We start from the raw sequence: 46,234 nt of genomic DNA on the forward strand, positions 1-46,234 counted from the left end.
TGTTTGAAAAACTAACAATGTCCTTTTCATTTTAAAATATAAAACCTAGCAAAAATGCTGGGTTTTTATTTTGATATCATCCCAAAAAGCGAAGACGCAAAGAATTAATTTCCGTCTTCAGCTAAGATTGTGAAAATTAGAAAGTGAATGTAGTTCTGACTGTACCAATGACGATATCATCGTTGTCATTGTTATGATCTGGCGCTGTCAACCAGATAACTCCTGGGGTAATGCTGATATTGTCACTCAGCTTATATTGATAGAAACCTTCAATGTGATATGAAGTTAGGACTTACGCACTGTACAAATTAGCCATAATGCAAAATGCCCGTTTCAGGCGCTGCTCACAACGCTGATTTGGTGACATATTTACTGTGTTGGGTGTTAGATATGGCTCAAAAGCCCAAATTTATTATAGTACATATGTAATACATATGTATGATGCGTAAGTCTTAAAAGTGTCTGGATCTTTGTTGATACCTGCATTGCTGAGAGAATTGCTCACACTGCTAACTTTAGCTTCCATACTCACAATAATGCCTGCAATGTTACCTGTTTTACCAAGATCCGGGAAAGCCAGTGTGACAGCATAGTTCCAGATTTCATGTTCAATAATTATATAATTTTAACCTTTAGCTACGTATATATATATAGATATTTTATGAGGTAATTGTGTTTACATCCTTGATTTTAATTAGCTTTTTCCCATCTTTAGATTTATTGACTCAATAAATAGTTTTGGTAAAAATGATTTCTGCCTTCTACACAAATACCAGGACAATATGCCAAGGTATGGGTATCAAATGTTTAAGGAGATAAATCAATGTCTACTGTGCAAAAACTATCATTAGCCTTAGTTGGAACAGCAGTTGTTTTCATGAGTGCTAACCCAGCTAACGCTATTACCCTGACTAAAGGAAGCACAACTCCTACCCCAAATGGGATATTCTCTACTGTTCCTGGAGCTGTTACAGTTGATTTTAATAGTGGCGCAGCACCGACTACTGGATTTGCTCAATACTCTTCTGCTGTTGGTACTCCCACGGTAGTTCAAGGGACTCAACCTAGTCAATATGCTGCACCGGCTGGTGATGAAAGTCCATATTTAACCATTTCTCCCCTAAGCTCCAACGTTCCAGGCAGCACTGGTTCTGTGACGATTAATTTTGCTCAAGCACTTGATTATTTTGGCTTGCACTGGGGTTCAGTTGACACGTATAATTCGATCACATTTTTTAACGGCAATACTCTGTTGAATACCTTTACTGGCAGCCAAGTTCCTGGAACTACTGCTAGCGGTAATCAGACTAGTCCTCAGGATAATGTTTTCGTTAATTTCCTCGCAGATCCGGGAGAGACTTTTGATAAAGTAGTTTTAAGCTCAACTGGTATTGCATTTGAAACTGATAACCATAGCTACAGATTAGCTAGTGTCCCTGAACCTACTGCAACATTGGGCTTGCTAGCGTTGGGTGTTATGAGTGCTGGTTCATTTGTCAAACGGAAATCAAAGTTAGTTTAAACTCATCTATTTACACTGTTTGAAAAACTAATAATGTCCTTCTTTTTTTAAGATATAAAACCCAGCAAAAATGCTGGGTTTTTATTTTGATATCATCCCAAAAAGCGAAGACGTAAAGAATTAATTTCCGTCTTCAGCTAAGATTGGGAAAATTAGAAAGTAAATGTGGTTCTGACTGTACCAATGACGATATCATCGTTGTCATTGTTATGATCTGGCGCTGTCAACCAGATAACTCCTGGGGTAATACTGATATTGTCACTCAGCTTATATTGATAGAAACCTTCAATGTGATATGAAGTGTCTGGATCTTTGTTAATACCTGCATTGCTGAGAGAATTGCTCACACTGGTAACTTTAGGTTCCATACCCACAATAATGCCTGCAATGTTACCTGTTTTACCAAGATCCGGGAAAGCCAGTGTGACGGCATAGTTCCAGATGTCAGCATCACCAACCGAAAGGACGCGGGCTTTGGTTAAGCCAGCCCAACCACCAATCACAAATTTTGAGCTAGGTTGGAAGGATGCTTCAATACCGTAGGAGTTGCTAGTAGCATTCTGCAATATGTTGTCATTAGCGTTATTGCTACCACCACTACCATTGGCAAAAAAAGTATTTTTGTAAGCGTTAATGTAGGTCAAACCAAGGGTAATTTGGTTGATAGGCTTAACAGTTAACTGCCCCATAGCACCATAAGCACCGTTGAACAGTCCAGAGCCTAGCTGAGGGTTAGCAGCATCATTCGCTAAATACCCGAAGCTTAATTCCAGCTGATCACTAAACTCGTGTTTGACTCCTATACCAGTACCATTGACTAGATAATAAATTGGGTTGCGAGTCCCAAAATGGGAAAGGGCACCGCTACCACCGTCCCCATCAAGGTACGGATTGACTGTGTTAGTGAAATCATCAATTGCACCTGCATTTGCTTCCAGAATGATGTCTGTCTTATTACCGAGAGGGAACTGATACAACAGTGCGTCTATCACAACTCCATTACTGTTGTTACCACCAGCAAATCGGAAGTCACCTTCTGGTGTAAAGGTGGCAGTCTGAGAGAAGGGGTCTAGATTTGTTGCCTGAAGTCGTGTTCTGAGTAAATCTTTACCAGTGAAACTGGTGTCGAGGTTCAGACGCACCCGGTCTGCAAGGACAGTATTTTGGTTGACTTTTTGACCGTTAACTGTATTTCCACTGATAACATCTGCGATCGCTATTACCACTTCCCCATTCAGTTTGGTTGTGGTTGAGAACTGATTCGCCTCCAATTCAGCATTGCGTGCTTCTACTGCATCCACACGACCTCGGAGTGTCGCCAGTTCTGCTGAAAAATCTTCTTGCAGCTTTTGTAATGTGGCTAAATCTTGTTTGTTAACTAAATCGCCAGTGGCTGTAGCAATAAGTTCGTTAACGCGATCAAGACAAGCATTCAAACCAGCAGCAAACTCATATCGCGTTAACGCCCGATTACCGCGATAAGTGCTATTTGGGTATCCTGCAATACAGCCATAGCGCTCAACCAAGGACTGCAATGCTTGGAATGCCCAGTCAGTGGGTTGTACGTCGGAAAATTGAGACACGGAGGTAACTTGCGCCATTGTCTGATCTGGCGCTATGTTCTGAACTTTTGTGTCTGGATTAACTAAAACTTGCGGTTGATTGATTTCAGACGTGTTGGATATTTCACCTGCAAATGTAGCAGTATTCACAAATAGCATTACACCGCAAATTGCTGGACTAACTAGCAGATATTTACAGAATTTTTGCATTTTTCTCCTCACACTTATCTCCAATTCACACCCAAACCACGTTTTTTTAAACGTGTATTTTATGAGAATATTTGTCAGTAATTTTATCAGAATTAAACAAATTTTTTAACAAGAAAAGTCAAGAAATCCTAATTATTCAGGAAAAACTAAATTGCAGAGGGCTGTACCGTCTAAAAAAGTTTTGTTGTTACTCATTACACAAGAAACCGAGAATGATATTATGTGGATCAAATGAGAATGAGAATTATTATAGTATAAAATTGAGAATAGGTTTCATCGTCATAGGAATTGTGACACAGGCAGAGCAAGCATCAGTTTTGAGGAGAAAACACGGTGATTGTGAATTGCAGAGGACTTAGAACAAGCAGACAAAGAAGCGGCATCTTGCCCATAATTGCTGTGCTGATGTTGTCAATGGCTACTGGCTGTAGTCAATCGAATAGGAATCAGGGAACAACTTCGCAACAGTCGCCGCAAGCACAGGAAGCTGCCTCTACCCCACCGGCGCAGTCGGGAAAAACTAAAGTAGTGACGACATTTTTGCCGATATATTTGTTTACTAAGGCAGTGGCTCTTAATGTCGCAGATGTAGAAATTCTAGTGCCACCTGGTACGGAGGTACATGAATACCAAGTGACACCCGAAAATGTCAAAGCGATCGCTACTGCGAATGTGTTAGTCAAAAATGGTTTAGGTTTGGAGGAATTTCTAGAAGATACTGTCAAAAATGCCCAAAATCCCAAATTGACTGAAATTGATGCTAGTAAAGGTATCAAACCCTTAAGTGAAATCTCACCTGTTGTGAAAACGGTGCAAGAGGAAAAAGACCACGAACATGTCCAAGGTAATCCTCACGTTTGGTTAGATCCAGTTTTGGCAAAACAGCAGGTAACAAATATTCGGGATGGATTGATTGCTGCTGACCCTGCAAATAAAGCTACTTATGAGACCAATGCTGCGGCTTATATTAAAAAATTAGAAAGTTTAAACAGTGAATTTCAGCAAACTTTGCAGAAAACTCCTAGTTGCACCTTTATTACCTTTCATGATGCGTTTCCATATTTAGCTAAACGCTATAACCTCAAGCAAGTTGCTGTGGTCCAAATTCCCGAAGACCAACTTTCACCAACGGATGTGCAAAATGCAGTCAATGCCGTGAAAAAGTACAAAGTTAAAGCTTTATTTAGCGAACCAGGAGTAGATAACAAACTGCTGGTAAGCCTCTCCAAAGACTTGAAGTTAACTTTGCGTCCTCTGGATTCTTTGGAAACTGGCGAAACAGATCCGCAACATTATTTTAAGGCGATGAAAGCTAATTTCCAAACTCTGCAAACGGCGTGTAAATAGGTTTGTCATTTGTCCTTTGTCCTTTGCAAATGACCAATTACTAATACTTCGGCTTCACTCAGTACAAGTGACTAATGACCAATGACTAATGACTAATGACTAATGACCAATGACATTGCTATTTTGAAAGTAGAAGGATTAACTGTCTATCAAGGCAGCTATCTAGCTGTTCGAGATGTTTCTTTTGAATTGTTGCCAGGAACAGATACAGCCATAGTTGGCCCCAATGGTGCTGGTAAAAGTACCCTGGTAAAAGCGGTTTTAGATTTGATACCTCGAAGTGCTGGTACGATTGAAATATTGGGTCGTCCAATTGCAAGGCTGGGACGTTTACGTCACATGTTGGGCTATATGCCGCAAAACTTCATCTTTGACCGTAGCTTTCCTATTTCTGTCAGCGAATTAGTGGGACTGGGATGGATTAAAGAAGGTAAAACAAAAGATTCATTTTTCTTTAAGCTGTTGAGACAAGAGCGAGAAAAATCGGTAGCAGTAGTAGAAGCTTTACGGCGAACCGATGCTTATCATTTACAGCATCAAGCTATTGGTACTCTTAGCGGTGGTCAACTCAAGCGGGTTTTATTGGCTTATTGTTTGGTAATGCCTCGGAAACTGTTGATACTAGATGAAGCCTTTGCTGGTGTTGATGTGCAAGGTGCAGCAGATTTTTATGCTTTGCTAAATGAATTAAAGCGGCAGGAGGGTTGGGCGGTATTGCAAGTTTCTCATGATATTGATATGGTAAATCGCCATTGCGATCGCGTGCTTTGCCTAAACCAAAGCATTGTTTGTACTGGTAAGCCGGAAATTGCCCTTTCACCGCAAAACCTGTTAGCAACCTATGGCCCAGGTTTCAGTCGCTACCAGCACCAACATTAATGCCCATAAGTATGAATTTCTTCAATGATTGTCAGATAGCAAGGCTAGCGATTGCCAATAGTAATGACTTGGTAACCTTGTTACAATTCCCCTTTATGCAGCGGGCGATCGCAGGTGCTGTATTAATGGGAATACTTGGCGGTATGTTGGGCTGTTTTGTCACCTTGCGCCAGTTATCTTTTTTCAGCCATGCGGTTGGTCATGCAGCATTAGTAGGTGTAGCGTTAGGTGTGCTGCTACAAATAAATCCTACTTGGATGCTGTTACCTTTTACCTTAGTTTTTGGCGTTATTGTCCTCTACTTCATCGACAAAACCGACTTAGCTAGCGATAGCGTCCTTAGCATAGTGCTATCTGGAGCATTAGCGATCGGTGTGATTCTCACGAGCCTGATTAAAGGATATCGTGGTAACTTGATGGCTGTACTGTTCGGCGATATTCTGGCGATCAATACCACAGATTTAATTTTAACGCTGCTAGTACTTGTGGGAGGTAGCATATTTTTATTATCAACCCTGCGGCAGCAAATTTTATTGACCCTAAACCCCGATGTCGCGCAAGTTCAAGGTATTCCCGTCCAATTGTATCGCTATGTGTTTGTGATCTTGCTTTCACTCGCCGTTACTGTAGCAATTAAAGCTGTCGGCGTTTTACTAGTGAACGCCTTTTTGGTCATTCCCGCCTCTACTGCCAAACTGCTGAGTCACCACTTTAGCCGCTTTCTAGTCATATCAGTGATAGTTGGTTCTATCAGCAGCATTGCTGGCATCATTGTGTCAGGTATTTTCAACCTTGCTTCTGGCCCAAGTATTGTTCTTGTCCAGTTTCTGCTATTTGTAGCCGTTTTCATTTGGTTCAAGTTGAGCTTGAAAGCTGCATAAATATTTTTCTCCAAGACCTTGCTATACTCTTTGATGTTTGCTACAGTGATTAATCGTGGCTCAAAAAAGCCCCAGCCGGGATAGCTCAGTTGGTAGAGCAGAGGACTGAAAATCCTCGTGTCACCAGTTCAAGTCTGGTTCCTGGCATCTTCTGCTTCGTTTGGCATGTCGCTTAATCCAAGGTGTGGCGTTACCGCTCTAATCAACCGGGACTTAAACATTTTTTTGGAACAAACAAGCCTCAAACCCATACAGGGTAAGGGGAATACACCAAATACTCAAAAATGACCCAAACCCAGATATATCAATCAACTAAGCCTAACGATGTCAAAGTCTTTCTGTATATAGATTTGAGGCTATTTTTTGGGTGTTTTTTGTCTAAGTCCCGTTAGTTAAAATTCGTGCCACTATTGCTTTCAAAGAAATAAAGCTAAATAAAGGCTTAGATTTAATTCAAGAGCTTTTAGTCGAAGATAAAAGCAATCAAGAAAAGTGACCAAAAATTTATTAATAACTAACCATACTACTGTTGAACCAACAGTAAAAATACTGTCTGGAACAACCCCACAACAAAACCCAAAACACCACCTAAAGTCACAATCGCCTGCAATTCATTTTTTACAATCCCCTCAATTGCAGCTTCTAAATCAGCGGGTGAAGTTGATTTCACACGGTCAACTATCACTTCATCTATCGACAAAATCGGAATCGCCTGCGCCACAATTACTTCTAAATCTTTTTCCAAATACTTATCTAAAATTAAAGCCAACTCTTGGCTCATGACTTCTAAAGAAGTACTAACAACAGGTGAAGTACTAAGACGATTCAGCAGCACTCCAGCAATATTTTCCCAATCAACAGAATCAGTTAATCCTTGTAAAAAATCGCTGCCACTGTTTTGCAGGTAATGGCGGACACTTTCACGGGTGGTCTTTCGGAGTTGGCGCACCGTACCCATTGGCAAGTTTTGTAATGATAAATTTTGCAGTAATTTCCTAATGCGATCGCGCATTTGCAAATCTTGAGTCAATTCCTGCAAGCGAGTATTAGTAGCCTCCTTTTCATCCAAGCAAAAAGTCCGTAACCGTGTAAGAGTATTACGTAAGCCAAATAAATTCGCTACTACCCAATAAGTACCACTGGTTTTTTCGCGGAAGCCTTCATCAATAATTTGAATTGTCCGATCAGTTAAAAAATCAATTATCGTCTGCCGCAGCACATCTGGCGGTAAAACTGCTTGCAACAACCAATCAGCAAGCCGTGTGGCTTGTTCTTCACTCAATTGAAATTCCAGCAATATCTGGTCAAAAATTTGATTGATCTGCGCTTCCAAAAAGTCTTCACGTCGCGCTAAAACCTTGAGTAATCGAGGCAAGGATTCCCCTAGTAAATCCCGCAAAATTCCCGCCACAATTTTGGCACTTTTTTGGTTTTTATCTGTTTTGATTTGTTCAATCGCCAGCCGCAACAACCAGAGAATTGCTACTTGCACGCGTTCTGTTTGCAACAAACGCCGCGCCAGATTTTGCAATTCTTGTGGTGTCAGTAATGACCCCATGATTGTATTGGAAATGTTTTTAGCCAGACGTTCCTGGTTGCGGGGAATCAATCCAGGGGTGAAGGGTACTCTTCGTCCAGCAATGTAAATTGCTCGGTAAGGACGGAACAACATTTTAATGGCTATATCATTTGTGAAATAGCCAATAATTCCACCCAGTACCGGGGGAGACACATAAAGCCAAAGATGAGACCAGTCCAAGGGAAGAATTAAAAAAGTTAAGAGTTTAGAGTTAGGAGCAAAGCCGGAGACGCTCTGCCTCCGGTTAGGAGTTAGAAGAGACGCGATTAATCGCGTCTGTACAGGAGTTAAGAGTTAGGAATGATAAATTTTAAATGAGAATTTATCACTACTGATAATTCATAACTTCTAACTTATAACTCCTAACTCCTCACTCATTTTTCTTGACTACCAGCACTCCCATCATACCGTTCGCAATGGGGTAGTGTGTGGCAACAGCAAAACCAACTTGATGAGCTAACTCTATTTGCTCTTTCCCAATCGGAAAGCGGTCTAAGCTGGGACTGATGTAAGCATATTCTTCTTTTAAACCTAAATAATTGGCAACTGGCACCACGAAACCGTCTAGATACCACCGCTGAAAGGTACGTAGCTGAAGATTACTCGGTCGATGAAAGTCTAAAATTGCGGCTTTAGTACCTGGCTTCAAAACACGATATAACTCTTGGAGACTGCGGGGAATATCTTTAACATTTCTTAAACCATAGCCCATTGTTGCGGCATCAAATTGGTTATCGTCAAAGGGTAAATTTAGCACATCAGCTTCTACCCAGGTGATAGCAGGTTGGGGGTACTGCCTTTGGGAACGCTCTTTAGCAGTTTCTAGCAGGTTTGGGGAAAAATCTACTCCGTACACCTGTCCTGTTGCTCCTACACGCCGTGCCAAACGTAAGGCTAAATCACCACTACCGCAACACAAATCTAATGTAGTATCACCCGATTTAGCTGCACTCCATTTAACTGCCATTTCCTTCCATATTCGATGCTGTCCCAGACTCAACCAGTCGTTCAACTGGTCATAAACTGGAGCAATACGGTTAAAAATGGACTGAATTTCGTTAGTCATTGGGCATTGGGCATGGGGCATTGGGGAGCCAGCGCAGTCTTCTCCCAAAGGGAGACGCCAAAGGCGATAGCGCAGCCTCTTCGAGTCATCGAGCGTCTGGGGGTTTCCCCCATGAGCGACTGGCGTCCGGCTCTGCCGACTTAAAGCAAGTGGCATCATTGGGCATTAGTCATTGGTTTTTGACAAAGGACAAATGACTAATGACTAATGACAACTACACAATGGTTTGATGGCAGCCACTACTAGTAAGAGCGATCGCCACCAGTTGCGCTAATAAATTAATTAGCATTAATTCATCTTCTCGCAAAGTGTAGGGTTGTTTCCACTGTAGCGACAATACGCCCAAAAGTTCATTGCGGTAGCTAATCGGTATAACTAAATGTGCTTGTACATCCGTATTTTGGTAGTGAATAACATCAACTAACTTAGTGTCTTTAAGTACATTTAAGGAAAGTTGCATTTTCCCAGTGGCGATCGCTTCCCCTGTTAGTGGGTCTTGAGATAGCCAGTTCTCTATTGTACCTGTATCGCTGTAAGTTCCTTGAGTCGCAACCAGAGTATTTCCATCTGTAAGTTGTAGGATACAGCCTTCTGCTCCAAAAGTTTCACTCACAGCCTTAGCAATTGGAGCAAGAGTTTCCTCTAAGCTAGAAGCTGCTTGAGTTATCTGTACCAAAACACTCAGCAGCGCCATTTGAGCATGAACACGACGTAATTCTTCTGTACGTTGCTTGAGCAAGTCGTAGGTTTCTGCGGCTCTTTGCACCACTGCCTTCAGTTCCCCTGGATCCCAAGGCTTGGTGATATATTTGTAGACTTGCCCCGCATTAATTGCCTCTACCAAGTCTTCAATATCAGTAAATCCGGTGAGAATTATTCTTACTGTATCGGGAAATTGAGGCACAGTCTTGCTGAGAAACTCAGTTCCTTTCATTTCTGGCATCCGTTGATCGGAGATAATCACCGCTACCTCCCCTTCTGCTGCTAAAACTTGTAGGGCGTTCACCCCACTATCAGCTTTCAGAACATTAAAGTCGCGTCGAAATGTGCGATAAAGCAGATCGAGATTATCTGGCTCATCGTCAACTACCAGGATTTTCAGCTTTTTTGGTCGTTCGAGAGTCATTACTTGATATTGAACTTTATCAATTTCGAGACTGGGCTTATCCATAAGATATTTCCTTTAAATATTCACTATCTTGTTATATTCCATACCAAGTTTAGTTGAGAATAGCTCAAGTTTATCAGGGGTTTTTACGGACTTAATTTGCATGTTTAAATACGGTAACTGTGAGTGTTACAGAGGATATTTGCCTGCCCAAATATCTGAAGAAAGAAAACCAACTAAATCAGCCTAATGTGGCGGTTTTGATCATCGATGAGGTAAGTTAACAAACGTCCTTTCGATACAACGCGTAGTAGGGACGTACAGCTAGTTATACGCCCCTACGATCTGTATTCCACAAAATTAAAGTCGAGATAAGTTTCTACAGATCAACTCAAGGCAGTAGGTCTGGGTAGTTCATAGATTAGAATAAGACTTGCTCATGAGGTGTTAATCAACCTCTCAAGTTGAAGCTCGCACTCCTTTTATGACTGATTTACCACCCAACGCTGAGAATCCCGAAGAAAATGCTACCAACGATGTAGCACAAGAGTTACTGCGAAGGCTGAGGCAAAAACAAGGCAACTGGGTGGAATGGGGAATGGCGATCGCCTCGTTGCTAAAAGCCGGTTACAATCCCCAAGACATTTTTGAGGCGACTGGATTTGAGCCGATTCAACAAAATCAGGTGACTGTTGGTTCTCAAGTTTACAATTCTTTGGAAAAGTTTGGAGTATCGGAAACAACGCGATCACACTATGCAACACGCGGCAGTGATGTTTTATACGAACTGCGTTTGCTTACTCAAGAAGAACGCGCCGCCGCTGCTGAACTAATCTTTGTCCACAAACTTGACGCCTATGAAGTGAAGGAAGTGGCAAAAGCAATTAAAGAATTCTCCTACTTCCGCACTTTGCCAGAAGGGTTTTCTGCCCATCCGGGGGATGCCGTTGCTCACCAAATTTGGAAACTGGCACGCCAAAATGTAGATTTACAACAGCGATCGCGCCTGATCGCCAAAGGTTTACGCTTTGCTCACACGCCAGCAGCAAGGCAAAAAATCGAGCAACTACTGACTGATTTTACTACCGTTCCCCAGCGTCCAGCGCCAATTTTACCCTTTTACCGCCTGGAATTTGAGGAACAGTTACCGCGTATTTTACCTGTGGTAGGCGAGTTGCCATTATCACGGCAAGACTTGCAAGCTGTGCCCATACTGACAGAAATGGAACCATTTCGCATGGTCAAGTTTTCTGGAGAGCAAGCTTGGGTGCCGTTACCAGGTTGGCAAGTGCTGTTGGCGGCAGAAGATCCAGTAGTGATTTTAGCGAATAGCGATCGCTTCTCCATCCAAACCCAAAGCCAAACGGAGCCAGTCTTAGTTGTGGTAGATCGTGCCCAACGACAATGGGATGCCTCTAGCTACTTTGTTGTTGAAAATGGTGGTGAATTAGATTTTCAGTGGTTTGAAACTGAGCCAGAAATCCCTCTACTGGGACAAATTATCATCATTGTGCGTCCTAAGAAAATTCTAGATGAAGAATTAACTAAGGATTCTTGGCAAATTGACGAATAAATTCAATTTTAGATTTTGCGAAAAGTCCGAACTAAGGCTTCCTTAACTCGGACTTCTCTTTGCGTCTGTTATGTCTTTGTGTCAGCCTTAAGAGTAGGGGTACGCAGACTCGTTGACGGAGCCTCTCGTAGAGAAGCAGCTGCGCTAACTGATGCCTGCGGCGGGCTGCGCCAACGGCGGGAAACGACGCGATACACTTTTCACTGCGGCAAGCCACTACGCGTCTACGTTAAAAAAATTGACTTTAACAAAGACGGGACTTAGGCAAAAAGGCAGTGAAAGCCTTGATTTACCGTAGGGGCAATTCATGTAGACGCTGCATCGGCTTCCCGTAGGGTATTGCCCCTACATTTCGTACTTTATGCGTAAGTCCTAAAAGAGTTTTAGCCTTAACCCAAGCGAATTGTATTATAAGTATTTAACCGGACATGATATTACATCTCCTGAACGGTTATCAAGTAACTGAATGTAACAGAAAAAACCCAGATTTTTTAAGCTTAAAGTGTATCAAATCATTGCAAAATTCAAATTTATTTGAATATTTTTGTCAGAAAACGCACTAATTCAATAATTTCAATAAATGTATCAGTTAAGCAAAATTATTAAGAAATTAAACGAATTTTTGGTAATTTTAGTTTTTTTGGTATATTCATATTTTATCACCACAATTTATTTTTTCAATTTAGTTTCATAATAAAACAACCTGAATCGGTTTTCTGATAACAGCAATGACTCAAACTTTCTGTCATTTAACTATCAGTTTATAACATTCAGTTTTTCCTTTGTAGCTGAATAAGGAGTTTTCCAAAAATGTCTCTAATCAAACGTTGTTTTGCCGAATTTATCGGCACATTCTGGCTTGTTTTAGGTGGCTGTGGTAGTGCTGTTCTAGCCGCAGCCTACACAGCAGATGCTGCAAAAATCAGCGAGAATACTTCTTTTCCATTGGGGATTGGATTAGTAGGTGTATCTTTGGCATTCGGACTTACCGTCCTCACAGGGGCTTATGCTCTTGGTCATATTTCTGGTGGTCATTTCAATCCAGCTGTTTCCTTTGGACTATGGGCAGGTAAGCGCTTTCCGGCGTCTGACTTACTACCTTATATTGCCTCTCAAGTAATTGGTGCAGTTGTTAGTGCGGGCATTATCTACCTGATTGCTAGTGGCAAAACTGGATTTTCCCTGACTGGCTCCAACCCATTGGCTACTAACGGCTATGGGACTCACTCTCCAGGTGGTTACACGCTGTTTGCTTGCCTGATTACTGAAGTTGTAATGACTTTCATGTTTCTGCTGATTATTCTGGGTGTGACTGATAGCCGTGCTCCTAAAGGATTTGCACCATTGGCAATTGGTTTTGGACTCACGTTGATTCACCTGATTAGCATTCCTGTAACCAATACCTCGGTTAATCCTGCCCGTAGTACTGGAGTTGCTCTATTTGCAGGTGTAGAACTCTTTTCGCAAGTCTGGCTGTTCTGGATAGCTCCTATCTTGGGAGCCATTTTAGCAGGATGGTTGTACGTAGCCGTCTTTAGTGAATCAACTGTCGAAGAACGGCAAAATGTCAAAGAGCTAGTCTAAAAGTCATTTTCAATTATACGATTTGGCCTGATATTACTGGTTTTTATAGCAGTTCATCAAAACGGGCAATAGTTGGATCTGCTTTGTGCCTATAATCAATCTTCAGGTGAAGCTGCGTAGGCGCAGCCTGCCATAGGCATCGCTTGAAATTTAGTTTTTAGATTTCTTAACAATCCCCTGACTAAACAAATTAGCTAAACGTTATTTGTTCAGTCAGGAGATTGACAAAAGATAGTAAATATATATACATATATTTGATACAACACCAAGCTACTCAATTAACTCTATTCAAAAAAGTTGCAGCTACCTGTACCTAATTCAACCCATCTACTTATTACTCATAATCAATATTGATGGTGATTTTTTGGAGTTAAATGTTGAACAGCCCATTCATGCATAGCATAAAGAATCGGTTGCAAAGTTTCTCCTAAAGGTGTTAGTGAATATTCTACCTTTGGTGGAATTTGGGGATAAACTTGTCGATGAATAATGCCGTCTTCCTCCATTTCTCTAAGTTGTTGGGTCAGCATCTTTTGCGTAACTCCAGGTAAAGCCCGTTGCAACTGGCCAAACCGTTTGACGCCAATCATTAATTCTCTAATAATCAAAACTTTCCAGCGTCCGCCAATCACCTTTAGGGTAGTTTCTACTTCACAAGTCAGCCTGCTATTATTTTCTGCTTCAGCTTTCATAGTTAGTTTTTAGGAAGTACCTTACTGAGGTTTGCTGGGTAGTACCGCTAGTTAAAAGTATGGCTACATCCATAACACTCCACAAGATTTAACTGCTCTATTTGATGGACTAAATTTTTTTGGCAATGTGAAAAGCGGAAATATATGAGAGATGAAGACTGCCTCCAAAGTCATCTTCTATACTGTGTCTCAATCCGGCAAATAATGCTTCTTTGTTGTGTGGAGCTAATTTTAAGTACGGCGAGTAAGTGTTTAAAAGCATTAAGTATTCATCAATATTATATGTCACTTCAGATACAACTTGTCTGGATATTAAATCTTTAAATTGCCCCGAATCGATAGCCATCTTTCCCAATCCTCTCAATATCTCTTCTTGCGTTTCTCTATCTTGATATCGGTCAAGAGATGGAGCATGTAGTTGATAGATTTGTGATAAGCGTTGATACACTTCATAGCAAGGTTGAAGTTCCTTGTTCCATAGTAAAATCAGGTAGCCACTTTCTTGTAGGGCATTTGCTGCTTTGGGATATCCTACTTCTGGTGATATCCAATGAAAAGAAGTTGCTGCTAAGACAGCATCAAATTCAGAAGTCTCTAGCGCCCACTCTTCAAAAGATGTATTCTGAATTTCTACATTGGGATACGGTTGACAATTATGTTGAGCTAACCGAAAAAAATTTGGGTTAGGTTCTAAGCAGATCATTGAGCAACCCAATTGAGCGAATGCTACCGTTGCAGTTGCAGGGCCACATCCCACTTCTAGAATTTTTGAGTTTCTGGAGAGTTGAGCAACTTCCACAATTTGGTGAATTAATTCCTCAGGATAGCGGGGTCGTGCCTTGTTGTAAGCCTCTGCTGCCGGAGAATACCAATTTTTGCGCTGTTCGAGATCTATACTGGAGGAGCTGATTATTGTCTGTTTAAGGTCTTCCATAGCTAATGTTTGCTGATTTTTATTAATTACTTTAGGAATTTAGCTTTTTAAGGCTGAGTTAAGTTCGGCTTCAAACTTTTGGAAATAGCTAATCTTATTGAGATGATATCTAAATATTGCTAACTCATAAAAAAATAGGCAAACGGGAGTAGTTAAGCATACTAAGTGCTGAAGAACCTCAATTACTTCACCAACCCGCTTAAAATCGTAGATATCGTGCAGGCGATCGCAGATGTTTTGAGAAACTAAGATAGCTTCTAGCGGACATTCCTAATAATAGTCAATTATTAAGTATTAATACTGAAAATTCTTGGTGATTTCTGATTGTTATTAAACCACCATTAGCCAGATGTTGGAAATCTTCGTGTATTACACGATGAAGTGCGGAATGTGGGGAAGATTTATCTTCCCTTATATGCTGAGATTGGTGGAATCAGCCAAATGCAATATTCCCTTCTTTAGATAGTTAGCAGTTGTAATTCCTCTTCAACGGCGTGACCATCAGCAGATTCCTGCACACGCTCAAGCCATTTTTCAGCTTTCGAGTAGTTGTCATGCCGTACTTCTTTAATCGCTTCCTTGAAGTGCAGCACCACACCCCAAACATCACTGAAAAAGCGTTTTTCTTGCTTCATTTTGTCGAAGAAACTAACAACTTCAATATGCGATAGTCCTCCTTGCGTTTTAGCGATCGCCATAAACACTTCAAACACATCGTTTGCCATCTTGGCATCGCCACAGACATAGTAGTGGCATTGCGGATGCCTGAGTATTTGCCAGAGTTCTTCAGCTTTTTCTTTCATTAAGCCTTGCACATAGACTTTTTTCTCGGTCAGACGCGAGAAGGCAACTTCTAACCCTGACAGCACGCCTTGATTGTGCCAGCTTACAAGTTGCTCTCCATAGAGGAAATCACTGCGATCGCGACAGCCAAAGTACAAGCAAGCATCACCTAATTGTGTCTCCTGTTGCAATAGGGCTTGCCGATACTGGAGGAAGGCAATCAGCGGCGATACCCCTGTACCCGGTCCAACCATAAGCATCGGTGCAAGTGGATCAGTAGGTGGACGGAAGCTAGAGGTGCGGACTAGGTGTTGGGGGATACTGAGAGGCGATCGCACAACTGATTCATTAACTCCACCGGATCGCAAGGATAAACTGCAACATGATCGCCTGTTTCATACTGCAAATTGCTATCAGAAATATCAAAGAGAAGATAGCGAGTAGAACGGCTACCGGGAATCACTTCTTTGAGCAGTTCGCTATTGGCAACCAGAGGTACTTCCACACCTCTGTCTCCACTCACTTCTACTGATGAATACTCCAATGCCCATAACAGAGTAATTCAAACCGTCGAGAGAACCCGCAGGTTGTTTTTTCAACCACTGAATTATTAACTCACTTCCCTCTGGTAATAAGTAAGTTGGCATAATAAAACCAAACTATGTAAACAAAAATAAACTAGGCTAAAACCCTCTTCCCTCCTTTCTCCTGGCTCCTGCTTCCTGCCTTATTCAAACAAAAAATTTTTCTGCCGACCTACTTAGTTCGTAATGCTTACTCAGGTGTAGATAGCGTCTTAACCAACTTCAAGTACGTTCAACTATCGATCATCTCGGTAAAACCTGGAACCAAATTTAAGCGATGGTGAGCGTCATCAACTCCAACAGTTGATAAACAGATACAACACGCCGTAACTCCTTAGCGCTACGAGCAAGAATAATTATCATCGTATCTGATGGTCAAAACCATTGTGAAATTACCCAAAGTTTAGATATGAATCGGCAGATAGCTCGTTTATGGCGAAATCGTCTCGACAACCAAAGAAGTGTAGAATTAATTTGAAAAAGGCAAGAGGTCTGCCTCTTGCCTTGAAAGCTAAATGTTAAATGTTCTCAATTTTTTAACATTAGATACTCAAGCATATCTCTAATTACGTCGCTACTAACTCAGAATCGATTTCTGACGGCGCACTATCTTGAACTAGCGATCGCGTTTCACCGTTGCGCTGGAGAATACCGCCAACCATTGCCAACACGGCATTTACCTTGCGGGTTCGCCACATATCTACGAGTTTTTGCACTTCAGTTGCAGACATCCGTCGCATCATCGCTTCGTAGAGATAAGCCGCATGTCCAGTTTCATCTTCGGCAATATTTAGCATTCCTAATTTCAAGTTCCGAGCGGTTGGCTCGTTATCAGGTAATACTTTCGCCATTCGCGCAAAGTCTTTGCTAGCATCTAACTCCAGAATGTATGTGCTAGCCATAAATACATCCCAATCAATCACATCAGGTTTGAGCTGTTCTTGAGGGTAGCCCTCAAAGAATGCTGCGAAAAAGGGACTACGCTGCTGTGATTTTTTTGTGGATGGAGTTTGAGGTTGACGCTTGAAATCTATAACTTGTTTATCCAACTGTTGTAAGGCGTGGGCAAAAATTTTACCATGCCTAGTTTCATCTGATGCATGTTTTGCTAGTTTTTCGGCTAGCCATGTATCGCCTTCAGTAGCTGCGCGTTCGCTAAGTGCAGATAAAAACGGCACAGAGCCAGATTCAGCCAACTGAAACCCAGCAAGGATGTTGGGGCGGGTTTTCAAATCACGAATTTGAGCAGCAGAGTAATAAGCAAAGACACCTGAACCAGCTAGATGCAGAATGTGAGTCAAGAAGTTCATTAGAAATTGCCGCTAACAATTGGAAGGTTACAATTCTTATACTAATCCGCATTTTCTATTTGGTTGCCGCCAGAGGGGCTTACCATTGGGGATTTTGAATTACCTACAGTTAACAAATATATCTTTTGATTTTGCTAATATCATCCCACAGAGGTAATGCAGGTAAGTTTGAATGGATAAATTAACTAAACCAGTGCGATTTTGGCTTTGTGCAACTATCATCTTTTTGGGTTTGATCGGCTGCGATCGCTTTCTCGGTACTTCTGGAGACACGGTTCAGCGAGTCAGTGATGGCGATACTTTAGTAGTTAAAGATGCTGATGGCAAAAATTTTACCGTGCGCTTTGCTTGTCTAGATGCGCCAGAAATAGCTCATACTAACAAAGAAAAGCAGAGTAAACGCATTAGCGATCGCAATCAATTTACTTGGGGTGTGAAAGCTCAACAACGAGTGCAAGAACTGGTACAACAAGGAGGCGATCGCGTGACATTGAATATCACAGATAGCGATCGCTATGGACGCAAAATTGCCGAAGTCCGGTTAAAAAATGGCACTTTTGTACAACAGGTATTGTTGCAAGAAGGGTTAGCAAAAGTATATCGTCCCTATTTAAACAAGTGTCCTAGTAAAAACTTAGTTCAACAAGCCGAAGTTGAAGCCAAGCAGCAACGGCTTGGCGTTTGGAGTGATACTAAATTTATTAATCCTTGGGAATATCGTAGCCTATATAAGAAGTAAAAATTCATAATTCATAATTGATAATTCATAATTATCTCTAATTGGAATCTTTACTTAAACTAAGTTTTGCGCGTACTTGAGCAAGCGTATATTTTCCCGGTTCGTGCGTAGTTTACCGCCGTAGACATCGCTCTTACTGATGCATATATGGAAGCTCATCGATAGTCAGTAAATCGATGCTGTGGAATAGCTGAACTTTTGAGGTGATCGCGATCGGCTTCTCCCGATTTGATACCTTCAACCAAAAAACGAGTGTAAATCGATAAATCTTGCCCTTCTTGCTCAAAGGAATATTGAGTCGAAGTAGAAGAAGTCAATACGGCTCGTCCTTCACCGCCTAACTGCTTTTGAATGTCAATCGTGCCATTATCTTTGGCAGACATCCCCTCAGCAAACGCACCACTAAAGCAGCTATCTAGGATCACCACCTGCCGCCGGGAGCGGCTTTCGCTCATGCGATCATGAATAAAATTGGCAGACACCGACGTTGAGCGAATCAATTCGCCCTGCGGCATCTTACTGGTGTTGCGAGTCGCCAGATACAGCCTACCGCGATCGTCTTTGATGCCGTGTCCCGAAAAGTACAGTAGCAGCAAATCATCCCTGTGCCGACTGGAGAACAGCATTTCGATCGCCATTTCCACAGCTTGTCGTTCAGGATTTTTTAGCAGAGTAACATCTGATGCAGCAAATCCGCCCATCTCTGGATGCAGTAGTACCTGGCACACTGCTTCCACATCTCTAACTGCACTGGGCAAAGGGTTCAGCCCTGGTTCATACTTACTGACTCCAATCAGCAACGCTACCTTCGCCATTTAACTTACCTATGCTGCGATCAAATCTTATGCGGCTTTAATTTGTGTGTTGTTTCTTTCATACTAAGTTTTAGAATATCACTTATATCAATTGGACTAGTTATGAGCTAAATCTTTCCAGCAAAATTTACACCTATTTTTAGGTAAATAGATCACACGGTAGGGGCACAGCAATTAAATTTGGCAATACTCTGCAATGGCAATGCATTGGTTAACAATGTTAATGCATGGGCTGACAATAGCAATGCATTGGTTAACAATGGCAATGAATCGGCTGACAATGGCAATGCATTGGTTAACAATGCTAATGCATTGGCTAACAATGCGAATGTGTCTCCTTGCATTAAAAACGCTACGCTTTTACGCAAAAGTGTACTTAGGATATATTTTTAACATCTATAATTTTTCCTCTTAGCTGTTATGACCCTGTGCCCTGATTCTACCCTGAGCTTGGTTTCTCCTAGCACTAGCGATATTTGCCAACAATTCGCCCCTTTAAAACTGGGAATTATGGCTTCTGGGAATGGCAGCAATTTTGATGTAGTTGCTCAAGCTATCCAAGATGGGCAGCTAAATGCCCAAATTCAAGTTTTAATTTACAATAACCCCTCGGCTAAAGCAGCCGTAAGAGCAGCCAATAAAGGTGTAGAAGCAGTTTTATTGAATCACCGCAACTATAAAAGCCGAGAAGAGTTTGATGAAAAAATTGTGCAGACATTGCGGCACTACGATGTAGAATGGGTGATTTTGGCAGGTTGGATGCGATTGTTAACATCAGTTTTCATTGATGCCTTTCCTAAGAGGATTATTAATATCCATCCTAGTTTGTTACCTAGTTTCAAGGGAATCCATGCTGTAGAACAAGCCTTGGCATCTGGGGTAAAAATTACTGGTTGTACAGTGCATCTAGCTTGCTTAGAAATGGATAGCGGCCCAATATTAATGCAAGCCGCAGTACCAGTACTGCCAGATGATACAGCAGAAACACTCCACGCCAGGATTCAAATTCAGGAACATCGAATTTTACCATTAGCGATCGCTCTAGCAGCCTCTTCTTCAAAAGGTACACTAAGGCTAACTTGACACAATACGTTCAGTTAAGGCTCAAAGTTATGTAAATTAGACATAGTGCTCAAAAATAGAAATTAAGTGTCGTGCATTTGAGGGATTTTTTGTTGATGTCTCCTGATATCCAAAATACTGACTTGCTTAAAGCAATTGAAATGGCTATCCCAGCAACGGCAATTGAATAGGCGATCGCTATTTAATGCAATGACTTCAATTGCGTCACAGATGAAGCATTCTTTTGTTGTTTTAATTTAAATAGAAAAAAACATGACATACAACAACAGTATTTACATCGAAAACTCAAGCTTTGAATATCCAATCCTCGAAAACGACGGTTTTACTTCTGAACCACCACCTGGTTGGAACACATACGATCCCAACAGACTGACAACTTCTGACCCCAATAACTCTGTTGTTGGTGCATACAACCCACCCACAACTATCTACCCTACAGAGGCTCCAGACGGACAAAATATCGGATACGTGTTTAGCAATGTTGTTCCTGGTAGTGGAGTTGTTGGGCTAACTCAAACTTTAGATACTGTCGCTCTTGCCAACACTCGCTATACACTGGTAGCTGATGTGGGTAATTCTACGGGTATAGACCGTAATGGCATTGACTACACCGGCTTCCCTGGCTATGCCCTTGCCCTATACGCAGGTGATAAATTACTGAATTACACTGTCAACCCAGTGGCGATTCCAGAAGGAGGATTTAAAACTGTTGCGTTTTCCTATGCCACCAATTCTTCTGACGCTATAGGCGAAAACCTGAATATTAGGTTGATTAACCTAAATGCTGGTTCCGGAGTGGTAGTAGACTTTGATCGCGTTCAGTTAATTGCTGAACCTGCTAGTAAAAGTAAATCAATTGAAATTAAGAACAGCAGCTTTGAAGAAATCCCCCTAGAAGACAATACTTCTGTTCCTGAACCTCCGCCTGGTTGGCGTCTGTACGACCCCAATGGGCTTCTCTCTAACCCCAATACTGAGTCTAGTGTAGGTACGTTCAATCCTCCCAAAACCAACTACTTCAATGAAACGACTGGTCAACAGTTCTTTTCTGCGTCACGAAAAAATACTGGATACGTATTCGTGACCCAACAACCTGGCAGTGGGGTCGTTGGGTTATCGCAAACCTTAGAAGATACTAAATTAACTGCCAACACACACTATAATCTGCTGGTTGACGTGGGCAATCCTACAGGTACTGACGAGACTGGGTTAAGCTATGAGGGCTTCCCTGGCTATCGCGTGGAACTGCTGGCGGGTGATAAAGTTGTCGCAGTTGACAACAATACAGTGCAGATTGCAGAAGGCAATTTTGCCACCTCCACAGTAGACTTTACCGCATCAGCTGACAATCCTCTATTGGGCGAAAACCTACAGATTCGCTTGACTAACCTCAATAGCGGCAAAGGGCTTAAAGTAGACTTTGATGCTGTGGGTCTTTTCACCGAGTCGGTTAAAGATAGTTCTTCCGTCTTCATCGATAACGCCAGCTTTGAGCTACCGATCCTTAGGGATGGTGACAATACAGGTGTTATAGCACCTGCAGGCTGGGAGATTTACAATCCCAATGCCTTTGTACTTAATAATCTTGCACCCACCGCTTCAGGCATTATTACATTTAATCCTATCCAGAGTGACAACTTCAGTGAAGCTCCAGACGGTGAGAATGTAGCAGGTAACTTCAAGGAAAAAGTTCCAGACGGTCACAATGCAGCATCTGTATATTTGACAGAAGCCCCTGGTAGCGGTGTTGCTGGTTTGTTCCAGACTCTTGATACAGTTGTAGCTACAAACACCAAATACACTTTGCAAGTTGATGTCGGTAATGTAGCAGGTAACTACAAGGGAGTTGACTTAACAGGCTTCCCTGGCTACCGTGTGGAACTGTTAGCAGGTGACACAGTTCTGGCTTCTGAGCAGAATAATCTATTTATCAAAGACGGAACTTTTGAGACTTCAAAGGTGACATTCACTACTACCGATCACAGCCTCTATCTTGGTCAGAATCTGGGAATCCGACTTGTCAACATTCTGCAAGGTTCTGGTGTAGAAGTTGACTTTGATAATGTTCGCCTAACTGCACAAGCTCTACCAGAGTCTTCTTGCTACAGCCATAGTTTTGTTGCCTAATCTTTCTGTCTTCTAGCACAAGGTGGAACCAAAGCTTCTTCTTGCTCAGGTTCGACTTTTAACCCACATTCCGCACCTTGTTGCGTAGTACGTTGTTATCACTGAGCTACATTGGATAAAAAATCATAAAATAATACTTTTACTAAAAATGTTTACTTATTACACGCTCTACGTTCCCTCTAAAATAACTGAACCGTATTGCTATATACAACTATAATACAAGCTACTCAACGCAGATTCAGTTACAAACACTCATAATATTATAAGTAAACTTGAAGCTGTAGTTAATACAACTTAAGCTGTATTTAACACAGCTTCTTCTGTGGTTATAAATGCTGAAGCTGTAGTTAATAAAATTTCTTCTGTGGTTATAAATGCTAAAGTTATGGTTAATATAACTTCTTCTATAGTTATCAGCAATAATGATTTTTTTGTTTTCATCTCCGTAAACGAAGAGGCTTGCAACATGAGTTAGATTCACGATGAGAGATTTAATCCAAAATCCAAAATCTAAAATCTAAAATCGTCTCGGTCATGATTTAAACTTCTGTTCTATTTGCAGATATTCAGGAACGCCGACGAGTTTTTGAAAATCTTGAAAGCTAACCAAATCAGGTAATTCAGTAGTGGTTCCTTGTTCTTTTAAATGAAGAAAACAAGTAGTCATTACCTTTGTGACAGCTAGGAGGGCAGTCAGAGGGAAAAACACAATTTTGAAGCCCAACTGTTGTAACTTTGCCACAGAAACTTCGGGAGTTTTACCACCTTCAACGATATTAGCTACTAATGGCACATCCGGGAAAGCTGCGGCGATCGCTTTTAATTCTTCAATAGACTGGGGAGCCTCTACAAATAGTATATCTGCACCAGCGGCAATGTAAGCCCGACCACGAGCGATCGCTTCCTCTAAACCTAGTGAAGCACGGGCATCAGTGCGAGCAATGATCACCAAACCGCTATCACCCCGTGCCTCCACAGCTGCCCTGATTTTACCAACATGTTCCGCCTGGGAAATAACTCGTTTGCCCTCAAAGTGTCCACATTTTTTCGGCCATTCTTGGTCTTCTAGTAGTACACCAGCCACCCCCAACTGGACAGCATCCTTAATCGTGCGAACAACATTTAAAGCGTTGCCATAACCAGTATCTAAATCTGCAATTAGGGGAATATTCACCGACTGAGCAATTCGTCCCACACTATAGAGCATTTCGGTAGCGGTGACAAAACCGTAGTCTGGTAAACCCAGTGTGGAAGCGGCAATCCCAAAGCCACTTGTAACCACTACTTCAAAACCTGTCTGTTCAACTAGCTTGGCTCCCAGACAATCGTAAACACCTGGGATGACGATAATTTCAGGACGTGTAAGTAACTGCCGCAGTTTTTGAGAAGAAGACATAAAAAATTCAAAATTCAAAATTCAAAATTGCAGAACTTGAGTAGGACTTACGCACATTCTACGAATTCTCGGCGTTCTTCTGTGCCAGACGCTGTGCGTTCACGTAGTGTCTCGCAGAGAAGGCATCAACTCTTGGAAAAGCCTCTCTGTGCGCCTCTGCTAAAACCATGAGGTGTTCGTTGAGATCGCTAATAACAGCGGTACTTTTCCTACTCTCCCACAAAGCTATTAACCAGAGTTAGCTTCAGCAGCTTCATACGCTTGTAGTAGCCTAGCATGATCGAGAGTAAATCCTACTTGCATTGCTATCTGGGTAAATAAATCAATCTCAGGCTGTTGCCAATCACGGTGTTCAGAACACTGATGTGCAATTAATAAGCCAAATAGCTGTTCATCTTTGAGAATGGGGGCTACTAAATTTGCTTTCACAGCAAAGGATTCGAGCAGTTTAACGTGACAATCAGCCAAATCGGCCTGATGAATGTTGTTTATTGCGACAACGCGACCAGACTGGTACTTTTCTATATAGCCTTGAGTGAAACATGGGTCGTGGATTTTAGACCGCAAAACTTTGGGATAACCTGGAACCACTGATTCGGCAATTATAATTCCGAAACAATTAGCGTAAAAGCTATAAACCAGCACTCGGTCAACACTCAGTGCTTTGCGAACCTCTTCCACAGTGGTTTTGAGAATATCTTCTTCGTTGAGCGATTGGCGAATGTTGCGGATAATATCCACTAGTAACTGACTTCGCATACTATCAGCTTCGATTCGTTGCAGCAGTCTGGCATGGTCGAGAGCAAATCCCACTTGCATCGCTATCTGGCCAAATAAATCAATTTCAGACTGTTGCCAATCACGGGGTCTAGAGCATTGATGTGCAATTAACAAGCCAAATAGCTGCTCATCTTTAATAATGGGGGCTACTAAATTTGCTTTCACAGCAAAGGACTCTAATAAGCTAATGTGACAATCAGCCAAACCGACTTCATAAATGTTGTTTATGGCTAGAATCCGACCAGACTGATACTGTTCTATATAGCCTTCATCAAAACATGGGTCTCGGATTTCAGCTTGCAAAACTTTTGGGTAAGTGAGAACAACTGATTCTGCAATCACAATTCCAGACCAATCAGCGTTAAAGCTATAAACCAGTACTCGGTCAGTACTCAGTACTTTCCGAACCTCTTCTACAGTGGTTTTCAGGACATCCTCTTCGTTGAGCGATTGGCGAATGCTGCCAATAGTATCCACCAGCAATCGACTTTGTACACCTTCAGCATCGATTCGTTGCAGCAGCCTGGCATGGTCGAGAGCAAATCCCACTTGCATCGCTATCTGGGCAAATAAATCAATCTCAGGCTTTTGCCAATCACGGGGTCTGGAGCATTGATGTGCAATTAATAAGCCAAATAACTGTTCGTCTTTGAGAATAGGGGCTACCAAATTTGCTTTCACAGCAAAGGATTCGAGCAGGTTAATGTGACAATCAGTCAAATCGGCTTCATAAATGTTGTTTGTGGCTTGAATGCGACCAGACTGATACTTTTCTACATAACCCTTAACGAAACATGGGTCTTTGATTTCGGATCGCAAAACTTTTGGATAACCTGGAACCACTGATTCGGCAATTATAATTCCGGACCAATTAGGGTAAAAGCTATAAACTAACACTCGGTCAGTACTCAGTGCTTTGCGAACTTCTTCCACAGTGGTTTTGATGACATCCTCTTCGTTGAGCGATTGGCGAATGCTGCGGGTAGTTTCTATAAATACCTGAGCTCGATGTGCCTTTGAATCTACCTGTTCTAGAAGCTTGGCGTAGTCAGAGGCAAATCCTATTTGCATGGCTATGTGAGCGAACAAATCAATCTCAGACTGCTGCCAAAAGCGAAGTCTAGAACACTGATGTGCAATTAATAAACCGAATAGCTGCTTGCCTTTGAGAATAGGTGCTACTAAATTAGATTTGACAGCAAATTGCTCTAGCAGCTCAATATCACCATCACTAAGATTGGCTTGATAGATATCATCAATAGCACGGATGCAACCATTCTGGTATTTTTCTATATATTCTGCCTCGAACCCAGTGTTAGAGATTGTAACCCCTAAAATTTTCGGTAAACCAGGTGCTACTGATTCTGCAATAAAGGTTCCATTACATTTGGAGTTGAAGCGAAAGATGGTTACGCGATCAATGCTTAAAGCTTTACGAATTTCTTCTGAGGTAGTTTTGAGAACATCTTCTTCATTAAATGATTCTCGAACCCAGCGGGTAATTTTTATCGATAGCTGGGAGTAATCAGCTTCGGTTTCTTTTTGTAGCAAACCTGAAAGCATTTCTGTGAATAAATTTATATTTCTCTCTAATATCACTAATTCATCTTTGCTAGCGATGAAAGTTTGATTATATTCACTGTCTGGGCGTAGCTTATTTTTAATAATATTAGAAGTTGCAGCAGCCTTGCTGACTCGATTAATAGCTTGATTAGCTACAAAAGTTGCGATCGCACCTGCCAAAATTGCTGTTACCCCCATACCAGTTAACAACAGTGACAGTTGTCCCTGTAGAGCAAGTTCACTTTCTATTGAACTTTTCGCACTTTCTTGTCTGACTTGCGGAATTTGTTTGGTAATTAAATTAATACCATAGTAGTAAGTAGCTGTTCCAATTGCAACTACAGGAAGGGCACTGATGCTGAGTGCCCAAATTATTGCTTTAGTCTTTAAACTCCATTTTTGTTGCCACAGCTTTTGTTGACGATTTCGTCTTGCTTGGATTTGAGAAAAAGACTGACTCATAAATGAAACCTGGATTGCTGCAATTCAGAATCAAGTAAGTAACCTCACCACCAAATTCTACATAAAACTTCTTAAATAAGGACTGGCTTTGAGGAGTATTTTGAGGCACTAACTTTTTACATCATGCTCCATAATACTTTTGTCGGCTTTGACCTCAAAAAAATCCGGTCTGATTAACGGGCTTGTTAACAATAAAATGGCGTTCGCTTTGTTTTAATGTATTATTTTCTCATCAGGTGTTGCGGTTTTCTGGCAAGAGAGCCAAACAATCTTTCTTTTTCAACAATAGTTATACAAACTTCTTACAGTTAGCCTCCCCCGTAAGAAAGGGAAGGAATAATGCGAAAATAAACCTTTAAGCGCTTGACAGGAGATAAGCTTAGTAGTAAATGGACAGAGGCTGGAAATGCTCTTCAATTGCGGCTCTGCCGCTAGTCTTGAGCAAAGCCGACTTGTGCCGAGCGAACGCAAGAGCGTCTCGTAGAAAAGCCGAGGTAAAGGAGCCGAAGTAGTCGAACCATGCTGTACCCCTACGGGGATCTTGCTAGCAAGAGCGTCTCGTAGAGAAGTGCGGGCTATGACGCTCGTTCGCGCCAGCGTGCTGTAGGCAAGACTCGAAGAGAGCTTTTCTACCAGACGCGCAAGGGACGCTATCGGCGTCGCCCTAATTTCTACAAGCTCAAAATTTATTTTTTAATTGCCGATAATTGCGACATTTTCCAGAAATAGCTAGAAATCCAATTGGTAATAATGTGAGCGACAATCGGCACTAATAAGTTGCCCGTGAGCAGGGCGCTATATGCCAATATCATCCCGACAATTGTTGCCCAAATTACATAAGACCATTGTTGGGAACCGCTAAGATGCAAGATGCCAAAGCAAAAACTGGATACAATTACAGCCGTAATATCAGAGCCTAAAGCTGGCAGCATCACACCTCTAAATAATAATTCTTCACTCAACCCCGGTAGCAACCCCAGCCAAATTAAGTCTGGTAAAGCTAAAGGCTTTAGTACTACTTCTAGGTAATAATCTGCACTTTTACGATAGGCAGTCCAAAGGCGATAAGTTAAGCCACTTAATACGGTGATGACGAACCCCAACCCTACACCCAACAGCAATTCTCTTTGATTCAAGTCCCAAGAAAATAGGGAAAACTTGCCAAAGTATAACGACAGTTTGGCGACTATCAACAAAATGATTGCAGTCGCTCCCATCGCCCCAAGTACTTGGATGCGCGTCAGGTATGGAATTTCTGGCTCTTGTTTGTGTTGTTCAACCACAGGTTTTTAGGGGGAGTGGGGAGTGGGCAGGGAGGCAGAGGAGGCAGAGGGAGCAGGGGAGCGGAGGGAGAAATAACTTATAACTCCTAACTCTTAACTCCTAACCGGAGGCGGAGCGTCTCCGGCTCCGTTCCTAACTCCTAACTCTTAATTACTGACTGCAAAGGTAATAATTTTGGACAGAGAGCGGAGGGATTGATACCTGCTTTGTGTGCTACTAATACACCCACTGCTTCTAAATATGAGTTTACCTGTATAGATTTGATCCCCAAGGGTTGGGGAGGAACTTTTATCAGAGTTTTATTTTCTTCAACTGTAATTATTTGGCATCGTCTTTGGCTTAAACTCAATAAGGCACTGCCACCACAAGCAGTTGCAGGTACGATCGCAGCATCCACTTGATCTGCCCAAATATCTTCTTGCTCTGATGGGATCAGTCTTTTCTCTATTATAAATTGTGGAGCATGACTTAATCCTACAAGGACACAGGGCAAAAAGGTATAGCCCAATTCTTCAGCAGCGGAACGGGGAGATAAATCAGGTTGTGGAGGTTCGCTCAAAAGGGCAGGAGAATGGGCGCAAGGAATTTGAAAGGTTCGTACTAATAAATGGCTAATTACGGCTTCTGCACCCGCTAAAGGATCAACGCCTTCACCGTGGCAGTATTTCTGTACTGCTTCCTCATTTATATTATCGGGGAAACGGGCAACAACTGCGATCGCTTCTGCCCCCGCTTTTTTAATTAATATCTCAGCTGCCCGTAACAAGCTATCCGGGTTGCCAATTGTTCCCCAACTAGCTCCCGATGCTGTCGTCCGTAATTCTACATTTAATGGTGCATCAGTAATTACATAATCTGTGAGGGTCAATCCCAAAGTTGCTCTAGCTGCATCTGCTGCTTGTATATGTCGTAATCGCAACTCTGGCTCAATGGCTTGGTCTAAAAGCAAACCTACTTTGTTGCTGCGGACTGAACGCAAACCCCAGCATCCAGAAGCAAATTTGTCAAGCCCGTAACCTTCAACATAGAAGGTGTTTGGGAGATTCCAATACAAACTTGCACCATTAAGGACATTGGGGTGAGTAATTAGGCGATCGCAAACCTGCGCTATAACTTTGGCAACAGGTAAAGCATCTCCGGCATAACCCCCAATGGCAGCCCCAACGCCAGTTGGCACAATTAAGATAGCTGTGTATGGACGATTCATCTTATAGTTATCAGTGCCCAGTTGTGAGTTATGAGTAAAAATTATAATTACTTCTCACTCTCCAAGGCTATTTCGTTCTAGACATGAACCGCCCAGAACTAAAGTTTTGCGCCTCATAACAAAAGTCCGTTTTAAGGCAATACGCTTGGGTTAAGCCTAAAACTCAACTTCTGCGTAGGTTGGGTTAAGGAACGTAGACGCCCGGAGGGCGGCTTCCCGTTCGCGTAGCGTCTCTGACAGGAGAAGGGTAACCTAACACTTCCGTGACTTTATTGGGTTTCACTTCGTACCCCTACTCTTAAGCAAGCTACTACCCAACCTACAATTTTTCTTAAGTGAACCGGATTGCGTTTTAAGGGACTATAGCGCTTCTCAGTTGAGCGCAATACAGACCTAACCCCCAGCCCCTTCCCTACAAGGGAAGGGGAGTAAAATTCAAAGCCTCTGACGCCACATGCTACCCTGCGGGAACGCTAAGAGCGAACAAGTCGGCAGAGCCGCCCAACGCAGTGGCTCCTCCTTTTAGGAGAGAGGTTTGGAGAGAGGTCAAAGTGTATTGCATCCAAACGAGAACCGCTATATAACCTTTTCTCAGTCGTCTTTAGACGACTTTCGTTATTAAACTGATGAATTCATTCTGAGGCGGGCTAGATGAAAATGAAATAGTCTTTGCCTACTCTCAACTATTAATTTCTAACTCAGCACTCACTACTTAAGACTGGGTATTCTTTGTCACCACAGCTTCAACTATAGCTTTTTGTTTGTCAACGTCCACAGAGGTAACTGCCCAACGCAGGGGTTCACCCTGTTTGTTCAACTCTGTTTCAATTGCTTTTAGCAATTCTGTGGGAGTTTCTTGTAAATCAATTTCTGCGGTAATGAAATGAGTCGTCATCTTGGTAAATCCTGTTGATTTGTAGTTTATAGAATAGCTGATATCAGTTGCTCTGAAATATTTATATTATTTATCAGATTTGGTAATGTAAGTGAACAGTTATCAATAATCAACCCGGATACTGATAACTGTTTACTGATTATTGGTCTTTGCCAAATTGTAACTGATAAACTATTTCTTCTTTTTCCGTCTGAACTTTCAAATCAGAAAGGGGTTTAGCAACACAAAGCAATACGTAACCTTGCTTTTGCAAATCTGGACTAACGCCCATACCATCAGTTTGATCCACAGTTCCCTCGCTTATTTGACCGGCGCAAGTTGTGCAAACACCTGCATGACAAGAACTCGGCAAATCTAAACCAGCAGCATCGGCAACTGATAAGATAGTTTTATCTTCAGGAACTTGCAAGGTATGAATTTCGCCTTGGTGATGAATTTCTACGGTGTAACTTTTGGGCATATACAAAGGAAGGTGATGCAACGAACAAATTTATTATTGTATCTTAATTAGTTAAAAATATCTAGATAATAGCATAAAAGTTTAGGTTAAATACTGAGATTATAGTCACTAATTCTGAACAATTTATAGACTAGTAACATTAATTACTATAATTAAAATTATTAGTTAAATTTACTATAAATATATATGCGCGTAGGCATAGCCCGCCGTAGGCATCGCGTTTCTTTAGAGACTGTATCTGTAAGTCTGCCTTTTGGCATTGGTTCGATGTCGTGGAAAGTTAACACCACACAACAGAAAGCCGCTTGGTCGCTGTATGTGGAATTGGTGACGCGCATTGCTGTGCAACCATTAGAAGTTGACCAGGGTTTAGTCCGGGAAGCGATGAACTATCTTTATAGTTTATTTGGTACAACCCGCGAAGTTCTCAAAGCAGCCGGGCCGGATGTGGGTGCTGCTCGTGATTCTGTTGGGGGAATTGCCATTGCTGTGTTAAATAATGGGTTAAGACCGTTTTTGGCTAAATGGCATCCGTTGTTGAAACGTGGGAAGCTAGACGACCTCTGGGGATGAGTCCCAAGGAACATGAGCAGAGTTGGTCGGAGGAACCGAAGTTGCGAAGTGAGTTGGAAGTTTTGCGAGGTGGGTTGGAAGACTACGCTAAGGCGTTGGCAAAAATTGCAGGTGTGGAGGAGTAAGCGATGGAAAAGTTTGATGTTTTTCTTTGCCACAATAGCAAGGATAAGCCTGCGGTTATCAAAGTTGCCGAACAACTCATAATTCTGATACCTGGCACTGCGGGGTCATAACAGTTCGCCAGAATAAATTTTTCTGCTACCTCCTGCACCTCAGTATCTTCTGTGACTCTCTGCTTGTCCCAAGGTAAACTCATCTGTCCCGGTGACTTCTTCTTACCTTTATTCTTCAAAGAAGGTAAAAAACGACTACCCCTCCCTAACGGGAAGTCAAAAATCAAAAGTCGAAAGTCAAAAGTTTATTTTTCTAGCTTCGGCTTTGGTCGATATTTCTTACAAAACTGACGATATATAGCGGCACATTCTTGCAACGTCCTCCCCAATACCACCCAAATCAAACTTTGGTCATTAATGTTATAAGGTTGATTCTTAAGGTTACATCATTAAGCCTTAAAGCTATAACATGAAGCCTTAAGGCTAGAAGATTAAGCCTTAAGGTTACAAGATGAAGCCTTAAGGTTATATGATTAAGCCTTAAAGCTAGAACATTAAGGCTTAAGGTTACACCATGAAGGCTTAAGGTTAAAGCGATCGCTGTTGACTACATTACCTCTAACTCACTCACTACCAAAACTCTCAACTCAGTCACTCGCTTCAAAGCTACATCATTGGTCAAAAAAGCATCACAACTAGCCATTAAAGCTGCTGCTGTCTGCAACGCATCGGGTAAATGAAGGTTATAACGTACTCGCATTCTTGCAGCTTTTCGCGCAATTACAGCATTAATCTCCACAAAAACCACTTGATCTTGTTGCAACACATCAACAAAAGCCCGCTATAAATCCGCTAACCCCAGACGGATAGCACCTACTAAACACTCTGATAAAGTTATCCCAGATGTTACTGCTGTAATGTCAGCATCTAAACGCTCAAAAATTGGGAGCATCCCAATGCAAGCAAATTTACCCAATTAGGGGATAGTCATTGCGAATGAAGCATAGCGAAATGAAGCAATCGCAAATTCTAGATGCTGCGATTGCTTCTCTACGAGACGCTCCGCGAACGCTTCACTTCGTTTCGCTCGCAATGACAAAATATGTTTTTACACATTTGCGATGCTCCCCAAAAATTGGTTCAACTAAATCGACAAATTGCGGATTGCGTTCTACAAAATAAATCACGGGTGCTGTATCGACAAATAACCGAGAAACTCCGACTAAAGCATCATTAATCTTCATTACTTTGTTTGGGACAATCTTTCTCGATGCTCATCCCCTTCCCGTCGAGTTCGTGAAAGCCACTCTTGAGCATCTTCACCGCATAGGGGATAGGGGGCCATACCTTTCAAGTCGCTCCACTTGCGTTTTGGTTGCGCTTGAATGACGTGCTTTTTACACGCTTTACCAAATGCCCCATCACCGTCAATTGCTCTTCTGGGGTCAATTGCTCAATCTCGCTTAAAATTTTTTCAAGTGACGGACTCATCAACCTCACCTACTCAATTGCCTTGAGTTATAGAAAACATTGTATTGTCATCTGAAGATTCAAGGTGCGATCAATTACCAATAAAACCGAATCGCTTGGCAACAAAATCACTATTTTATAGAAGATTGAGGTCAATATTTAATTCTCGCAACTTAGCGGCTAGGCGTTCTGCGCGCTGCTTTTCCTGTTCAGCACGCTGTCTTTCTTCGTCCGCACGCTGCTTTTCTTGTTCTGCCAATTCTTGCGGTGTCGGCACTAACTGCCCTTGTGCTGTAAAATAGCGTAATTGATTATCCTGCACACCCAAATATAAATCTAACTGCTGACTCCATAACCAACCTTGGGAGTTCGGTTCTATTGGTTGGTAATGAGCGTCTACTAAATGAAACCCTACAAATTCTAAATTATGGGGATCAAACCAAAAATACTCTGGTGTGCGAAAGATATCTTGGTAGATTTGTTTTTTTAAGCCTTTGTCTGTGGCTTTTGTGGAAGACGAAAGCAACTCGACAATGATATTCGGATATTTACCATCTTCTTGCCAAATCACCCAACTTTTGCGCGGTTTTTTTTCACATCCTAGCACCACAAAAAAGTCTGGGCCGCGAAATTCCTCTGATTTCAGTTGACGTTGGCTATAGTAAATTGTCAAATTTCCCGCCGCATAAAAGTCATTGCGATTTTGCCACCACAATTCCAAGCATTGTAATAACAGAATAATTTGGCGCAGATGTAAATCGCTTTCCAATGGTGGTTCGTCACTGTAGATATCTGCTGGTGGAAATATTATATCTTCTGCTGGTTCTAATTTTTGGGCAACTGACATGACTTTATTAGGGCTAAGGGTAAGATGATCAGATGAACGGCTGCGGGTGGATGCACAGATGTAATTACTATCATAGGGGTTGCTGATTTATAGTTATGTGCGATCGCTCTGTATTAAGACTTCACTGTTACTGCTAACTGTAACCCCAAAGCATCCAACAAAGAATTTAAATTCTAAAATTCAATCTCTCCTTTCTCTGATAGCATTTGGTCAAGTTTATTGTAGAGTTCCTTGATTTATGCAGAAAGCTGATTTGGGGCATTACTGGGGACAAGCCAGGGACAACGCCTATAACTCAGCCTACAGCACCTCAAACAGATAACTTGGACTCAGAAAAAGGCATAGATTACACCAGACTACGCTACTTACTAGCAGCAAAAAACTGGAAGGAAGCCGACGAAGAAACCTATCGGGTGATGATTCAGGCTGTAGGTAAAGAATATGGCGACAACTTCTACGAAGACGAACTCTTAAATTTTCCTGGCACTGACTTACGCACAATTGACCACTTATGGGTAAAATACAGCAATGGACACTTTGGCTTCAGCGTCCAGAAGGATATTTACTTGAGCGTTGGCGGTAAAGCTGACGGCAAATATAACCTAGAAGCCTGGGAAAAGTTTGGCGATCGCGTAGGATGGAGAGTGAAAAAATGGATGGTTTCTTCCGAGTGGATTAGTTACTCAGACGTAAATTTTAATACAGCCTTCCCTATTGGACACCTCCCTTTGACTGTTCTGTCGGTATGGCCGTGGCTGAGCCGATCGTTGGGTCGTCCTTGGTTCGGGCGTCTCTTCTCTCGCATGGAGACTAGTAAACTGTAACATCTAAACCAATTCGCAGTTTGCAATTCGCAATTCGCAATTTGTTTAGAGTAGAATAAATAACATTTTAGTCTGGTGAAAATATTCTTAATTCAGACTCAAATGTATAGCAATCCTATTTGATTTGTGAAAATCGAGAGGCTCAGATCCCCGACTTCTTTGAGAAGTCGGGGATCTTGTTGTTCACGAATGATTTAGGATTGCTATAGCAAAAGCCAGATTGAAAGTTACGTTGAGAGCGAGACATGAAAAAAATTGCTAAGATACTACGCTTGCTATAATGCACTCACTAACAAACTTTAGTCATTAATGTTACAACATTGACTCTTAAGGTTACAACATTCAGGCTTAAGGTTATATGATGAAGTCTTAAAGGTAGAACATCAAGCCTTAAGGTTACAACATTAAGTCTTAAAGCTAGAACATCAAGTCTTAAGGTTACAACATTCAGGCTTAAAGTTAAAGCGATCGCTCATAACGCTTCTCAATTGCATGGAATACAGACCATTTGTAGGGGCACAACAATGCTCATAAGTGTCAACTTAACGTATAAGCTAGATTTGGCGAACTTTCCAGGTTTGACCCTCACCCCCAACCCCTCTTCCAATTTTGGGAGAGGGGGGCAAATTCTCTAGTTCTCCTTCTCCCAAGTTGAGAGAAGGGTTAGGGGATGAGGGCAAAACGTCCTCTCAAAGCAGATTTTTTCCTAAGTTGACACCAATGAGCTTTTTCTGTGCCCTATTGTGTATTGCATCCATAGACGCGTAGCGGCTACTCTGCGAGAACGCTAAGAGCGAACCCGCAGGGGTACAAGAACCGTTATAGAAGTAAAAGTGCGATGTCTACGACGGGCTATGCTTACGCTTTTGCAACAACATTGTAGTTTTCGTACAACTTAAACATAATATTATTTCACTAAAAATCAACCTTTCGTGATTAAATTCCGAGAAATCACGGGCATTAATAAAAACTTTTAGTTATAAAAATGCGCTTTTTGCTGAACCAAAATACAGGTCAATTAAGACAAAATAGTTCTGTAAAGCTATTAAAGGTGTAAAATTGTGCCTCGAACAAAACGTAGTTCCCGGATTCTAGAAAAAGCTGAATTTAGAGTTGCTGGACTGAAAGCTATTGATCCAAATATCAATTTTGATGATACTTACAGCTTACAAAACCTGACTCAATTAATAGAGAAATTTCACAATATGCTTGATGATTATAACGCTGCTATAGCTATGATTGACTCTTCTAGAAAAAAGCTGGATGAGATGGAAAAAACCTTAAGTCAGGTTTCAGATAAAATGCTGGTGGGGGTTGGTTTTAAATACGGCAAAAACAGCGATGAATATGAACTTGCAGGTGGCGTTCGAGACAGCGATCGCATCCGTAAAAGCAGATTGACGCGCTTGAAATCTAATACAGATAAAACATCAGAGCAAAATGCAATAACCGCTTAATACCATTGCGTGGAAGTTTAAGCGGTAAAGTTAAGTGCATTTTGGGCGAGGTATAAAAAATTAAAATTAATCAGCCAAATGTGACATTTAAGGTGTTCAAATCCCCGACAACTTTTACGAAGTCGGGGATCTATTGTCTCACGAATGATTCTGGACTGCTATATAATAAAACTTTGCATTAATCCAGAACTTCCGCAATTTTAAAATTGAATGACCCGGTTTATACATGATAAATTTGCTAAAGACTATCTAGAAGAATTACTAAAAGATTATGGAGAAATCAGAGCATCAGAAAAAGTTGCAGGAGAGATTAAAGAAATAGATGTTTTATTCACTCCTGCCAAACAGCAAAACTCTAATTTACAAATACTGGGTTTGTTAGGAAGATTTGCTGAACATCCTGCAATAATAGAACCGTTCCGCAATCCAGCTTCTACTGATGAAATCTGCGATTGTATTCTCAAATTATTAGAAGTCAAGGCTTTATTGCGACGAGATGCTAAAGCCAATAAAACCAAACTTCAAGACTCAGATATTCCCAAATTGTGGGTTCTGACACCAACCATATCTGAAACTAGATTGTCTAGCTTTGGAACTATGCAAAAAGAGAGTTAGTTATTAGGAGTACATTTCCTACCAGATGCCTTGCGGACAGCAATTGTGGCGATACACCAACTACCGCAAACACCGGAAACTTTGTGGTTGAGGCTTTTAGGAAGGGGAAGTGTGCAGTCGCAAGCAATTATCGAGTTGCAAGGGTTACCATTAGATTATCCATACCAGAAAGCAACCCTGGAATTAGTTTATAACTTGCGCGAAAACTTGAGAGTAAATCAAGAATTAGAAGCAGATGATCGGGAGTTAATTATGCGACTAGAACCACTTTATCAAAGAGATAGAGAACAAGCTAAAGAAGAGGGAAGGCAAGAGGGAAAACAAAAAGGAGAACAAGACTTAATACTGCGTCTACTAAATCGCCGTATTGGTGAAATTGATGCCTCATTAATCGAGCGAATTAAAGGCTTATCTATTGAACAATTAGAGAATTTAGGAGAAGCATTGCTAGATTTTTCTATTGTTGCTGATTTAGAAACTTGGTTAAACCAACAATCAATCTAATTCATTTCGATTGATAAAGAGTTAATTATGCGACTAGAACCACTTTATCAAAGAGACAGAGAACAAGCTCTACAGGAAGGAAATAAACAAGGAGAACCACGTTTAGTTTTACGCTAACTCAATCGCCGGATTGGTGAGATTAATGCATCATTAATCAAGCAAATTCAAGGCTTATCGATTGAGCAATTAGAAAATTTAGGAGAAGCATTGCTAGACTTTTATAGTGTTGCTGATTTAGAAACTTGGTTAAACCAACAATAAGGATATAGCCATTTTCAATTTGGTGAGATACAGGTATGCAAATAGACCTAACCCCCTAACCCCATTCCCGGTTTGGGAAGTGGGAAAAATTCAAAGCCTCTCTTCTTTTAGGAGAGAGCAATGGAAGTGAAGTACAATTTTTACCTTACTCGATCGAGAACCACTATAAATCATTAATATGATTAATTAATTTATCACAAAGTCGGATTCTACAGCTACACTAAACAGGGTTGCTCGTATTCTATGAAAGTTTAAAGATATTTGCTTGACGAAAACTAAACTTTCAGTATAAAAAAGATTTGCAAACAACCGATTACTCATAAGGCTTTCAGCTATAAAAATTAGGTAAACTTTTATAGCCAAGAATTGCCTAAAAATATTTCATAATTAAAGGGAGAACATCCCAATGGAGAACATAAAAATGCTAGAACAATACCGTAAGCATGTTGCGGAACGCGCCCAATTCGGTATTCCCCCTTTGCCATTGGATGCGAAGCAAACCTCAGAATTATGCGAATTACTGAAAAATCCGCCAAAAGGTCAAGAGGATATATTATTGCATCTATTGAGCGATCGCGTTTCTCCTGGTGTTGATCCAGCAGCTTATGTCAAAGCTGGATTTCTCACCGCGATTGCCAAAAAGGAAATCACCAGTCCCTTGGTTTCGCGCATAGAAGCGGTGCAATTGCTAGGGACGATGGTAGGTGGTTATAATGTGCAATCTTTAATCGAACTGCTGCAATGGCCCACCGTATCCCTCTCAGACTCATCTGAAACACCTCTGGTAATGGGTGGACAAGGAAAGGAACCCATCGCCGCCTACGCCGCCAACGCCTTAAGCAAAATCCTCTTGGTGTACGATGCCTTCCACGATGTTTTAGAGTTGTCTAAAACCAATCCTTTCGCCAAGCGGGTGATTGACTCTTGGGCGGAAGCTGAATGGTTTACTATTCGCCCCACAGTACCAGAAGCTATCACTGTCACCGTTTTTAAAGTCCTTGGCGAAACCAATACCGACGACTTATCCCCTGCCCAAAGCGCCACAACTCGCCCAGATATTCCCTTACACGCCTTAGTGATGTTAGAGTCACGCCAACCGGGAAGTTTGAAAACCATTGCCGAACTGAAGAAAAAAGGGCATCCTGTAGCTTATGTGGGAGATGTAGTTGGTACAGGTTCCTCGCGTAAATCTGCAATCAACTCCGTATTGTGGCACATGGGAAATGATATACCTTTTGTGCCAAATAAACGCGCTGGGGGTTATGTTTTAGGTGGTGCGATCGCGCCAATCTTCTTTAACACAGCCGAAGATGCCGGTGCTTTGCCTATTCAGTGCGATGTCACCAAACTGGAAACTGGTATGGTAATTACCATCCATCCCTACAAAGGCGAAATCACCAACGAAGCAGGCGAAGTCATTTCCACCTTTGCCCTCAAACCTGATACCATCCTTGATGAAGTCCGCGCAGGTGGACGCATCCCCTTACTTATCGGACGTACCCTCACCGACAAAACTCGTCTTGCACTTGGTTTACAACCCAGCACCATTTTCACCCGTCCTCAGCAAGCCTTTGATACAGGCAAAGGCTACACCTTAGGACAGAAAATGGTAGGTAAAGCTTGCGGATTAACTGGTGTGCGTCCCGGCACATCCTGCGAACCCATCATTACTACCGTTGGTTCCCAGGATACCACAGGCCCCATGACCCGCGACGAATTGAAGGAACTCGCTTGTCTTGGTTTCAGCGCAGACTTAGTGATACAAAGTTTCTGCCACACAGCTGCTTATCCCAAGCCAGTAGACATCAAAACCCATCACGAACTCCCCGACTTCTTTGCCTCCCGTGGCGGTATCGCCCTCCGTCCCGGTGATGGTATCATCCACTCTTGGTTAAACCGGATGCTGCTACCTGACACCGTGGGAACTGGCGGCGACTCTCACACTCGCTTCCCCTTAGGTATTTCCTTCCCCGCCGGTTCAGGGTTAGTAGCCTTTGCAGCTGCCTTGGGTGTCATGCCTTTAGATATGCCAGAATCAGTATTGGTAAGATTTAAAGGTGAATTGCAACCAGGTATCACCCTGCGGGATGTTGTGAATGCCATTCCCTACGTGGCAATTCAAAAAGGTTTGCTGACAGCAGAGAAGCAGAATAAGAAAAACGTTTTCTCCGGGCGAATTCTGGAAATAGAAGGTTTACCAGATTTAAAAGTTGAACAAGCCTTTGAACTCACTGATGCTAGTGCCGAGCGTTCTTGTGCCGGATGTACAATTAAGCTGAGTGTAGAAACAATTTCTGAATATCTGCGTTCCAACGTAGCGCTGCTGAAAAATATGATCGCACGGGGCTATCATGATCCGCGTACCATGCTGCGCCGTGTGGCAAAGATGGAAGAATGGTTAGCAAATCCCGTGTTATTGTCAGGCGATGCTGATGCTGAGTATGCCGAAATAATTGAAATTGATTTGAATGAAATCAAAGAACCAATTGTTGCTGCTCCCAATGACCCCGATAATGTTAAGTTATTATCAGAAGTTGCTAATGATCCAGTGCAAGAAGTATTCGTCGGTTCTTGTATGACGAATATTGGTCATTATCGGGCAACAGCCAAAGTTTTGGAAGGCGCAGGTGAAGTGAAAACTCGTCTATGGATATCACCACCAACGCGCATGGATGAACACCAATTAAAAGAAGAAGGTGTATACAGCGTTTTTGGGGCTGCGGGTGCGCGGACAGAAATACCAGGATGCAGCTTGTGCATGGGTAATCAGGCGCGAGTTGCTGATGGTACAACAGTGTTTTCTACCTCTACCCGCAACTTCAATAATCGCATGGGTAAAGATGCGCGAGTGTATCTTGGTTCAGCAGAATTAGCCGCAGTTTGTGCGCTGCTGGGACGGCTTCCGACAGTGCAGGAATATTTAGATATTGTGGCGAGGAGAATTCATCCTTTTGCCGATGATTTGTATCGCTATTTGAACTTCGATCAAATTGCTGGTTTTGAGGATGAAGGGCGCGTGATTGCGTTGGAAGACATGCTGAAGATTGAAGATATTTTGGGTATGCCGACTGCGGTGAGGTAGGTAATAATTGACATGAAACGCCGCAGGCTAAAGCCTGGGGCTACACGAACGAAGCCCGCATTAGCGGGCTTTTTAATGCAAATCAATCACACGTAAGTCTTTAGTAATACAAAAATTTAGTTATTATCGTATATGATACATAAAGCAAATAACAACTATGAAAGCATCAGAAACAAGTCTCCGTAACTTACTAGAAGGTGGTAAACAGTTTCAAATACCTCTTTTTCAGCGACCATACTCTTGGAAAAAGGAGAACTGGGAGACTCTGTGGGAAGATTTGATAAGTCTCTATAATGATGATGAAAAAGGCTTTTATTTTCTTGGGCCTATAGTAACCCAAGCTGAACTGGGAACCGCTGACGGTATAAGTCGATATATTGTTATAGACGGACAACAACGTTTTACAACCCTTAGTATTCTCTTGGCGGCATTAAGAAATTATCTCAAGAAGTCTGACAAACAAATAGCAGAACAGATACATGAATTTTTTTTAATAAACAAGTATCAAAAAAATGATGATTTTTATAAAGTGCTGCCTACTCAGGATGACTGTGACGCATATAAAAGCATTATCGACAATAAGACACCTAAGGCTAAAAATAAAGAATCACAATCAGGAGCAATACATGAAGCTTATAAATTTTTTGATAGCAAGTTGAAAAAGCCTTTTGTAGATGAGGATGTTTTATTAGACTTTACAAAATTTAAAAATATTATTTTAGAACGTTTAGTATTAGTAAATATTACTTCTGATAACAACGATAACCCATATCTTATTTTTGAAAGCTTAAATAACAAAGGAGAAGAATTAACCCAGGCAGACTTAGTTCGTAACTATATATTTATGAAGTTACCTTCTGAAGAAAGGGATGAAGTTTACAACAACGAATGGTTGCCTCTTCAAGAAAGTTTTAAGTTAAATATGAAGCAAAAGGAATATGCAGAAGAACTAACTAAGGCATTTTGGTTTTATCTGCGTAAAGATGGAGAGGCAGTTAATGAAAAAGCCGTTTATAAATCAATTAAACAACGTTTTGATGAATCGGCTAAACGCTTTGAAAAACCTGAATTAGGTATCAAGGCTGAGTTACATAACCTTATAAAATTTACTAATTACTATCTACGTCTTAATTTTGATGAGGAAGAACAAGAACCAAAACTAAAGTATTGGTTTCAGCGTTTAAAAAAATTGGATTTTACTACTTGTCATATATTTCTCCTGAATATTTATTATGAATATGAATCACAACGCTTATCTATTCAAGATTTTGAGAAAATCCTGCGATATTTAGAATCTTATTTTGTACGCCGTTGGATTGTCGGGATTCCTACTAGAGCTTTAGGCACAACCTTTAACAATCTTTATAAGCAAGTAAAGCAAAAAAATCCTGAAGATTTAGTAAATGGATTACGCCAAGTTCTAATCAGCTTTGAGAAAACTCAAGTATTTCCTGATGACAATTTATTCTCTCAGCATATCATCAATGAACCTTTATATAATAATAAAAGCTCGGCAGCAAATGAACGTGTGAAGTTTTTATTAGAAAGTATAGAACAATCTTTGAGTAAGGAGCGTGTTGATACTCTGCCTATGAGCCTTGAGCATATTATGCCCCAAAAGTCCCCTTTACGTAAAGAGTGGCAAGAAATGTTAGGCGCAGATTATAACAAGGCGCATAAGGAATGGCTTCACACTATAGGTAATCTCACGCTAACACAATATAACTCTGAATTGTCTAATAAATCCTTTGAAGAAAAATTGAAAATTTTAAGAGCTAGTAATGTGACTTTGAATCAGTATTTCCGAAAGGTAGATGTTTGGAATGAAGAAGAAATCAAAAGTCGTGCTGAATATTTAGCTAATATAGCTATTAAAGTGTGGCCTCGATAAAAAAGTTGGTATATTTATGGACTTATACACAACAGTTTTGTAAAAGAGTGCAGGTTATTAGGTTGCTTTATGCCTAGACAATGGAATAGTCGGACAAGGAATAAATCAAAAAGCAGCAATCAAGCAACTTAATGAAGTGATCGCTTTTTTTTGAAGTCGAGAAAATAGAACATAATATTTATTATGCTTTATTCCTTATAGAATAATTACATGAGTTTTTAGCAGTGGAAGACACTGAATCAATATGATAAATCATCGAGTTCAAGAAAGTTAATAAAAATTGTTCCTCATCCTTTTGTGAATCTTGTGCTTCTGAACCAGGCAAAGTAATGAAAATTTTAACCCAAAGCGTTCTAACAGACTGATAATTGTATCTGTAATTACGTTGCGATCGCACCTCTGATTCCTCAAGTGCGATTATTAAGTAATATAGCGAATTCACTTAGAACACGTATTTTTCCTCATCCTCTAGCTCCTTCTGGTAAACTTGCCAGAAGGGGAAGCAAGCGTCAAAGTCCTTCTCCCAATTTTGAGAGAGGAATTTAGCCTCAGGGTCTAAAAATGTGTCTTCTAAAACGGAATACTCATTGATGAGCAAAGATTTATCTTTGCTTTCTTCACAAGTTCCTCAGATTATTTTAATATAAACATAAATATGGGGCGAAAAGCTTTAAGAAATTTAAAATCGAAACTTGCCAAACATAGTTGAGGGATTAGTCATTTTTGGCAATCCAGCATTTGGAAACCCGAAACCGTAAAGACCAATTACTAACGAAATCGGAGGTCTATATAATGTTTAAAAAGATTCTAGTTGCATTAGATCGCTCAGAAATAGGTCAACAGGTTTTTGAGGAAGCGTTGGGTTTAGCAAAGTTAACACAAGCTAGTTTAATGCTACTGCATGTCCTATCTCCCGAAGAAGAGGGTAGTCCTTACGGCCCTATGCTGTCTAATTTGGACTACTATCCGGGATTAAGCAGTGAAAGCTTCGAGTTATACCAAAACCAGTGGGATACCTTTAAAACTAAAGGCATCCAGATGTTGCAATCTTTCTGTGCCCAAGCTAACACAGCAGGTGTAACTACGGAATTTACACAAAATATTGGTAATCCCGGTCGCATCATTTGTGACTTAGCCCGTAGTTATGGCGCTGACCTAATTGTCATGGGGCGTCGGGGTCGTTCTGGGCTGATGGAAATATTTCTCGGTAGTGTGAGTAACTATGTTCTTCACCATGCTCCTTGTTCAGTGCATGTTGTCCATCTTTCACTTACTCCTCTAACAGATGAAGTTATCAACAAAACTACAAGCACTTTCAAGGTTGACTAACTATTAACATTGCATAAATCTTAGCAAACCAAATTCAGAATTTGGTTTATTCTCGCCTACCTATTTACCTGAATCAATGACCTCTGTAGAGTCAATCTCCACAACCGATCCTTACTGCACGGTATTGGGCTAAAATTGAGCGTAGGCGTAGCCCGCACTTCTCTACGAGACGCTCTTGCTAGCTTGCTTCCACGTACCACTTCGTGGAAGCAAGCTACGCAAAGCGTCCCCTAGGCAAGTGGTACGACAAGCTCAGTGAACCATCGTAGACATCGCTTTTTCAGTAAAAAAGAAAAAGTCCGCTACCCAAAATTAGAGTTGAGAGCGAAAAGTGGATCTATGAAAGAAGATACTATCGAGATCACTGGTTTTCATGCTCATGTTTACTTCGATACCGCGAGTCGGGATGTAGCAGCGCGTGTACGTGAGGGATTGGGCGCTAGGTTTGATGTGCAACTCGGACGCTGGTTTGATAAGCCTATTGGGCCCCACCCAAAAGGAATGTATCAAGTTGCTTTTTTACCGGATCAGTTTGATAAAGTCATTCCTTGGTTAATGCTCAATCGTGAGGGATTGGATATTCTTGTCCACCCTGAGACAGGCGATGCTGTGGCAGACCACGCGGTTCATTCCCTATGGTTAGGAGAAAAGCTAGATTTGAATATTGAGTTTCTTCGACAGATTAGTTCGACTTTATCCAATTAAGCTAAGTAGCCTACTTTATTGGGCACAAGTTCTGGTCTGGGGCGTGAAACTTTTTCTATTGTGATTAATTCTGGTGAAATGAAAAAAGTCGAATGTCTTAATAAATAAAGATTTCAGCCTATGCGTAGACGCTTTTAACGGCTTGCCGCAGGCATCGCTAGAAAGAAAAATCCATCTGTTTTGTCTAAGTCTCATTAAAGGATGTTTGGAGCATTTCAAAACGGCTGATAGCGTATTGAAAAGTAGAGACCGTTTTCTTGCAACGAGTTGCCCCGATCGCCAACTGAAATTAAGGGAATACCATAGTCTAGGTGCAACGATAAATCGGGGATAATCAGCCAGCGCGAACCCAGTCCTAAACTGGCAATTGTCGCCGGGTCGGGGTCAATTTCTCGATGATTCCAGACCGTACCGATTTCAAAAAAAGGCACTAACTGTAGTACTTTGGGATCTGATGTCAGGGGAACGCGAACCTCGACTGAACCCAGGATGCCATTGTCGGCAACGAGTTGGTTTTGTCGGTAGCCTCGAACTGTATCAACTCCACCTATACTGAAGCGTTCCAAAGATAGCAAAGAATCTGGGGTTAGCTGGGCATCAATTCGCGCTACTAACAGATTTCTGGGTGACAACTGCTGCACCCACTGAAATTGTCCCAACCAGGAAAAGAATTGCCCGTCAGTACCTGTGTTATTAATGGTTGCATCAAACGCATCTATCCCTAGACTGAATTGAGACCGAGCGGCTAAGACTCGTCTGGTGCCGCGATTCACCCAATGTTGAGAAAACCGAATCACTGTAACTTTGCTTTCCCCCTTTTCCGGACCTTCTGTGAAGGAATAGGGAGTGTCGTTGAGTATATATGTTTGGCTGCGACGCAGGTCTAAGGATAAGCCGAATGCAAATTCACTAGTTGGTGTTCTTGTGATTGGCTGACGAAAACCGAGGGAATATGTTTGAGTCTCGCTTCTAATACCTATATTCCGAAAATCTTCTTCAATAATGCGGCTATCGTCATTGTTATAGCGGAAGCTAAGAGTACCATTGCGAGCATTCACAGGGATAGTATAATTGATGTCGTAGAGGTTAAGTCCTTCAGTACGACCGTATCTGGCACTGAGGCGATCGCCAAATCCCAACAGATTATCATGACTGACTTCTATGCTACCTTGGATGGAACCAATGCTGGGAGATTGGTTGTTATCTATGGTGAAGGCAGTATGAAAGGCAGGTGCTTCTTTGAGACTGACCCGTAAGATATTGTTCCCCGGAGTGCTACCTGCGGCTAACTCAGCATTTACCTGCTCAATGAGCGGATCGAGTTGCAACAGTTGCAAGGCTTCTTTTAGGCGTGGCTGGTTTAAGGGAGTAGAGGTGGCGCGAATGATGCGCGATCGCACATAGCTTTCTCGCAATCGCCTTAAGCCACCAATTTCAATCTGCTCGAGTTTGCCCTCTACAACTTGAATTTTGACTATACCAGTGCTGAGGTCTTGATTGTTGAGCAAGAAGGCTCCAGAAGTGATGTAGCCATTTTTAATGTAGAGTTGAATAATGGCAGAGCGCAGTTCGAGCAACTCTTCAAAGGTGACTGAGCGGTTCTGGTAAGGCTGGGTTAATTTGGCAATTTCGTCCTGCAAGACGGTATTTCCCTGCACTTCCACTTTTTTGACGAAGAAGCGATCGCTCGACGGGGAAGTAACCTCTGGTTGCTCTGGGGTCGGGGGAGGTTGCAGTTCGGGTAGTGGTGGTAATGTAGGCGTTTCACTAGGGAGAGGACGAGGTGATTCAGAGGGTTTGGGAATGGTTTGTTCAACCGCGTCAGGCGCAGTTGGGGGAATGGTGACGCCTGGTGGTGGTGTGGACTGAGCCATTGCACTGAGGGCAAGGCAAGCTGAGGTCGCCATGCAAGAACCTGAAATGGCAAACCACCTTAAGATTGGGTACATATTCTTGTTATTAAATTAAGAACATTCTCGACTCATAACGAGTTTCCCATTCGGTAGTCGATACACGCCTTGGGGTTCTACAATTGGGTCGCCTTTGTGCCAAGGACGATTTGGGTTGGTCGTTGAGGGTGTGCTGTCACTAGGTAAAGTTTTCATGTCCACTGTAGGAAAGCTGGACATCTGGGC

40 protein-coding genes, 1 tRNA gene and 3 pseudogenes are annotated in these 46,234 nt (G+C 41.7%); 20 read left to right on the forward strand and 24 right to left on the reverse strand.

The window, feature by feature from the left end; translation table 11 throughout:
- Positions 1-136: 136 nt before the first annotated feature.
- Positions 137-286: pseudogene (locus V7L29_RS13750) on the reverse strand (carbohydrate porin); the annotation flags it as partial.
- A 537-nt stretch (positions 287-823) separates the two neighbouring features.
- On the opposite strand from V7L29_RS13750, the gene V7L29_RS13755 reads away from it, so the two are divergent.
- Complete coding sequence (locus tag V7L29_RS13755; protein ID WP_334735830.1) at positions 824-1,522, forward strand: Npun_F0296 family exosortase-dependent surface protein; 699 nt, start codon at positions 824-826, stop codon at positions 1,520-1,522.
- A gap of 152 nt (positions 1,523-1,674) precedes the next feature.
- Here the strand turns inward: V7L29_RS13755 and V7L29_RS13760 are convergent, their stop codons facing one another.
- Positions 1,675-3,294, reverse strand: coding sequence for an iron uptake porin (locus V7L29_RS13760; RefSeq protein ID WP_334693406.1), 1,620 nt, complete (start codon positions 3,292-3,294; stop codon positions 1,675-1,677).
- A gap of 405 nt (positions 3,295-3,699) precedes the next feature.
- On the opposite strand from V7L29_RS13760, the gene V7L29_RS13765 reads away from it, so the two are divergent.
- From V7L29_RS13765 to V7L29_RS13780, 4 genes are all read left to right on the forward strand, one after another.
- Positions 3,700-4,641 carry a metal ABC transporter substrate-binding protein gene (locus tag V7L29_RS13765; protein WP_334735854.1) on the forward strand — a complete coding sequence of 314 codons (942 nt, stop codon included), beginning with the start codon at positions 3,700-3,702 and terminating at the stop codon, positions 4,639-4,641.
- Between the two features lie 102 nt (positions 4,642-4,743).
- On the forward strand, positions 4,744-5,520 hold the full coding sequence (locus V7L29_RS13770) for a metal ABC transporter ATP-binding protein (RefSeq protein WP_334693405.1): 777 nt from the start codon (positions 4,744-4,746) through the stop codon (positions 5,518-5,520).
- Positions 5,521-5,531: 11 nt separating this feature from the next.
- Positions 5,532-6,401, forward strand: coding sequence for a metal ABC transporter permease (locus V7L29_RS13775; protein WP_334735855.1), 870 nt, complete (start codon positions 5,532-5,534; stop codon positions 6,399-6,401).
- 74 nt (positions 6,402-6,475) lie between these two features.
- Positions 6,476-6,548: transfer RNA gene (locus V7L29_RS13780), tRNA-Phe, on the forward strand.
- A 376-nt stretch (positions 6,549-6,924) separates the two neighbouring features.
- Here the strand turns inward: V7L29_RS13780 and V7L29_RS13785 are convergent.
- The 3 genes from V7L29_RS13785 to V7L29_RS13795 form a co-directional block, all read right to left on the reverse strand.
- Positions 6,925-8,160, reverse strand: a complete 1,236-nt coding sequence (locus tag V7L29_RS13785) for a DUF445 domain-containing protein (protein ID WP_334693403.1) — start codon at positions 8,158-8,160, stop codon at positions 6,925-6,927.
- A gap of 190 nt (positions 8,161-8,350) precedes the next feature.
- Positions 8,351-9,046, reverse strand: a complete 696-nt coding sequence (ubiE, locus tag V7L29_RS13790) for a bifunctional demethylmenaquinone methyltransferase/2-methoxy-6-polyprenyl-1,4-benzoquinol methylase UbiE (RefSeq protein WP_334735856.1) — start codon at positions 9,044-9,046, stop codon at positions 8,351-8,353.
- A gap of 214 nt (positions 9,047-9,260) precedes the next feature.
- Positions 9,261-10,217 carry a response regulator gene (locus tag V7L29_RS13795; RefSeq protein WP_334735831.1) on the reverse strand — a complete coding sequence of 319 codons (957 nt, stop codon included), beginning with the start codon at positions 10,215-10,217 and terminating at the stop codon, positions 9,261-9,263.
- Between the two features lie 421 nt (positions 10,218-10,638).
- Between V7L29_RS13795 and V7L29_RS13800 the strand changes: the two genes are divergently transcribed.
- From V7L29_RS13800 to aqpZ, 3 genes are all read left to right on the forward strand, one after another.
- Positions 10,639-11,727: a RuBisCO accumulation factor 1 gene (locus V7L29_RS13800; protein ID WP_334735832.1), complete on the forward strand. Its 1,089-nt coding sequence runs from the start codon at positions 10,639-10,641 to the stop codon at positions 11,725-11,727.
- Between the two features lie 15 nt (positions 11,728-11,742).
- Entirely contained in the window at positions 11,743-11,991 is a 249-nt protein-coding gene (locus V7L29_RS13805) for a hypothetical protein (RefSeq protein ID WP_334735833.1), read from the forward strand.
- Positions 11,992-12,537: 546 nt separating this feature from the next.
- Positions 12,538-13,311 carry an aquaporin Z gene (gene aqpZ, locus V7L29_RS13810; RefSeq protein ID WP_334735834.1) on the forward strand — a complete coding sequence of 258 codons (774 nt, stop codon included), beginning with the start codon at positions 12,538-12,540 and terminating at the stop codon, positions 13,309-13,311.
- Positions 13,312-13,655: 344 nt separating this feature from the next.
- On the opposite strand, the gene V7L29_RS13815 is transcribed toward aqpZ, so the two are convergent.
- The 5 genes from V7L29_RS13815 to V7L29_RS13835 all read right to left on the reverse strand — a co-directional run bounded on the left by V7L29_RS13815 (position 13,656) and on the right by V7L29_RS13835 (position 17,614).
- The gene (locus tag V7L29_RS13815) at positions 13,656-14,003 is read right to left on the reverse strand and encodes a winged helix-turn-helix transcriptional regulator (RefSeq protein ID WP_334693399.1); all 348 of its coding nucleotides are present in this window, start codon (positions 14,001-14,003) and stop codon (positions 13,656-13,658) included.
- Positions 14,004-14,112: 109 nt separating this feature from the next.
- Positions 14,113-14,937 (reverse strand): class I SAM-dependent methyltransferase, encoded by an 825-nt coding sequence (locus tag V7L29_RS13820; protein WP_334735835.1) that lies wholly within the window; start codon positions 14,935-14,937, stop codon positions 14,113-14,115.
- Between the two features lie 458 nt (positions 14,938-15,395).
- Positions 15,396-16,088 carry a hypothetical protein gene (locus V7L29_RS13825; protein ID WP_334693397.1) on the reverse strand — a complete coding sequence of 231 codons (693 nt, stop codon included), beginning with the start codon at positions 16,086-16,088 and terminating at the stop codon, positions 15,396-15,398.
- Positions 16,025-16,264 carry a hypothetical protein gene (locus V7L29_RS13830; RefSeq protein ID WP_334735836.1) on the reverse strand — a complete coding sequence of 80 codons (240 nt, stop codon included), beginning with the start codon at positions 16,262-16,264 and terminating at the stop codon, positions 16,025-16,027. The genes V7L29_RS13825 and V7L29_RS13830 overlap by 64 nt, the downstream gene beginning before the upstream one ends.
- A gap of 606 nt (positions 16,265-16,870) precedes the next feature.
- The gene (locus V7L29_RS13835; RefSeq protein ID WP_334693394.1) at positions 16,871-17,614 is read right to left on the reverse strand and encodes a ferritin-like domain-containing protein; all 744 of its coding nucleotides are present in this window, start codon (positions 17,612-17,614) and stop codon (positions 16,871-16,873) included.
- Between the two features lie 172 nt (positions 17,615-17,786).
- Between V7L29_RS13835 and V7L29_RS13840 the strand changes: the two genes are divergently transcribed.
- Complete coding sequence (locus V7L29_RS13840) at positions 17,787-18,353, forward strand: thermonuclease family protein (protein ID WP_334735837.1); 567 nt, start codon at positions 17,787-17,789, stop codon at positions 18,351-18,353.
- Between the two features lie 155 nt (positions 18,354-18,508).
- Here the strand turns inward: V7L29_RS13840 and V7L29_RS13845 are convergent, their stop codons facing one another.
- Positions 18,509-19,168: a caspase family protein gene (locus V7L29_RS13845; RefSeq protein WP_334735838.1), complete on the reverse strand. Its 660-nt coding sequence runs from the start codon at positions 19,166-19,168 to the stop codon at positions 18,509-18,511.
- Between the two features lie 420 nt (positions 19,169-19,588).
- On the opposite strand from V7L29_RS13845, the gene purN reads away from it, so the two are divergent.
- Positions 19,589-20,251: a phosphoribosylglycinamide formyltransferase gene (gene purN, locus V7L29_RS13850; RefSeq protein ID WP_334694303.1), complete on the forward strand. Its 663-nt coding sequence runs from the start codon at positions 19,589-19,591 to the stop codon at positions 20,249-20,251.
- Positions 20,252-20,503: 252 nt separating this feature from the next.
- On the forward strand, positions 20,504-22,378 hold the full coding sequence (locus V7L29_RS13855; protein WP_334735839.1) for a hypothetical protein: 1,875 nt from the start codon (positions 20,504-20,506) through the stop codon (positions 22,376-22,378).
- A gap of 294 nt (positions 22,379-22,672) precedes the next feature.
- On the opposite strand, the gene V7L29_RS13860 is transcribed toward V7L29_RS13855, so the two are convergent.
- The 7 genes from V7L29_RS13860 to V7L29_RS13890 all read right to left on the reverse strand — a co-directional run bounded on the left by V7L29_RS13860 (position 22,673) and on the right by V7L29_RS13890 (position 30,425).
- A complete protein-coding gene (locus tag V7L29_RS13860) occupies positions 22,673-22,846 on the reverse strand; it encodes a hypothetical protein (protein ID WP_334691423.1) in 174 nt (57 codons plus the stop codon).
- Between the two features lie 64 nt (positions 22,847-22,910).
- A complete protein-coding gene (locus V7L29_RS13865) occupies positions 22,911-23,774 on the reverse strand; it encodes an isocitrate lyase/PEP mutase family protein (RefSeq protein WP_334735840.1) in 864 nt (287 codons plus the stop codon).
- 228 nt (positions 23,775-24,002) lie between these two features.
- Complete coding sequence (locus V7L29_RS13870; RefSeq protein WP_334735841.1) at positions 24,003-26,579, reverse strand: GAF domain-containing protein; 2,577 nt, start codon at positions 26,577-26,579, stop codon at positions 24,003-24,005.
- Positions 26,580-27,265: 686 nt separating this feature from the next.
- Entirely contained in the window at positions 27,266-27,862 is a 597-nt protein-coding gene (locus V7L29_RS13875; RefSeq protein WP_334691420.1) for a CPBP family intramembrane glutamic endopeptidase, read from the reverse strand.
- Between the two features lie 140 nt (positions 27,863-28,002).
- A complete protein-coding gene (locus tag V7L29_RS13880) occupies positions 28,003-29,070 on the reverse strand; it encodes a DUF3326 domain-containing protein (RefSeq protein ID WP_334735842.1) in 1,068 nt (355 codons plus the stop codon).
- Between the two features lie 712 nt (positions 29,071-29,782).
- Positions 29,783-29,965: a hypothetical protein gene (locus V7L29_RS13885; RefSeq protein WP_334735843.1), complete on the reverse strand. Its 183-nt coding sequence runs from the start codon at positions 29,963-29,965 to the stop codon at positions 29,783-29,785.
- Between the two features lie 139 nt (positions 29,966-30,104).
- Positions 30,105-30,425: a 2Fe-2S iron-sulfur cluster-binding protein gene (locus tag V7L29_RS13890; RefSeq protein ID WP_334691417.1), complete on the reverse strand. Its 321-nt coding sequence runs from the start codon at positions 30,423-30,425 to the stop codon at positions 30,105-30,107.
- A 267-nt stretch (positions 30,426-30,692) separates the two neighbouring features.
- Between V7L29_RS13890 and V7L29_RS13895 the strand changes: the two are divergent.
- Positions 30,693-31,123, forward strand: a pseudogene (locus V7L29_RS13895) (hypothetical protein).
- On the opposite strand, the gene V7L29_RS13900 reads toward V7L29_RS13895, so the two are convergent.
- From V7L29_RS13900 to V7L29_RS13920, 5 genes are all read right to left on the reverse strand, one after another.
- Complete coding sequence (locus V7L29_RS13900; protein ID WP_334735844.1) at positions 31,081-31,317, reverse strand: hypothetical protein; 237 nt, start codon at positions 31,315-31,317, stop codon at positions 31,081-31,083. The pseudogene V7L29_RS13895 and the gene V7L29_RS13900 overlap by 43 nt on opposite strands.
- A gap of 404 nt (positions 31,318-31,721) precedes the next feature.
- The gene (locus V7L29_RS13905) at positions 31,722-31,940 is read right to left on the reverse strand and encodes a type II toxin-antitoxin system VapC family toxin (RefSeq protein ID WP_334735845.1); all 219 of its coding nucleotides are present in this window, start codon (positions 31,938-31,940) and stop codon (positions 31,722-31,724) included.
- Between the two features lie 247 nt (positions 31,941-32,187).
- Entirely contained in the window at positions 32,188-32,358 is a 171-nt protein-coding gene (locus tag V7L29_RS13910; RefSeq protein ID WP_334735846.1) for a hypothetical protein, read from the reverse strand.
- 106 nt (positions 32,359-32,464) lie between these two features.
- The gene (locus tag V7L29_RS13915; RefSeq protein ID WP_334735847.1) at positions 32,465-32,605 is read right to left on the reverse strand and encodes a hypothetical protein; all 141 of its coding nucleotides are present in this window, start codon (positions 32,603-32,605) and stop codon (positions 32,465-32,467) included.
- A gap of 115 nt (positions 32,606-32,720) precedes the next feature.
- Positions 32,721-33,431: a Uma2 family endonuclease gene (locus V7L29_RS13920; RefSeq protein WP_334735848.1), complete on the reverse strand. Its 711-nt coding sequence runs from the start codon at positions 33,429-33,431 to the stop codon at positions 32,721-32,723.
- Between the two features lie 206 nt (positions 33,432-33,637).
- On the opposite strand from V7L29_RS13920, the gene V7L29_RS13925 reads away from it, so the two are divergent.
- The 8 genes and pseudogenes from V7L29_RS13925 (at position 33,638) to V7L29_RS13955 (ending at position 44,099) form a co-directional block, all read left to right on the forward strand.
- Positions 33,638-34,255 (forward strand): GUN4 domain-containing protein, encoded by a 618-nt coding sequence (locus tag V7L29_RS13925; RefSeq protein ID WP_442944188.1) that lies wholly within the window; start codon positions 33,638-33,640, stop codon positions 34,253-34,255.
- Between the two features lie 1,061 nt (positions 34,256-35,316).
- Positions 35,317-35,712, forward strand: a complete 396-nt coding sequence (locus V7L29_RS13930) for a hypothetical protein (protein WP_334735849.1) — start codon at positions 35,317-35,319, stop codon at positions 35,710-35,712.
- 210 nt (positions 35,713-35,922) lie between these two features.
- A pseudogene (locus V7L29_RS13935) lies at positions 35,923-36,831 on the forward strand (DUF4351 domain-containing protein).
- Positions 36,832-36,960: 129 nt separating this feature from the next.
- Positions 36,961-37,092 carry a DUF4351 domain-containing protein gene (locus V7L29_RS35500; RefSeq protein WP_442944189.1) on the forward strand — a complete coding sequence of 44 codons (132 nt, stop codon included), beginning with the start codon at positions 36,961-36,963 and terminating at the stop codon, positions 37,090-37,092.
- A 421-nt stretch (positions 37,093-37,513) separates the two neighbouring features.
- Positions 37,514-40,174 carry a bifunctional aconitate hydratase 2/2-methylisocitrate dehydratase gene (gene acnB, locus V7L29_RS13940; protein WP_334735857.1) on the forward strand — a complete coding sequence of 887 codons (2,661 nt, stop codon included), beginning with the start codon at positions 37,514-37,516 and terminating at the stop codon, positions 40,172-40,174.
- Positions 40,175-40,331: 157 nt separating this feature from the next.
- On the forward strand, positions 40,332-42,065 hold the full coding sequence (locus V7L29_RS13945) for a DUF262 domain-containing protein (protein WP_334735850.1): 1,734 nt from the start codon (positions 40,332-40,334) through the stop codon (positions 42,063-42,065).
- Between the two features lie 792 nt (positions 42,066-42,857).
- On the forward strand, positions 42,858-43,394 hold the full coding sequence (locus tag V7L29_RS13950) for a universal stress protein (RefSeq protein WP_334735851.1): 537 nt from the start codon (positions 42,858-42,860) through the stop codon (positions 43,392-43,394).
- 339 nt (positions 43,395-43,733) lie between these two features.
- Positions 43,734-44,099 (forward strand): DOPA 4,5-dioxygenase family protein, encoded by a 366-nt coding sequence (locus V7L29_RS13955; RefSeq protein ID WP_334735852.1) that lies wholly within the window; start codon positions 43,734-43,736, stop codon positions 44,097-44,099.
- A 215-nt stretch (positions 44,100-44,314) separates the two neighbouring features.
- Here V7L29_RS13955 and V7L29_RS13960 read toward each other — a convergent pair whose 3' ends face one another.
- Positions 44,315-46,006, reverse strand: a complete 1,692-nt coding sequence (locus V7L29_RS13960; RefSeq protein WP_334735853.1) for a ShlB/FhaC/HecB family hemolysin secretion/activation protein — start codon at positions 46,004-46,006, stop codon at positions 44,315-44,317.
- Between the last annotated feature and the right edge of the window lie 228 nt (positions 46,007-46,234).

This window comes from Nostoc sp. (assembly GCF_036916575.1).
GTDB lineage: Bacteria > Cyanobacteriota > Cyanobacteriia > Cyanobacteriales > Nostocaceae > Nostoc.

Coding starts and splice junctions, on each gene's coding strand:
- V7L29_RS13950 (WP_334735851.1), top strand. CDS start 42,858: ATGTTTAAAAAGATTCTAGTTGCATTAGATCGCTCAGAAATAGGTCAA.
- V7L29_RS13960 (WP_334735853.1), bottom strand. CDS start 46,006: ATGGCGACCTCAGCTTGCCTTGCCCTCAGTGCAATGGCTCAGTCCACA.
- V7L29_RS13870 (WP_334735841.1), bottom strand. CDS start 26,579: ATGAGTCAGTCTTTTTCTCAAATCCAAGCAAGACGAAATCGTCAACAA.
- V7L29_RS13855 (WP_334735839.1), top strand. CDS start 20,504: ATGACATACAACAACAGTATTTACATCGAAAACTCAAGCTTTGAATAT.
- V7L29_RS13800 (WP_334735832.1), top strand. CDS start 10,639: ATGACTGATTTACCACCCAACGCTGAGAATCCCGAAGAAAATGCTACC.
- V7L29_RS13760 (WP_334693406.1), bottom strand. CDS start 3,294: ATGCAAAAATTCTGTAAATATCTGCTAGTTAGTCCAGCAATTTGCGGT.
- ubiE (WP_334735856.1), bottom strand. CDS start 9,046: ATGACTAACGAAATTCAGTCCATTTTTAACCGTATTGCTCCAGTTTAT.
- V7L29_RS13835 (WP_334693394.1), bottom strand. CDS start 17,614: ATGAACTTCTTGACTCACATTCTGCATCTAGCTGGTTCAGGTGTCTTT.
- V7L29_RS13880 (WP_334735842.1), bottom strand. CDS start 29,070: ATGAATCGTCCATACACAGCTATCTTAATTGTGCCAACTGGCGTTGGG.
- V7L29_RS13945 (WP_334735850.1), top strand. CDS start 40,332: ATGAAAGCATCAGAAACAAGTCTCCGTAACTTACTAGAAGGTGGTAAA.
- V7L29_RS13815 (WP_334693399.1), bottom strand. CDS start 14,003: ATGAAAGCTGAAGCAGAAAATAATAGCAGGCTGACTTGTGAAGTAGAA.
- V7L29_RS13865 (WP_334735840.1), bottom strand. CDS start 23,774: ATGTCTTCTTCTCAAAAACTGCGGCAGTTACTTACACGTCCTGAAATT.
- V7L29_RS13900 (WP_334735844.1), bottom strand. CDS start 31,317: ATGAGTTTACCTTGGGACAAGCAGAGAGTCACAGAAGATACTGAGGTG.
- purN (WP_334694303.1), top strand. CDS start 19,589: ATGACCCTGTGCCCTGATTCTACCCTGAGCTTGGTTTCTCCTAGCACT.
- V7L29_RS13765 (WP_334735854.1), top strand. CDS start 3,700: ATGTTGTCAATGGCTACTGGCTGTAGTCAATCGAATAGGAATCAGGGA.
- V7L29_RS13885 (WP_334735843.1), bottom strand. CDS start 29,965: ATGACGACTCATTTCATTACCGCAGAAATTGATTTACAAGAAACTCCC.
- V7L29_RS13915 (WP_334735847.1), bottom strand. CDS start 32,605: ATGAGTCCGTCACTTGAAAAAATTTTAAGCGAGATTGAGCAATTGACC.
- V7L29_RS13775 (WP_334735855.1), top strand. CDS start 5,532: ATGAATTTCTTCAATGATTGTCAGATAGCAAGGCTAGCGATTGCCAAT.
- aqpZ (WP_334735834.1), top strand. CDS start 12,538: ATGTCTCTAATCAAACGTTGTTTTGCCGAATTTATCGGCACATTCTGG.
- V7L29_RS13820 (WP_334735835.1), bottom strand. CDS start 14,937: ATGGAAGACCTTAAACAGACAATAATCAGCTCCTCCAGTATAGATCTC.
- V7L29_RS13795 (WP_334735831.1), bottom strand. CDS start 10,217: ATGGATAAGCCCAGTCTCGAAATTGATAAAGTTCAATATCAAGTAATG.
- V7L29_RS13955 (WP_334735852.1), top strand. CDS start 43,734: ATGAAAGAAGATACTATCGAGATCACTGGTTTTCATGCTCATGTTTAC.
- V7L29_RS13920 (WP_334735848.1), bottom strand. CDS start 33,431: ATGTCAGTTGCCCAAAAATTAGAACCAGCAGAAGATATAATATTTCCA.
- V7L29_RS13770 (WP_334693405.1), top strand. CDS start 4,744: ATGACCAATGACATTGCTATTTTGAAAGTAGAAGGATTAACTGTCTAT.
- acnB (WP_334735857.1), top strand. CDS start 37,514: ATGCTAGAACAATACCGTAAGCATGTTGCGGAACGCGCCCAATTCGGT.
- V7L29_RS13860 (WP_334691423.1), bottom strand. CDS start 22,846: ATGTTGCAAGCCTCTTCGTTTACGGAGATGAAAACAAAAAAATCATTA.
- V7L29_RS13840 (WP_334735837.1), top strand. CDS start 17,787: ATGGATAAATTAACTAAACCAGTGCGATTTTGGCTTTGTGCAACTATC.
- V7L29_RS13845 (WP_334735838.1), bottom strand. CDS start 19,168: ATGGCGAAGGTAGCGTTGCTGATTGGAGTCAGTAAGTATGAACCAGGG.
- V7L29_RS13755 (WP_334735830.1), top strand. CDS start 824: ATGTCTACTGTGCAAAAACTATCATTAGCCTTAGTTGGAACAGCAGTT.
- V7L29_RS13890 (WP_334691417.1), bottom strand. CDS start 30,425: ATGCCCAAAAGTTACACCGTAGAAATTCATCACCAAGGCGAAATTCAT.
- V7L29_RS13910 (WP_334735846.1), bottom strand. CDS start 32,358: ATGAAGATTAATGATGCTTTAGTCGGAGTTTCTCGGTTATTTGTCGAT.